The sequence below is a fragment of the Aureimonas phyllosphaerae genome (genome assembly GCF_900113065.1).
Classification (GTDB): domain Bacteria; phylum Pseudomonadota; class Alphaproteobacteria; order Rhizobiales; family Rhizobiaceae; genus Aureimonas; species Aureimonas phyllosphaerae.
The window spans coordinates 1-57671 of record NZ_FOOA01000002.1 but is presented as its reverse complement, the minus strand read 5'-3'; the positions used below and the strand labels follow the sequence as shown (position 1 = coordinate 57671).

The following is a 57671-nucleotide window of genomic DNA, read 5'->3' as shown; positions in this document are numbered from 1 at the left end:
GGGAGATCGTGATCGGCATGGAAGTTCATGCCCAGGTCCTGTCCGAGTCGAAGCTCTTCTCGGGCGCGTCGACCGAGTTCGGCGCCGAGCCCAACGACAACGTGTCGCTCGTCGATGCGGCGATGCCCGGCATGCTGCCCGTCATCAACGTCGAATGCGTGCGACAGGCCGTGCGGACGGGCCTAGGCCTGAAGGCGCAAATCAACAATCGCTCCGTCTTCGACCGGAAGAACTATTTCTATCCGGACCTGCCGCAGGGCTACCAGATCTCGCAGTTCCAGCAGCCGATCGTCGGCGAAGGGACCGTGATCGTGTCGGTCGGTCCGGACTCCAAGGGACAGTTCGAGGAGGTCGAAGTCGGCGTCGAGCGCCTGCATCTCGAGCAGGACGCAGGCAAGTCGCTGCACGACCAGCACGCGACGATGTCCTTCGTCGACCTGAACCGCTCCGGCGTGGCGCTGATGGAGATCGTCTCGAAGCCGGACATGCGTTCGGCCGATGAAGCGCGCGCCTATCTCACCAAGCTGCGCACCATCCTGCGCTATCTCGGTACGTGCGACGGCAACATGGACGAAGGCTCCATGCGCGCCGACGTCAACGTTTCGGTGCGCCGTCCGGGCGGCGAGTTCGGTACCCGCTGCGAGATCAAGAACGTTAATTCGATCCGGTTCGTCGGACAGGCGATCGAGTCGGAAGCCCGCCGGCAGATCGCGATCATCGAGGACGGCGGCACGATCGACCAGGAGACGCGCCTGTTCGACCCGGCCAAGGGCGAGACGCGTGCGATGCGCTCCAAGGAGGACGCGCACGACTACCGCTACTTCCCGGATCCCGATCTCCTGCCGCTTGAGTTCGACGACGCCTTCGTCGAAGCGCTGCGGGAGAAGCTGCCGGAGCTCCCCGACGACAAGCGCCAGCGCCTGATGAGCGAGGCCGGGCTCTCGGCCTACGACGCTTCGATCCTCGTATCCGAGAAGTCGATCGCCGACTTCTTCGAGCAGGTGGCGAAAGGGCGCGACGCCAAGCAGGCCGCGAACTGGGTGATCAACGACCTTCTCGGCGCGCTGAACAAGAGCGGCAAGTCGATCGAGGAGACGCCCGTCTCGGCCGACCAGCTAGGCGCCGTGCTCGACCTCATTCGCGAGGGCACGATCTCCGGCAAGATTGCCAAGGACCTGTTCGAGATCGTCTGGAACGAAGGCGGGGACCCCCGCGAGCTGGTCGAAAGCCGCGGGCTGAAGCAGGTCACCGATACCGGCGCGATCGAGAAGGCGGTGGACGAGGTCATCGCGGCCAACCCCGACAAGGTGGCACAGGCGCTCGCCAAGCCGACGCTCGCCGGTTGGTTCGTCGGTCAGGTCATGCGCGCGACCGGCGGCAAGGCGAACCCGCAGGCGGTCAACGACCTCGTGAAGGCCAAGCTCGGACTGGAATGAGCACCTACTTCATCCGAACTGCGACTGCCCGCGACATGGCGGCCGTTCGTCAGCTCTTGGTCGAGACCTGGCAGGCAACCTACGGCGCGATCCATGACGCCGAGCGTTTGCGGGAGGTGACGGGTACGTCGCATGACGAGACGGCGCTCCGCGGCCGTCTCGGACAACCGGATACCGAGTTCCTGGTCGCAGACGATGGGACGCGTCTTGGCGGCATGGCCTTCGCTCGCGCTGCACGCGACGACCGGACCCTCCTGATCCTGCACGACCTCTACGTCCGGCCGGACGCACAAGGGCAGGGCATCGGGACGGAACTATTCTCCGAGATCGCCGGCTGCTTCCCCCAGGCGACCCGCATGCGTATCGAAGTGGATGAAACCAACGCCCGTGCGATCGGCTTCTACACCGGGCTGGGCTTTGCGCGTGTCGGCGCTTCCGAGAGCGAGGGTGGCTCGACCGTCCTCATCTTCGAGCGCCCGCTGGGAGCTTTCGACGCCTAGACTTTTACCGGCCGCGGCAGCATAACCCAGCCACGGCATTTACGGACACGATGCGATGAAACCCTGGCTGCTGCAGATCTTCACCTGGTGGAACGGCCAGACGATCGGAACGCGCTTCCATACCTGGCGCTTCGGCAAGCGGGTGGGCGAGGACGAGCGCGGCAACGTCTACTACCAGTCGGCCGACGGCAAGCGTCGCTGGGTCATCTACGCGGGCGAGGCGGAAGCCAGCCAGATCGGCCCCGGCTGGCATGGCTGGATGCATCACCGCGTGGACACCCCCCCGGTTGACGAGAACTACAAGCCGCGCGACTGGCAGAAGCCGCATGTGCCCAACCAGACCGGCACGCGCTTCGCCTACCGCCCGAAGGGCTCGCTCCTCAACACCGCCGAGCGGCCGCGCGTGACGGGCGATTACGACGCCTGGACACCCTGATCGGGACCGCTCGCTCGATGCGTCTCGCTTCATCCGCCGCGCGGCTCGCGGCGCTTCTGGCGCTGGCATGCGTCCCATCGCATAGCGCACATGCCGCCCGGATCGAAAATCCGGAAGCCGTGTTCTCCGGGCTCGACAAGATCACGGGCCGGATCACCTCCTTCGAGGTCAGGATCAACGAGACCGTGCAGTTCGGCGCGCTGCAGGTGACGCCCAGGGCGTGCTTCACCCGCACGCAGGAGGAGGCCCCGAAGACGGATGGCTTCGTCGAGGTGGACGAGATCACGCTCGACCGCGAAATCCGCCGAATCTTCACCGGCTGGATGTTTGCCGACTCGCCCGGCCTCAACGCCGTCGAGCACCCCGTCTACGACGTCTGGCTCAAGGACTGCAAAACCGACGCGAGCGTGCCGCCGGCACAGTGAAAGTCGGCCGGTCGCTCAAGTGCGTCGGCCAGCCGCTCGCGATACTGCGCGCGGCGGACCTCGATAGCCCCGAAGCGCTGAAGATGTCCGGTGATGAACTGGGTGTCGAGCAGCGTGAAGCCGCCACGCCGCAGCCTGTCCCATAGATAGACCAGCGGCACCTTCGAGGCATCCGTGCGCCGCGAGAACATGCTCTCGCCGAAGAAGGCCGCGCCGAGGCTGACGCCGTAAAGGCCGCCGACGAGCTCGCCGTCCGCCCAGGCCTCGACGGAGTGGGCATGACCCATCCGGAACAACCCGAGATACAGGTCGCGAATCTGCGCGTTGATCCAGGTCTGGTCGCGACCGGGCGCCGGTTCGGCACAGGCGTCGACGACGGCTGCGAACGCGGTATCGAACCGAATGTCGAAGGGCTGCTGCCGGATCGTCTTGCGCAGCGACCGAGGGACGTGGAAGCCGTCGAGCGGCAGGATGCCGCGAAACGTCGGGTCGACCCAATGGATCGACGGGTCGTCGGCATCTTCCGCCATCGGAAAGATGCCGGCCGCGTAGGCGCGCAGCAGGATCTCGGGTGTGATCAGCGGCTCGGAGCCGTACCGTCCGCTGCGCGCCAATGGTGTGTCAGGCAGCCTTCGCCGCGGCGGCGAGATACTGCTCCAGCCAATGAATGTCGTAGTCGCCGGCCTGGATGTCCGGATTCTCGACGAGGTCCTGGAACAGGGGCAGCGTCGTCTTGACACCATCGACGATGATCTCATCGAGCGCCCGCCGAAGCCGCATCAAGCACTCGTTGCGGGTACGGCCGTGGACGATCAGCTTGCCGATCAGCGAGTCGTAGAATGGCGGAATCGAGTAGCCCTGGTAGACGCCCGAGTCGACGCGCACGCCGAGACCACCGGGGGCGTGGTAGTAGCTGATCTGGCCGGGCGAGGGCGCGAAGGTCCGCGGGTCCTCGGCATTGATGCGGCACTCGATCGCGTGGCCGTTGAACTTCACGTCGTCCTGCGTCACCGAAAGCCCGAGTCCGGCGGCGACGCGAATCTGCTCGTGCACGAGGTCGAGGCCGGTGATCGCCTCCGTGACCGGGTGCTCGACCTGCAGGCGTGTGTTCATCTCGATGAAATAGAACTCGCCGTTCTCGTAGAGGAACTCGATCGTGCCGGCGCCGCGGTACTTCATCTGGGCCATGGCATTGGCGCAGATCTCGCCGATGCGCAGACGCTGTGCGTCGTCGAGCGCCGGCGAGCGCGCCTCTTCCCAGACCTTCTGGTGGCGACGCTGCAGCGAGCAGTCGCGCTCGCCGAGATGCACGGCCTTGCCCATGCCGTCGCCAAAGACCTGCACCTCGATGTGGCGCGGCTTACCGAGATACTTCTCGAGATAGACCGCGTCGTCGCCGAAGGCTGCTCCTGCCTCCGCGCGGGCCGTCGAAAGGGCCATGGAGAGATCGGCAGGCGTATGGGCTACCTTCATGCCGCGTCCGCCGCCACCGGCCGACGCCTTGACGAGGACCGGGAAGCCGATCTCCTGAGCGACCCGCATTGCCTCGCCGTCGTCGGTCACCGCGCCGGCCGAACCCGGCACCACGGGGATGCCGAGCGCCTTCGCGGTCCGCTTGGCCTCGATCTTGTCGCCCATGACACGGATATGCTCGGCGGTCGGGCCGATGAAGGCGATGTTGTGCGCCTCCAGAATGTCGGCGAAACGCGCGTTCTCGGACAGGAAGCCGTAGCCGGGATGAACGGCGTCAGCGCCCGAGATTTCGCAAGCCGCGAGAATCTGCGGAATGTTCAGGTAGCTGTCGCGAGCCGGCGGGGGACCGATGCAGACGCTTTCGTCGGCCAGCCGCACGTGCATCGCCGCGTTGTCGGCGGTGGAATGCACGGCCACGGTCGCGATGCCGAGTTCCTTGCAGGCCCGCAGGACGCGGAGCGCGATCTCGCCGCGATTGGCGATCAGAACCTTATTGAACATATATGCCTTTCCTCGCCCGCCCGCGAACTCGCCTCGACGATCCCGAGAGGATCAACCGATGACGACCAGCGCCTCGCCGTATTCGACCGGCTGGCCGTTGTCGACGCAGATGCGCTTGATGGTGCCCGAGCGCGGTGCCGGGATCTGGTTCATCGTCTTCATCGCCTCGATGATCAGAAGCGTGTCGCCCTCGTTGACCGACTGGCCGATCTCGATGAACTGCTTGGCGCCTGGCGCGGACGCCAGATACACCGTGCCGACCATGGGCGAGGGCACCGAACCGACTTCCGGCCCGCTCGACGTCGCCGGCGCGGCCGGGGCGGCGGCAGGGGCCTGCGGCGCCGGCATGGCGTGCATCGGCGCAGGCGCCGGAGCGCCATAGCTGTAGCCGGCGGACGCCATATATTCCTTCTGGCGCGAGACGCGGATGCGCAGTTCGCCCTGCTCGATCTCGATCTCGGTCAGATCCGTGTCGTTGAGGATGTCGGCGAGCTCGCGCACCAGCGAACGGTCCACAGTCGAATCCTTTTCCATAATGGTCCTTCGAACTCGCCGGGGCTGCAATGCGGGACTACCCGTTCGGCCTCGGTCATTCATGCGACGAAAAGCCCGGATCACGACGATCCCGGCCCCGGACGAGGCAGGCGTAAGCCTGCCGACAGTTGCTTGACGGATCGAACGCCGAAGTGGCGCATCCGTTCGATCCGTGCCGTATAAACACTTGCGAGCGGCACGCAAAGCCGGAAGGCGACGGTGAGGCGGCCGAACTCAGTTCGCGGTGGGCGGACAACTCGCCGAGCCGCAGGCGCGCACGTTCGCGATTTTTTCGGCGAGGGCATCGGCACCGACGGCACCAGCAACGAGCTCGTCCCCGATCACGTAGCTCGGCGTCCCGCTGATCCCGAGAGCCGTCGCGAGCTCGGCGCTCTCGTTCAACGCTGCGGTGACGCTTCGGCCGCCGAGAAGCGGTCGCAGCATGGCCTCTTCAACGCCGAGCTGTGCGGCCACCTCGAGCGCTCGCGCCTCGTCCACCTGCGTCCGCGAGGCAAGCAACGTTTTCTGGAACTGCGGATAGCTGTCCGGCTTCGTCTCGCGAAACGCCAGACTGACGCGCGCAGCGGCTTCGGATGCCGGCCCCAGAACCGGGATTTCCTTGTAGACCACCTTCAGCTTCGGATCGCTCTCCAGGAGCACCTGAAGATCGCTCGCCGCTCGCTTGCAGTAGCCGCAATTGTAATCGAAGAACTCGACCAGCGTGACGTCGCCCTGCGGGTTTCCGGCTACCGTCCCGGCCGGGGAAGCGTCCAGCCGGTCGCGCAGGCTGGCGATCGTTTCATTCTGTCCAGCCTTGGCTTCCGCGGTCCGCTTCGCTTCGAGTGCCTGTATGGACTCGAGCAGAACCTCGGGATTGGCGATGAGGTAGTCGCGCACGATGGTCTCGATTTCACGCGTCTGCGCGTCGTCGAACGCCCAGGCGGGAGACCCGAGAAGCGACACGCCTAGAACTGCCGCAACGACCAGACGCCGACCCAGCGCGAGAATTTTCAACACCGGATCAGGCATCATTTGCGGCTTACCTTCGTCGTGATGATGTCCTGAGCCTGCCTCCACTGCGGCGAGTTCGGACGGAACTTTTGCTGGGCGCGGGCCGCGAAGATCTTGGCCTGACGGAAATTGCCGGCTTCCCAGTAGCCCTCTGCCGTCGCCAGTTCCGCTGCGCCGATGTCGCCGGTCTTGCCGTAGGCCATCGCGAGGAACTGATAGGCCGTCGAGTTGCCGGGATCGTCTTCCAGTCCCTTGCGAATCTGGGCGATGGCGTCCTTCATCCGCTCGGGTTTTCCGCCGGTGACCAGCGCCTGGCCGACGGCCGCTTCCAAGATGCCCGATTTCGACGGATCGAGCTTGGCGGCCTTGGCGAAGGCTGCAGCCGATTCGTCGGACCGCCCGGCCGCCATCAGGATCTCGCCGCGCACCTCTTGGAACCACGGGTTGCCCGGTGCCTCCTTGATCAGCGCATCGATCTTCTGCAGTGCCGCACTCGGAGATCCTGCCAGATGGGTGGCGATCGCATCGCCGTATCTCGCCGGCAGGCTCGTAAGGTTTCTACCGAACGTCCGGCGGACCTGCCCTGCGCCACCGTTGTAGGCGGCGATCTTGGCCCGTGCGAGATCGTGGCGGAGCTGCAGCTCGGGCGGATCCCTCTTGTCGAAGTAGGGGCTTTCCTTCGCTGCCGTCTGGAGGAAGCCGATGCGCTCCTGCGGTGCCGGATGCGAACTGACGTAGCGGTCGGATGAAACGCCGGACAGCATGTTCTTTCGCATCAGTCCGGCAAAGCTCTCGAGGAGCCCCTTCGGCGACTGCTGGGTCTTCAGAAGATAGGTGAGGGCGGACCTATCGGCGGTCGTCTCCTCGGTGCGCTGGTAGGCGAAGAGGCCGCGCTGCGCGATGTTGCCGCCGCTGGTCATCAGGCCGCCGCCGAGGCCCGCCACCGATCCCGAACCGCTGGCTGCGCCCGCTGCCGCGACGCCAGCGCCAAGAAGGCCGGCAACGACCGCGATCGTCTTGGCGCGCTCGATCTGGTCGCGCAGCCGCTCTTGATGGCCGCCAGCCAGATGGCCGACCTCGTGGGCCAGAACGCCGATGGTCTCGTTCGGCGTCTCGGATTCGAGGATCGTGCCGGTGTTGATGAAGATGCGCCGGCCGGCCACGAAGGCGTTGAAGCCAAGGTCGTTGACCAGCACGATCTCGACACGCGCCGGCGACAGCCCGGCGGCCCGGAGGATTGGCTGCGAATAATCCTTGATGAGGCTTTCGATCTCTGCATCGCGCACGACCGGAAGCGATGAGCGGCGCGCCGTCTGCGCCTGGACCTGAGGGACCGCGGCCGCAACCACCAACGCAGCCGCGACAGCCTTGGCAAAGATGCCCTTCAACAAAAAATCCACCCCAAGTCTTCCCAGGCTTGTGCACGCACTTCTAGAACGCGGCTTCCCGGACGGCCATCCCTTCCGTCTGCAAGGTCATCTTTTTCCGGCGTTTATGAGGCTTCCATGTTCGACATTCCGCCGCCGAAGGCATCCCGCCGATCCGACGTCGACCCGTTCCGCGCGATGGACGTCATGGCCGCGGCCAACCGCATGATCGCGGAAGGCCGAGATGTGATCTCGTTGGCGGTCGGCCAGCCGTCAGCGCCGGTGCCGAGCGTCGTCGCCGAGGCAGTCGGTGCCTTTCTTGCGCGGGGACGGGTGGGCTACACCGACGCCCTCGGTCGGGCGTCTCTGCGTCGGCGCATCGCGCGCCACTATGCCGACGCTTACGGCGTCGACGTTCCGGCCGAGCGCGTGATGGTCACGACCGGATCATCCGCCGGCTTCAATCTAGCCTTTCTCACCGCCTTCGACGTCGGCGACCGCGTGGCGATCTCGACGCCCGGCTACCCCGCCTATCGCAACATCCTGAAAGCGCTCGGGATCGAGCCGATCGAGATCCCCGTCGGCCCGGATGACGATTACATCCTGACGGCCGAAGCTCTGGAGCGGGCGCACCGCGAGAAGCCTCTGACGGGGGTACTGATCGCCAGCCCCGCGAATCCGACCGGCACCGTCACACCGGCGGACGAGCTTCGCAGGCTCGTGGAATTCGCTGACGCGGCTGGGATCGTGTTCGTGTCCGATGAAATCTACCACGGCCTCGCCTTCGGCCGCGACACGGCGTCCGCCCTGCAGTTTTCCGATCGGGCGATCATCGTCAACTCGTTCTCGAAATACTACTGCATGACGGGTTGGCGGATCGGCTGGCTGGTCTTGCCGCCTCATCTGGTGCGGCCCGCCGAGCGGGTCGGCCAGAGCCTCTACATCTCGGCGCCCGAACTCAGCCAGGTGGGCGCGGAAGCCGTGTTCGACGCGACGGATGAATTGGAGACCGTGAAGCTCGGCTACGAGAGAAGCCGAGCGCTTCTGATGGAGGCCCTGCCGACGCTCGGCTTCGGAGACATCGCGCCGATCGACGGAGCCTTCTACGCCTACGCCACCATCCCGGAAGGGTTCGGGGACGCAACCGAACTCGCAAACCATCTTCTCCAGTCGGCGCATGTGGCTGCGACGCCGGGGCTCGATTTCGACCTGGAGCGGGGCCACCGCACCATGCGCATGTCCTACGCCGGCGATCCCGAGGAGATCGCGGAGGCGGTTCGCAGGCTCCGAAACGTTCCGGGTCTAAGCGCCTAGTTCTCGAACGAAAGGAGCGGCCGTTCGGCCGCTCCCTTGTTTTCCTACTCGGCGCTCTTTCGCGACCACCAGCCGCGACGCTTCGGCTTCTCATCGGCCGCGTCCTCGCTGGCTTCCTCGCCATTGGCGATGAGGCGCAGGCCGCGGCGTACGGGAGCTTCTTCGGCTGGAGTGTTGTCCGCCGTCGCATCGCCGCCTTCCGCCGGGAAAACCTCGTCGAGCGGCGGGTTGCCATCGACGGCCGCGCTCGCCTCAGCGGTCGCCGCCATGACCTCGTTCTCGTCCGGCGCGGCGATGTCCGCGCCGACTTCGCCCTCGCCGACCTCGGACGGATCGGCTTCGAGCGCCTCGACGGCATCGGTCATCTCGGGCTCGAACGAAGCGTCGACCTCGGCAGCCGCCAGCGCGGGAAGCTCCGGTGCGACGTCTTCAGCGATTGCGTCCGAGGCTTCTTCGGCTTCAGCCTCAGCCGAGCCGTCCGCGCGGGTCTCCTCGTCGCGGTTCCGCCGACCGCCGCGACGACCGCGACGACGACGCTTGCGGTCACCGCCGTTGCCGTCACCCTCGCCGGCGTCGTCGGACACCGTTTCGCCGTCCACGTCGGCGGACGCGGCGATGGCTTCGCCGGCTGCATCGTCGTCCGACGACACTTCGGCATGCTCGCCGTGCCCGGTCTCGTCGCCGCGGCGACCGCCACGACGGCGACGCCGACGACGGCGCGATCCGTCGCGCGACTCCTCGCCGTCCGATCCACGCTCCCGGGCTTCCGTCGGCCGCGCGCTTTCAACGGCGTCCGGCTCGGCTTCGATCACGACATCCTCGATCTCGATGGTCTCGGGCGAGACGGCCGGCAGGGTGGTGATCGCCTCGGGCTTCACGCGGCGGGTCGCCTCGGCGCCGTGCTCGATCGTGACATGCTGGTGGCCGAAGCCTTCCACCGCCTCCAAGAGGATGCGCAGCCCGTAATGCCGCTCAAGCTCGTCGAGCGTCGAGCGCTTCTCGTTGAGGACATAGAGCGCGGTCGCGGTCGGCACCTTGACCACGAGGTCATGCGTACCGTGCTTCTGGAGATGCTCCTCGATCGAGCGCAGCACCTGAAGCGCCAGCGAGGACGAGGACCGGATGAAACCGTTGCCGCTGCAGATCGGGCAGGTCTGCGTCGTCGATTCGAGGACGCTGGCGCGGATGCGCTGGCGGCTCATCTCGAGCAGGCCGAAATGCGAGATGCGTCCGACCTGGATGCGCGCCCGGTCGTCCTTAAGCGAGTCCTTCAGACGCTTCTCGACGTTCCGGTTGTTGCGCTTCTCCTCCATGTCGATGAAGTCGACGACGATGAGGCCGGCGAGATCGCGCAGGCGAAGCTGACGAGCGACCTCCTCGGCCGCCTCGAGATTCGTCTGATAGGCGGTGTCCTCGACGGAATGCTCACGGGTCGAGCGGCCGGAGTTCACGTCGATCGCGACGAGCGCCTCGGTCTGGTTGATGATGATGTAGCCACCGGACTTCAGCGTCACATGCGGCTGCATCATCTTGTCGAGCTGCGCCTCGATGCCCTGTCGGGCAAAGATCGGGCTCGGGTCGCGATAGGGCTGCACCACCTTTGCCTGACTTGGCATCAGCATGCGCATGAAGTCCTTCGCCTCGCGGTAGCCGCTCTCGCCGGCCACGAGGATCTGGTCGATATCCTTGTTGTAGAGGTCGCGGATCGACCGCTTGATGAGGCTGCCTTCCTCGTAGACGAGGGCAGGGGCGGTCGACTGAAGCGTCAGCGTACGCACCGTCTCCCACAGGCGCATCAGGTATTCGTAGTCGCGCTTGACCTCGGCCTTGGTACGGTTGGCACCGGCCGTGCGCAGGATGATGCCCATGCCTTTCGGCACCTCGAGGTCGCGCGCGACCTCTTTGAGGCGCTTGCGGTCGGCCGCGTTGGTGATCTTGCGCGAGATGCCGCCGCCACGGGCCGTGTTCGGCATCAGGACCGAGTAGCGGCCGGCCAGCGACAGGTAGGTGGTGAGCGCAGCACCCTTGTTGCCGCGCTCCTCCTTGACGACCTGCACCAGCAGGATCTGCCGCCGCTTGATGACTTCCTGGATCTTGTACTGCTTGCGGGGGGCGCGGTTGCTGCGGACCGGCACCTCCTCCATCGCATCTTCGCTGCCGAGGTCGTCGACTTCGTCAGCTTCATCGGCGACAGGTTCTTCCTCGGTCTCTCGCGACCGACGCGAACGGCGACCCCGGCGCGGCTTCCCGTCCTCGTCGCCATCCGCCTTCGCTTCGACGGCCTCTGCGGCATCGTCGCCCGTGGCGGCTTCGACGACCTCGGCGACCGGCGCGTCGCCGGCTTCGACCTCGACCGTTTCGCCATTCTCGGAGGCGGCAGGCGCGGCATCCTCGGACGCTTCGCTCTCGACGACCTCCGAAACGCTGTCGTCGCTGGCCTCGGCGGCCTTGGCCTCCCCGCCGCGCGGACGACGGCTACGCGAGCGGCCAGCCTTGGCCGGCTTGCGTTCCTCGGCTTCCTCGTCCTCCTCGGCCTGCGCGAGGTCGTGCTCGATCAGCGCCTGACGGTCGGCATGGGGGATCTGGTAGTAGTCGGGATGGATCTCGTTGAAGGCGAGGAAGCCGTGACGGTTGCCGCCGTACTCCACGAACGCGGCCTGCAGCGACGGCTCAACGCGCGTCACCTTGGCCAGATAGATGTTTCCCTTGATCTGCTTCTTATGCTCGGACTCGAAATCGAACTCTTCGACCCGGTTACCCTTGACGACGACGACCCGGGTTTCCTCCGGGTGGGCGGCATCGATCAGCATCTTGTCTGCCATGAAATCTCAACTCCGGGACCCGCGGCAGCCCGGAATGCGCGACCTCGAGGGTCGGCCATGGGCCAGGCGTGAGGGGGTCCGCAATGGCGCGCTCGGGGCATGCCGGGCCGAGCCTCCCCGACGCACGAGCGTCCGGCCCGAACGGGCGGAGCGCAGGCATCGAAGGGAACTGGTATGCCGGAAACACGCGTGAACGACCTGCAACAATGGATGGCTACTTGCGCAGCCGACGAGGACGCGAGCTCGGCGGAAACTGGATCCTGTCTTCGCCCGCGGAGAGACCGGTGAGCGTGTAAGACCCGACCGGCGTAAATCTGTGCGAGTTTCCGGCGTCGGACGGAATCGTGCGCCGGCCGATGCTTTCGGCCCGTTGGAGCCGACGAATTCGACGACGCACCCGTTCTGATGACACAGGAGCCTCATTTATGCTTGTAAGGCGCTATAGTCCGGCAAACAAGGGGACAGCCTGTCAAAGCGGCAGCTTAGAGAACTGCCGCGATCCTGCTCGCTCCGACGACCCGCATGCCCATAGAAGTTGGCGGCCGACAACCGTGATGAGAACGCTTCTTGCCTTACTGACACTCGCCTTTTTCGCTGCAGCGCTCGCGGTATCGCCAAGCCATGCCGGCGATCGTCCCTCGATCGTCACCGGGATCGATGAAACTGCGACGGCGGAAGGCTTCGCTCTGACCGTCGACGTCGACGGCAAGGCCGAGCCGAAGCTCATTCTTCTGCGAAATCCCTATCGCGTCGCTCTGGATCTCGATGAAACCCTCGCGGCAGCCAAGCCTCCCAAGCTCGGTGCGACGGCGCTGGTGACCGACATCCGGCACGGTCTCGTCGGAAGCGACCGGTATCGTCTGATCGTGACGCTTGCCAAGCCCGCCAAGCCGGAACTGACGGTCACGCAGACCGCGAACGGCTCGCGCATCTCGCTGCGGCTGACGCCGGCCGACGAAACCGCCTTCATGCTTCCCGCGGTAACGAAGCCGACCGCTTCAGCCGGCAACGGACCGGCGGAGGAACGCCCGTTCGTGGTGGTTCTCGATCCCGGACATGGAGGCATCGACAAGGGCGCGACCGGGGAGAAGAGGACGGAGGAGAAGGCGGTGAACCTCTCCTTCGGCCTCGCGCTGCGATCCGCCTTGGAAAAGCTGCCGGGCGTCGAGGTCGTGATGACGCGCGACGACGACACCTTCATCCCCCTCAACGAGCGAGCGGCCATCGCTCGGCGCGCGGGCGCCAATCTGATGGTCTCGCTGCACGCCGATTCGATCCGCTACAAGGATCTGCGGGGCGCGACCGTGTACACGCTGTCCGAGAAGGCGTCCGACAGCCTCTCGCGCGAACTGGCCGATACCGAAAATTCGGCCGACCGCTTCGCGGGGCCGGAGTGGGACCAGGATGCGCCGGAGATCCACGACATCCTCGTCGATCTCGTACGTCGCGAGACGGAAGCGCTGTCCGAGCATTTCGCCATCCAGTTGGTCGCGGATCTCGGCAAAGGCGAAATCCGCCTCATCAACAATCCACGCCGTTCCGCGGGCTTTCGCGTGCTTCGCGCGCCGGATGTTCCCTCGATCCTTTTGGAGATGGGGTATCTCTCGAACCCCGAAGACGAACAGGCGCTTCAGTCTAAGGAGTGGCAGACCAGGCTCGCCGCGATCCTGGCCCGCTCGATCGCGGAGTTCGCGAAGCGCCCACCGCTGACCAGCGCTCGTTGACAAAGCGGTCGTTGCGCTTATGCAACATTCGACGGGGCAACGCGCCGGCATCATTCGCCCGCCGCATTCTCCACGCATGAACGATGCGTTAGGACTTTCCGAGATGCGGGCCCGTCCCGCTATGCCCGGCCGGCCATGCCGCGCGGCTCTCGTCGGGTCGCGAAAGCGGTAGCCCATGGAGACACGATGATCAGACTTCTCGGCTACCTGTTCGGCATCGGCACCGTCTTTGCGCTGATCGTGGCGGGCGGCGTCGCCTGGTATGTGGCTGACATGAGCCAGGATCTGCCGGACTATCAGGTGCTCGAGAAGTACGAGCCGCCGGTGACGACCCGTCTCCATGCCGCCGACGGCTCGCTGATGGCCGAATATGCCAAGGAGCGGCGTCTCTACCTGCCGATCCAGACCATTCCCCAGCGGCTAAAGGATGCGTTCCTCTCGGCCGAGGACAAGAACTTCTACAACCATCCGGGCGTCGACCTCGAAGGCATCGGTCGCGCTGCGCTGCTCTACGTTCGCGGCGGCCCGATGCAGGGCGGCTCGACGATTACCCAGCAGGTCGCCAAGAACTTCCTCCTCACCAACGAGCGCTCGATGGAGCGCAAGGTGAAGGAGGCGATTCTCTCGCTCCGCATCGAGCAGGCCTATTCCAAGGACCGGATCCTCGAACTCTATCTGAACGAGATCTATCTCGGCATGGGCTCTTATGGCGTCGCCGCGGCCTCGCTTGCCTATTTCGACAAGTCGGTGAACGAGCTGGAGATTCAGGAAGCGGCCTATCTCGCCGCGCTGCCCAAGGCGCCGGAGAACTACAATCCGTTCCGCGACCCCGAAGAGGCCATCGGCCGCCGCAACTGGGTGATCCAGCGCATGGCCGAGAACGGCGCGATCACGCAGGACGAGGCACTGGCGGCCATCGCCGAACCACTGGGCGTCAACCCGCGACCGAGCGGCACCTACCTAGCCTCCGCCGAGTATTTCACCGAGGAGGTCCGCCGTCAGGTGATCTCCCGTTACGGGGTGAAGGCGCTCTACGAGGGCGGTCTCTCCGTTCGCTCGACGCTCGATCCGCAGATGCAGGTCGAGGCACGAACCTCGCTGCAGCATGCACTCGTCCAGTACGACCAGACCCGTGGCTATCGCGGTCCGATCGAAACGGTGGAACTCGGCGGTGACTGGGGACCGGCGCTTAACAAGATCGAGCCGTACGCAGACGTTCCGGAATGGCGTCTGGCGGTGGTGCTCTCGTCCGACTCCAATTCGGCCAGCGTCGGACTCCAGCCGGCGCGCGATGTCTCCGGCCGCCGCGGCTCGGAACGCGAAATCGCGACACTGAGCGCCGCCGACATGAAGTGGGCCATGCGCCAGGACCGCGAGGGCAAGCGCAGCACGGCGCGCTCGGTCGACGACGTCCTCGCCCGCGGCGACGTCGTTTATGTCGAGAAGAAGGGCGACGGCTACGTCCTGCGCCAGCCGCCGAAGGTGCAGGGCGCGCTGGTCGCCATGGACCCGCATACCGGCCGCGTGCTCGCGATGGTCGGCGGCTTCTCCTACGCGCAGTCGGAATTCAACCGCGCCACGCAGGCGATGCGCCAGCCGGGCTCCTCCTTCAAGCCGATCGTCTACGCGGCAGCGCTCGACAACGGCTACACCCCGGCCTCCGTCATTCTGGACGCCCCAGTCTCGATCCCGGATGGCCGTGGCGGCTTCTGGGAGCCGAAGAACTACGGGGGCGAGGTCGCAGGACCCTCGACGCTTCGCCTCGGAATCGAGAAGAGCCGCAACCTGATGACGGTGCGACTGGCCGACGACATGGGCATGAAGCTCGTGGCGGAATATGCCGAGCGCTTCGGCGTCTACGACAAGATGGCACCCTATCTGCCGATGGCGCTCGGGTCGGGCGAGACGACGGTGATGCGGATGGTGACGGCCTATTCCGTGATGGCCAATGGCGGACGCTCGATCGAGCCTTCGGTGATCGACCGCGTGCAGGACCGCTACGGTCGGACGGTCTATCGCCACGACAACCGCAAGTGCGACGGCTGCAACGCCGCCTCGTGGGATGGTCAGGCGGAGCCGGAACTCGTGGATGAACGCCAGCAGGTCCTCGATCCGATGACTGCCTATCAGATTACCTCGATGATGGAGGGCGTGGTCCAGCGCGGCACCGCGACGATCGTCAAGGAACTTGGCGTGCCGGTGGCCGGCAAGACCGGGACGACCAACGACGAGAAGGACGCGTGGTTCGTCGGCTTCACGCCGAACCTCGTGACCGGTGTCTACCTTGGCTACGACAACCCTCAGCCGCTTGGCCATGGCCAGACCGGTGGCGGATTCGCGGCCCCGGTGTTCAACGAGTTCATGAAGCAGGCGCTCGCCGGAAAGCCGGTGGTCGACTTCCGCATTCCCGACGGCATGACGCAGGTCGCCGTCAATCGTGCCACGGGCATGGCGGCTGCACCGGGTGCCGACGGCTCGATCATCGAGGCATTCAAGCCGGGGACGGGTCCGTCTGACCAGTACGAGGTGATCGGCGGCACCTATGCCAGCGCCCCAGCGCAGCAGTCGATCTCGCCGGAAGCCGCACAGGCGATCGCTAGCGGAGCGGGCGGCCTGTTTTAGGTTCGGCTTCCGACGCAACTCTTCCGATCGGCCCCGGCGGCTCTCCGCGCGGGGCCGATCCGCTTTACACCCATGCGCCCCGTCCCTATGGTCCGCGCCATTCACCGATCCGTTTTCGAGAGGAATGCCGGCATGCGTGCCGAAATTGAATCCATTGTCTCCGACATCAAGCAGGCCGTAAGCCTGCTGAGGAGGCATCTTTGACTGGGATCAATCGGTCCGAGAACTCGATCGCCTGAACGCGGCCGCCGAGGATCCGTCCCTCTGGAACGATCCCGCCGAGGCGCAGCGCTTGATGAAGGAGCGTCAGCGCCTGGAAACTGCCATCACCGGCATCCGCGCGCTGGAGCAGGGCCTTCAGGACAACATCGAACTCATCGCCATGGGCGAGGAGGAAGGTGATGCCGAGGTCGTGACGGAAGCCGAGAACGCGATCCGCGCACTCGAGAAGGACGTCGCGGAACGGCAGATCGAAACGCTGCTGTCGGGCGAGGCCGACGCCAACGACACCTATGTGGAAATCCACTCGGGTGCCGGGGGAACGGAGAGCCAGGATTGGGCCTCGATGCTTCTGCGCATGTACATGCGCTGGGGCGAACGGGCGAAGATGAAGGTCGAGATGCTGGAGAACAACTCCGGCGAAGAGGCCGGCATCAAGTCCGCCACCATCCTGCTGAAAGGCCACAACGCCTACGGCAAAATGAAGGTGGAGTCCGGCGTCCACCGCCTCGTCCGCATCTCGCCCTACGACAGTCAGGCGCGCCGCCATACCTCATTCGCGTCCGTCTGGGTTTACCCGGTCGTCGACGATTCGATTGAGGTGGACGTCAGCGAAAGCGATGTGCGCATCGACACCTATCGCGCGTCGGGCGCGGGCGGGCAGCACGTTAACACGACGGATTCGGCCGTACGCATCACGCACCTTGCGACAGGCATCGTGGTGCAGTGTCAGGCGGAACGCTCGCAGCATAAGAACCGGGCGACCGCCTGGAACATGCTGCGCGCGCGGCTCTACGAGGAAGAGCTGAAGCGCCGCGAGGAGAAGGCCAACGCCGAGGCCGCGTCGAAGACCGACATCGGCTGGGGTCACCAGATCCGCTCCTACGTTCTTCAGCCCTACCAGATGGTCAAGGACCTTCGCACGGGCATGGAAAGCACGGCGCCGGACGACGTGTTGGACGGCAAGATCGATCCGTTCATCGAGGCGGCACTGGCGCAGCGCGTCTTCGGAGGCGACGCCGACGTCAGCGACGTCGACTAAGACAACCGGACGAACCCGACGAGGCCGCCCCGAAACGGGCGGCCTTTCTCGTCAGAGCTTCGCCCACTTGTGTCCGGCGTCAATATACCGCTGCGGATTGACGGGCTCGCCGTTCACCCGCACCTCGTAGTGCAGATGAGGGCCAGTGCTGCGGCCCGTGGTTCCGATCAGCCCGAGGCGCGATCCGGCCGTGACTGCCTGACCGACCGAGACATCGATACGGGACAGATGGGCGAAGCGGCTGGAGACACCGTTGCCATGGTCGATCTCGACCGCCAAGCCGTAGCCGCCCTGATCTCCGGCGGACACGACCCGGCCCTGGCCGGTCGCGCGCACCGGTGTCCCCATCGCCCCGGCGAAATCCACGCCCGTGTGCATCGCCTCGCGACCAAGGAACGGATCGGACCGGATGCCGAACGTCGAGGTGCGCACCGTGCCGGCCGGTTTCGGGTCGGCGATCGGCAGGCGCTCGGCTTCGCCGCGCAGGTCGTCCATCCGGGACAGCATGTCCTCCAACTGGCGAAGCTGGGCATCGAAGCCGGCATCGGCTGGCGGCGGCACGAAGATGCCGCCTTCGCCTTGGTCGACACCCAGCGGCCCGAGAAGATCGGTCATGCGGTCGACCTTCTCGGACGCCTCCTGCGAAAGCTTGGCGACCCCGGCCGCCTGTTGCCCCTCGACGAGCCCGACGCTCTCGCGGATCGACGGAAGCACGACATCACGGATATGCTCGACCGAATCGGGCCGGGCCGCCTTGAACGGCGACAGGGCCTTTCCGATGCTGCCCATGACGTCCCAGTCCCTGCCGCCGTCCGCAGTCGTCGAACCCGTCGTCGCGGTGTCGATGAGGCCGGCGTCCGCCGCCTGATCCAGAAGGGGCTCAAGCTTCTGAAAGCGGCCGACCAGTTGCGCCTGCTGCGACAGCAGCGCCTGCAACTCCTTCGAAATCTGGTCGCGGTCGATGTGCTGAAGGGTCGTGAGCTTGTCGAGTTCCTGCCGCAACCCGCTGATCCGCTTCTCGTAGACGGTCGTCGCCCGGACCTCGCGATCCATCATCATTCGGACCACGCTGTCGCCAGTGAAGGACAGCGCGATCGCTCCGATGCCGCCCACGACGCAGATCAAGGAGCCTGCGACGGCGGTTCCCAGAAGCCAGGACGGTACGGTCCAGTGACGCACGCGCTCGCCGCGCGCGATGACGATCGTATGGGACTTGATCCGGTTGCCGAAGACGGAACCGCGAAGCTGCGAACTCATGCACTCGCTCCACGCGCGCCGGACGTTCGGCCGCATGGAGGAATTAGAAACCGTTAAGGTTAAAGCCTCGTTGACGGATGCCGGTCGCTACTGCGAGAGCGGCGACAGGCTCCGGTAGAATGTCGGCGTGAGGCCGGCCTCAGCGCGGGCCCGGTCATTGAACGGCGCCTTTACCTCGCCCCGGAAGCATTCTCGAACGAGCTCCTGGAAGCGCCGCGCCGGATCGATGCGCTGGCGCGCGCAAAGGAATCGAAACCACTTCGCTCCGACGGCGACGTGCCGTTTCTCGTCGTTGTAGATCACCTCGAGAATGGCCGCGGTTTCGGGATCGCCGACCTCATTCAGCTTCGACAGGAGAGAAGGGGTAACGTCGAGCCCGCGGGCCTCGAGGATCAAAGGCACGACCGCGAGGCGGGCCGCCAGATCATGGGCGGTAACTTCGACTGCCTGCCAGAGGCCGTCATGCGCCGGGAGGGCTCCGTAATGCGAGCCAAGCCCCGCAAGACGATCCGAGAGCAGCCCGAAATGCCGAGCTTCGTCGGTCGCAACCATCATCCAACCGTCGAAAAACGAACGCGGGACCGGCTGGCCGCAGAACCGCGCGACGATGTCGAGCGCGAGATCGATCGCGTTGAGTTCGATGTGGGCGAGAGCGTGAATCATGGCGACACGCCCCTCGACCGTATGGACCGAGCGCCTTGGGACGCTCCGGGGGGAGACCAGGTCGGGCTTTGCCGGACGACCGGGGCGCGAGGGAAGGGTGGGGTCGGTCGGCGAGGACAGGCCGAGCGTTCGCTCGGCCCAACGCTCACCGGCCAGCCGCGTTAGGCGCCGCTTCTCGTCGAGATCGGGCTCGCGCAGGGCCTCGATGGCGAGGCTGCGCAGCGTCTGTGCCGCCGGTCGGCTCACGCGCCGGCCAGCTTGCGAGCCTCGTCGAGAACCTCGCGGGCGTGACCATCGACCTTCACCTTAGGCCAGACCCGGCTGATCCGTCCCTCGCCGTCGACCAGAACGGTCGTCCGCTCCACGCCCATGTAGGTCTTGCCGTACATGCTCTTCTGGACCCAAACGCCGGCCGGCTCGAGGAGTGCGCGATCGGGGTCGGCGAGAAGGGGGATCTGAAGGCCGTGCTTGTCCCGGAATTTGCAGTGCTTGTCGATCGGGTCGGGTGACACCCCGAAGACCGATACGCCCGCTGCCTGAAAATCCTTGGACAAGGCCGTGAAGTCGAGCGCCTCGAGCGTGCAACCCGAGGTGTCGTCCTTCGGATAGAAGAAGATGACATAGGGCCGGCCGCGCAGCTGCGCGTTTGAGATTGTGCTTCCGGCGGACGACGGAAGCTCGAACGGCGGAAAAGTCTGCCCCATCGCCAAAGTCGCCATTCGGCCCTCCTTTCGGCCCATTGCGCTGACACGTCTGCGCCGAGGCGGCACGATGTGGCGCGGCTTCGACAGGTCTGACGTATCTGCCCTGTATCATAGCGCCCGCAAGTCGAAGGCAAGCTATGATCCGTTTGTTGCACCCCGGAAGCGGCGGAGCATCCATCGTCATGCCAGTGCAGCGGGAGACCATCGGACTTGATGAGAAAGATTCGGCGTCTCGTCGGTGCGATCCTGAGCTTCGTCCTCCTCCTCGCGATCACGATCGCAGGGGCCGGCATGTTCCTGCTCGGGACGCCGGCCGGTGAGCGCTTTGTCCAGTCCCAGACCACGGCAGCGCTTTCGCGCCTGCTGGGTCCTCGCTACGAGGCGACGCTTGGCCGACAGCAGTTGGAATTCCGCGGCGACGGTACGCTCGCACTGAACTGGTACGACGCGGCGCTGCATCGCCGAGACCGGCCTGAACTCGAGTCGCGCGTCGAGCGGATCTCTGTCGCGCTGCGGCTGATGCCGCTGGTGGGCGGCAGCCTGGAGTTCGGCCGGCTCGAGATCGTCGGGGCCGACCTTGATCTGGCGGCCTTCGCCGGAGTGCGTCCTGCAATGCCTGCCGCGTCGACGACCGACGTCGATGATCGTTCGGTTCTCGCCCGCACGATCGACGGAGGCATCTCAGCTCTGGAGCGCCAACTCCAGGCCCTGCAGGCCTATCATTTCGATACGCTGAGCCTTCAGGACATTCGGGTGACCGGGCTTCCCGTCCGGTCCGGATCATTGACGCAGCTGACCCTTCAGCGGGCCGACCTCCACCGAGCTCTCGACGGCACGTTGCGGCTCGTGTCCAGCATCGAAGTCGGCGATGTGCCGGTCGTCATGTCCGGCACTGCGGAGTTCGATTCGAGCACGAGCCGTCTGACGCGCCTCCAGGGGCGTACCGGTCGCATCGCGCTTGGGAGCATCGTGCCGCCGGCCGACGAGGCCGACGAAGACGACGAGCGACCGTTCGGCAGCGACTCCGAGGTGTCGCTGAATCTCTCGCTCGACCGGAAGGACCCCGACGAACCGGCCTTCGTGCGGGCGAGCGCGCATGTCGGGGCTGGACATCTGCAACTCGGTCTCAACCGGACACGGGTCGAGGACGCGCAGCTTGATCTGACCTATCGCCAGGGCGAAGAGCGCGTCGTCATCGAGCCCAGTCCCTTCCGCTTCCGGGACGTCGCCTTCGAGCTTTCCGGTACAGTCGAGCAGACCAACCGCGGCAATCCCGACGAGGTGCCGATCTACGGTTTCGCCGTTTCATCGCCCGACGTGCGGTCGAAGGTCGGTCGCGAAGAGATGGCGGAGGCCGGTCCTCTCACCGCATCCCTGGAGCTCGCCGGAAGCTTCGAGCCGAGCAAGCGCCGGCTGACACTGGACAAGGCGGTGGTGCTCACCGATGGCGGCCGATTGGAAGGTCAGGCCCGATACGACGGCTCGGCCGCCGATGCGCGGACATTCCTGGACCTGAAAGCGACCTCTCTGTCCGCCTCGGCGGTCAAGGCGTTCTGGCCGTTCAACATCTCCGGCAAGTCGCGCCGGTGGGTGCTGGCGCACCTTGCCGACGACGGGGACGTACCGGAAGGCCGGATCGCCATCGATATCCTGCGCGACCGCATCGGAGATGCGTTCAAGATCGGAGGAACGCCGACCGAAGCCGAACTGCAGCTCGATATTCCGGTGCGGGGCGTCAACCTCTCAACCGTCGGCGATCTGCCGGACCTGATGCAGGTAGACGGAACAGTGACCGTCCGGGGGATCCGCACGGATATCGCCGTAGACGAGGCGAAGGTCGTCGGCCTCGATCGAATTGAGATCAAGCCCTCGACGCTGGTGCTTCAGCGGCCGCCGGATGGCGGTTTGCGCGATCTCGGAATCGATCTCAACGTCCAGGCTTCCGGTGCGGTGCCGGAGCTTCTGGCAATCGCCGACCGCGATCCCATCCGCGCGTTCCGCAACCTGTCCTTGAAGCCCGACGCCTTCAGCGGAAGCGGCATGGTCGAGGTCGGCGCGCGGTTGGTGCTCGGCGATAGCATTCCTCGCGACCAGCAGGTCAGGGACTGGAGTGTCGAAGCCGAACTCGAGAATGTGGAACCAGGACAGCCGATCGAGGGTCGTACCTTCAACAAGTTGAGCGGCCTATTTCATGCTATTCCGGGTCAAGCCAGCGGATCGCTCGACGGGACGATGGACGGAATGCCGGCGAAGCTCACCTTCGCCTTGCCGTTCGGTGCGAACCCGGTGGGATCACGCAGCCTCGAAGCTGAACTGAAGGTCCCCTCCGCAAAGGTGGTGGATCTGGTGCCTGCGCTATCCGGCGTCGTGAAGGGGCCAATCGCGGCGCGCGTCACGGACGATGCGGACGGCATGCGTGCCAAGCTCGATCTCTCGCAAACCGAACTCGATCTGCCGGCCGTCGCCTGGAAAAAGGGGGCCGGCATTCCGGCCAACCTCGCTTTCGTCGTTCGCCGCGATGGGGAGACAACGGAACTCGACGATCTCGACCTCAAAGGCGACGGATTCCGCGCACAGGGCTCTCTTTCGGTCGACAAGCGCGGCCTCCGCCGCGCGGCGCTGACGCAGGTGGCTCTCAATCCCGGCGATGACGTTCGCGTCGAGGTCGAACGGCACGGAGAAGGCTTCGGCGTGCAGGTGAAGGGCGATCGCTTCGACGCTCGTCCCATCCTCGCCGAATTGCGGGCCGGGATCGGCCGAGACAAGAAGGGACGTGTGGGGGGCGGGACGTTCGACATCACGATGGACGTGAGCCGTATCGACGGCTTCAACGGTCGCGGCGTGGACGGCTTCTCGTTGAATTACGCATCTGCCGACGGACGGCTTGCGGCTCTCGCGCTCGGTGGCTCCATCGGCGGTGCGGATCTGGCCGGCGATCTCGCGCCGCAGAACGACAATCGTCGCATCCGCATCGCATCGGGCGATGTCGGCGGGCTTCTCGGCTTCACCGGCCTCTACAGCCATATGGAAGGCGGGCAAGGCTCTCTGACGCTGGTCGGCTCATCGGATGCGGGTTACCGTGGCGAGGTGAAGCTCGCGAACTTCAATCTGGTCGATGAACCGCGGCTGTCGCGCATCGTCGGCTCATCGCCGGCACCGGGGGCAGCTAGCCTTTCGCAAGCGATCGGACAGGAACTACGGACCGAGCGCGCCTTCTTCGACCACGCCTCTGCCAAGCTCGGCTACGACAGGGGATCACTGCGCGTAGCCGACGGAATCGTGCGCGGTCCGATCTTCGGCTCGAGCTTCGCAGGTGTCGTCTACGACCCGAGCGGCCAGATCGACGTGACCGGCTCCTTCATGCCGGCTTATGGCCTGAACCGCGTGTTCGGCGCGATCCCGATCATCGGCCAGATCCTCGGCAACGGGCAGGAGGGCGGCCTGATCGGGATCACCTACCGGTTGAGCGGGGCGATGGCTTCGCCCACGCTCGTGGTCAATCCGATCTCGGCAATCGCGCCGGGCATTTTCCGGCAGATCTTCGCCTTCGACTGACGGTTCAGTCGTCGGCCTTCAGGAGAACGTGGCGCTTCTTACCGAGCGACAGCTTGGCGACGCCATCGCTCAGCGCGGCGGTATCCACCGACAAGCGTTCGTCAGACACGGGCTGGTCGTTCAAGCGAACCGCGCCGCCTGCGACATGGCGCCTAGCCTCGCCGTTGGAGGCCGCAAGCCCCGCCTTGACGATCAGCGAAAGGATGCCGACCCCCGACGCGAGTTCCGCTTTCGGAACCAGAACGGTCGGCAACGTATCGGCCAGCGCGCCCTGCTCGAAGGTCGTGCGGGCAGTCGCCTCGGCCTGCGTGGCGGCTTCTCGGCCGTGGACGATGGCTGTGGTCTCGGTCGCAAGGATCTTCTTGGCTTCGTTGATCTCGGCGCCGCCGAGCGCGGCGAGACGCGCGATCTCGTCGAGCGGCAGCCGGGTGAAGATCTTCAGGAAGCGGCCGACGTCGGCGTCCTCGGTGTTCCGCCAATATTGCCAGAAGTCGTAGGGGCTGAAGAGGTCGCCATTCAGCCATACGGCCCCCGAGGCCGACTTTCCCATCTTCTCGCCCGACGACTTGGTGAGGAGCGGCGTTGTGAGCGCGTAAAGCTGCGGGCCGCCCATACGATGGCTGAGATCGACGCCGTTGATGATGTTGCCCCATTGGTCGGAGCCGCCCATCTGCAGCACCGTGCCAAAGCGCCGGTTCAGCTCGGTGAAGTCGTAGCCCTGCATGATCATGTAGTTGAACTCGAGGAAGCTCAATGACTGCTCGCGGTCGAGGCGCAGCTTGACCGAGTCGAAGCTGAGCATCCGGTTGACCGAGAAATGCCGGCCGACGTCGCGCAGGAATTCGACGTAGTTCAGCTTCAAGAGCCAGTCGGCATTGTTCACCATGATGGCCGCGTTCGGGCCTTCGTAGCGCAGGATGTTGCCGAAGACGCGCTGGATGCCGTCGATGTTGGTCTGGATCTGCTCGGGAGTCAGCATCCCGCGCTGCGAGTCGCGGAACGAGGGATCGCCGACCATCGAGGTGCCGCCGCCCATCAGGCTGATCGCCTGATGCCCGGTCTCCTGCAGCCAGTAGAGCATGGTGACGGAGATCAGGTTGCCGATGTGGATCGACGTCGCGGTCGCGTCGTAGCCGACATAGCCGGTGATCCGCCCCTTGTGGGCGAGCGCATCCAGGCCGTCCGGATCGGAAACCTGATGAATGAAGCCGCGCTCGTCGAGAACGCGCAGGAAGTCGGATTTGTAGCGGCTCATGATCGTCCGTTCCGCAGGGGCGGCGCGGAGCGCACGCCGACCGGCTCGTTGTCGTCTTACTTCAGGCGCTTCGGGCGCGCGTCGGACAGCTCGCCCGCGAGGCGGCGGTCGAGATAGTCGGCGCACTCGGCCATCAGCTCCTCGGTCTGCTCCGAGAAGAAGTGGTTGGCGCCCGCCAGCGTCTTTTGCGTGATCAGGATACCCTTCTGGGTCTTCAGCTTATCCACCAGACCCTGCACATCCTTCGGCGGTGCGACCTTGTCCTTGTCGCCATGGATGATGAGGCCCGACGACGGGCACGGCGCCAGGAACGAGAAGTCGTAGGAGTTCGGCTGCGGGGCGATCGACATGAAACCCTCGATCTCCGGTCGGCGCATCAGGAGTTGCATGCCGATCCAGGCGCCGAACGAGTAGCCCGCGACCCAGCAGTGCTTCGAATCGGGATGCAGGGCCTGGATCCAGTCGAGCGCCGCTGCGGCATCGGACAGCTCACCGGCCCCGTGATCGAACTCGCCCTGGCTGCGACCGATACCTCGAAAATTGAAGCGCAGCGTCGTAAAGCCGCGCTCCACGAACATGTAGAACAGCTGGTAGACGATCTGATTGTTCATCGTGCCGCCGAAGCGGGGATGGGGGTGGAGAACGATCGCGATCGGCGCGTTCTTCTCCTTCGCCGCCTGATAGCGACCTTCCAGTCGGCCGGCCGGTCCGTTGAAGATGACTTCGGGCATTGCAAAACCTCAAGGGGGCTCGATGACCGGAGGGACCGGACACCTTGACGGAGGATGGGCAGCCTCTTAAAGTTCTTTCTTAGAACGATTCAAAACTACACGGCTCCTACAGGGGCGCTATGTAGTCTGCCGAGCGCTCGAAACACAAACATTTTCGAGCGTTGATCGTTGGGCGAACCTTCGAGGGGCCAACCGTAAAAGCACGAAGGTCGGCTGTGCGCGAGATGCGTGTCTATCTGGATCACAATGCAAGCGCGCCGCTTCTCCAGCCGGCGCGGGACGCGATCGTGGCCGCGCTCGGCGTCTTCGGTAATCCGTCGTCGGTCCACACGGAAGGCCGTACCGCCCGGTCCATCGTCGCGAAGGCCCGGTCCGAGGTCGCCGCATTGGCGGGGGCGGAGGGAGAGGCCGTCGTCTTCACGAGCGGAGCAACCGAGGCTGCCTCGACCTGTCTGACGCCGCACTGGATGCGGGACGGGCAAAGTCTCCTTTTTCCGCGCCTCGCCGTCGTCGACACCGACCATCCCTGCATCCGCGAAGGCGGGCGCTTCGCCTTCGCGGATGTCACGCGCCTGCCGGTCCGGTCGGATGGAACGCTGCGGTTGGACGCACTCGACGCCTGGCTCGCCGCGGGGTCGGCCGGACTGATGGCGTTCTGCGAGGCCAACAGCGAGACGGGCGTGGTTCAGCCCACCGAGGCGATCGTCGAGCGATGCCGTACGGCCGGAGCTGTCGTGGTGTGCGACAGCGTGCAGGCGGCCGGCCGCATGCCGCTCGAGGCGCTCCGCCGGGGTGCGGATGCAATGATCCTCTCCGCCCACAAGATCGGGGGGCCGAAAGGCATCGGCGCTTTCGTCCTCGGCTCGCCGATGATGCGGCCGGCTCCGCTCCTCACCGGCGGTGCGCAGGAAACACGGCAGCGGGCGGGCACCGAAGCGGTGCCGCTGATCGCTGGCTTCGGGGCGGCGGCTCAAGCTGTGCGGGACGAGGTTTCGCGGCCAGCGGACATGCTCGCCCTGCGCCAGCAACTGGAAACGGGGCTGCTCACTTTGGCGCCGGAGTTCATCGTCCTTGGCGCCGAAGCGCCGCGCCTGCCCCAGACCGTGATGATCCATCATCCCGCGTTGCGGGCAGAGACCGCGCAGATCGCCATGGACCTCGCGGGTTTTGCCGTATCGGCGGGTTCGGCCTGTTCCTCGGGCAAGATCGGTGGCTCGACCGTGCTGGAGGCGATGGCGCGCGGAGGCGCTGCGATCGATCCGTCGCAAGGAGGCATTCGCGTCAGCTTCGGCCGGGAGACGGGCGCCGCCGAAATCGATCGGTTCCTCGCCGCGTTCGCCAGCTTCTGGGCACGGCATGCCGGGACAGCGCCGATTCAGCAGGTCGCATGAAAAGCCGCAGCTAATGTGGCCTCCCTTCTTCAACTTTTGAGGGCGGCCCCCCATTTGAACCGTTGTAAACTGCCGCTATAGGGCAGGGCACAAGCCAACCACCGGACCTTGAATCCGGCGAGTGTGGAGAGAGACGATGCCAGCAGTCCAGGAAACGATCGATCAGGTCCGCCAGATCGACGTCGATCAGTACAAGTACGGTTTCGAGACCGTCATCGAGATGGACGTGGCCCCCAAGGGGCTTAACGAAGACACCATCCGTCTGATCTCGGCCAAGAAGAACGAGCCGGAATGGATGCTGCAATGGCGTCTGGACGCGTTCGAGCGCTGGAAGTCGATGGAGAGCCCGTCCTGGGCCCGCCTTGATTATCCGCCGATCGATTTCCAGGATATCCACTACTACGCGGCGCCGAAGTCGATGTCGGGCCCGGCTTCGCTCGATGAGGTTGATCCCGAAATCCTGCGCACCTACGAGAAGCTCGGCATCCCGCTGAAGGAGCAGGAGATCCTGGCAGGCGTGCGCCGGCCGGACGAGCCCTCGCAGTTCGAGAGCGACGATGACTCGGGCGTGCCGCCCTCCGAGGGCAGCTATGGCGGGCGCGTCGCCGTCGACGCCGTGTTCGATTCGGTGTCGGTCGCGACGACCTTCAAGAAGGAGCTGTCGAAGGCCGGCGTGATCTTCATGCCGATCTCCGAAGCGATCCGCGAGCATCCCGAGCTGGTGCAGAAGTACCTCGGCTCGGTGGTGCCGGTGTCGGACAACTTCTTCGCCACCATGAACTCGGCGGTCTTCACCGACGGTTCGTTCGTCTACGTTCCGGCGGGCGTGCGCTGCCCGATGGAGCTGTCGACCTACTTCCGCATCAACGAGCGCAACACCGGCCAGTTCGAGCGCACGCTGATCATCGCCGACAAGGGCTCCTACGTCTCGTATCTCGAAGGCTGCACCGCCCCTCAGCGAGACGAGAACCAGCTTCACGCCGCCGTCGTCGAGCTCGTGGCACTCGACGATGCCGAGATAAAGTACTCCACCGTCCAGAACTGGTATCCGGGCGACAAGGAGGGCAAGGGCGGCATCTACAACTTCGTGACCAAGCGTGGCGACTGCCGTGGTGCGAACTCGCGCATCTCTTGGACGCAGGTCGAGACCGGCTCGGCGATCACCTGGAAGTACCCGTCCTGCATCCTGCGCGGGGACGGCTCGCGCGGCGAGTTCTATTCGATCGCGGTGTCCAACGGTCGCCAGCAGATCGATTCCGGCACGAAGATGATCCACATCGGCAAGAACACGTCGAGCCGGATCATCTCGAAGGGTATCTCGGCCGGCAACTCGAACAACACCTACCGCGGCCAGGTGACGGCCATGCGCAAGGCCGCGAACGCGCGCAACTTCACGCAGTGCGACTCGCTCCTGATCGGCGAGGAGTGCGGCGCGCACACCGTGCCGTACATCGAGGCGAAGAACGCGACGGCGCAGTTCGAGCACGAGGCGACCACCTCGAAGATCTCGGAGGATCAGCTCTTCTACTGCATGCAGCGCGGCATTCCCGAGGAGGAGGCTGTCGCGCTGATCGTCAACGGCTTCGTCAAGGACGTGATCCAGCAGCTTCCCATGGAGTTCGCCGTGGAAGCGCAGAAGCTGATCGGCATCTCGCTCGAAGGCAGCGTCGGCTGAGGCCGACGCTCCGCGACTGACCATTTCGACCGCGCCCGGGGTGGCGCCGACCAACGCTTTAAGAAGAACGAAGATGCTGGAAATCAGAAACCTGCACGCCCGCGTGGCGGATACCGACACCGAAATCCTGCGCGGTCTCGACCTGACCGTTGCGGACGGCGAGGTGGCGGCCATCATGGGGCCGAACGGGTCGGGCAAGTCGACCCTGTCCTACATCATTGCCGGCCGCGAGGACTACGAGGTCACCGAGGGCGACATCCTCTACAACGGCGAGTCGATCCTGGAGATGGACGCGGCCGAGCGGGCGGCGTCGGGCGTGTTCCTGGCCTTCCAGTATCCGCTGGAGATCCCCGGCGTCGCGACGATGACCTTCCTGAAGACGGCGCTCAACTCGCAGCGCAAGGCGCGCGGCGAGGGCGAGCTGACGACGCCCGAATTCATGCGCCGCGTGAAGGCATCCGCCGCCGATCTCAAGATCGACGCGGACATGCTGAAGCGCCCGCTCAACGTCGGCTTCTCCGGCGGTGAGAAGAAGCGCGCCGAGATCCTGCAGATGGCGCTTCTCGAGCCCAAGCTGTGCGTCATGGACGAGACGGACTCCGGTCTCGACATCGATGCGCTGAAGATCGTTGCCGACGGCGTGAATGCGCTGCGCGGGCCGGACCGCTCGTTCCTCGTCATCACGCACTACCAGCGCCTGCTCGACTACATCGTGCCGGATAAGGTCCACGTCCTCTACAAGGGCCGGATCATCAAGTCGGGCGACAAGTCCCTGGCGCTTCAGCTGGAGAACGAAGGCTACGCCCAGATCATCGGCGAGGCGGCCTGATGTCCGTTGTCAACCAGACCCGCACCAAGGCGGAACTGGCGCTGATCGAACGCGGCCAGACGTCGGTGGCAACCGACGCGCAGCGCCGGGCGCTGGACGTTCTCGCCAGCGAGGGGCTGCCGAGCCGACGCGTCGAGGCGTGGCACTACACCGACCTGCGCGTTCTGCTCGGCCGGCAGGCCGAGGCAGGCAGCGAGGCGAGCGGCGCAACGTTCCTGTCGCCGTTCCTGCCGCACAGCACCGTGGTGGAGCTCGGATCGGCCGGCGCCGGCAACGATCCGGCGCCGGGCGTGTCGGTCTCGCAGGCTTCGAACCCGGCGGCGTTCGACGAAGTCGTGAACCACCTCGACCGTGCCGTCGATACGATTCGCCTCCTCAACACCGCCATGGGTGCCGCCGGCTCCGCGCTGTGCCTCACCAAGACCGATGGGGTCGAGGGCGTCATGGAACTGCGACCGCAGCCGGCGGCCGGCGGGAGCCATTCCTATTCCAGCGTCGACGTGGGCGCCGGCGCACGCGCGACCGTCGTCGAGCGGGCGCCCGCGGGCGCGGCGGGCGACCTGTCATCGGCCGTCCACCATCTCGACATCGGCGATGGCGCCGAGGCGCTGTGGATTGTGGTGCAGGAGAAGGGCGCAGCGGAGACGCATCTCGGCCAGCTCAACGTGCGCCTCGGCGCGGACGCAAAGCTCAAGCTCTTCGTGCTCAACGCGGGCGGTGCTGTCGTCCGGCAGGAAGTGCACGCGGTCACGGTCGGCGAGGGTGCCGATATCCAGATCCGCGGCGTGAACCTTCTGGAGGCCGGCCAGCACATCGACGTCACGACGACGCTCAATCACAACGTCGCGCAGACGACCTCGACCGAAATCTTCCGAAACGTCGTATTCGGCGGACACGGCGTGTTTCAGGGCATGATCCGCGTCGCCAAGGGTGCGCAGAAGACCGACGCGCGCCTCGCCTGCAACACACTGCTCCTGTCGGACGAAGGCGACTTCTCGGCCAAGCCCGAGCTCGAGATCTTCGCCGACGATGTTCAGTGCGGGCACGGCGCGACGGCCGGCGAGATCAACGCCGATCACCTCTTCTACCTCATGAGTCGCGGCATCCCCGAAGCGCCCGCGCGGGCGCTCCTGGTGAAAGCCTTCGTCGACGAGGTGGTGGAAGACCTGGAGGACGAGGCGGTGGTCGAGGCGCTCGAAACGCGGATCGACGACTGGCTGGCGCGGGATCGCTGATCCCGCGCGACCGTCCGAGCCGGCCGCAGGCCGGAAACGCGGAGAACGGATCGATGAACATCCAGACGATCATGACCGAACGCTACGACGTCGAGGCGATCCGCCGCGATTTTCCGATCCTGTCGCGCGAAGTCTACGGCAAACCGTTGGTCTATCTCGACAACGGCGCCTCGGCGCAGAAGCCGCGTCAGGTGCTGGACGTCATCCAGTCCGCCTACGCGGACAACTATTCCAACGTCCACCGGGGCCTGCACTTCTTGTCGAACAAGTCGACGGAAGACTTCGAAGCGGCGCGCGAGATTGTACGCTCGTTCCTGAATGCGGCAAGTCATAACGAAATCGTCTTCACCAAATCCGCGACCGAGGCCATCAACCTCGTCGCCTACGGTTACGGCATGCAGGAGATCGGGGAGGGCGACGAGATCGTTCTCACCGTCATGGAACACCATTCCAATATCGTGCCCTGGCACTTCCTGCGCGAGCGCAAGGGTGCCAAGCTCGTCTTCGTGCCGGTTGCGGACGACGGTTCGATCACGCTGGAAGACTTCGAGCACGCGATCACCCCGCGCACCAAACTCGTTGCATTCACCCACATGTCGAATGTTCTGGGCACAGTTACGCCTGCGAAGGCCGTAACGGAACTTTCCCATTCGCATGGGATCCCGGTACTCATCGACGGCAGCCAGGGCGCCGTTCACCTGCCGGTCGACGTGCAGGAGATCGGCTGCGACTTCTATGTCTTCACCGGCCACAAGATGTACGGACCGAGCGGCATCGGCGTCCTCTACGGGAAGTTCGACATGCTCGACCGGATGCAGCCGTTCAACGGCGGCGGCGAGATGATCGTCGAAGTGAGCGAGGAGGGCGTGACCTACAACGCCCCGCCGCATCGCTTCGAAGCCGGCACGCCGCCGATCGTCCAGGCCATCGGCTTGGGGGCGGCGCTCGAATACATGCGCTGCGTCGGCCGCGAGAAGATCGCGGCGCACGAGGAGAGCCTGCGGGCCTATGCTCACGAGCGCCTGAAGGCGGTACCGACGCTTCGTATCTACGGCGAAGCACCAGGCAAGGGTGCGATCGTCGCATTCGATCTCGAGCGGATCCACTCTCACGACGTGTCGATGGTGATCGACCGCGAAGGCGTCGCCGTGCGGGCCGGCACCCATTGCGCCCAACCGCTTCTGAAGCGCTTCGGCGCGACCTCGACTTGCCGCGCGTCGTTCGGCATGTACAACACCATGACCGAGGTCGATCGCCTCGCCGAAGCGCTTGAAAAGGCGCACCGCTTCTTCGCCTGAGGAGCCATCTGATGGCCGATACACACGACACGGCGGCAGTGCCGTCGCCCACGCCGGACGAGGCGGAGCGCGTCGGCGCCAACCTCCAGACCGCTGGCGCCGACAAGGGCTCGGCGATTCCGCCGGACGAACTCTCGCGGCTCACCGACGATATCGTCGCGGCGCTGAAGACCGTCTACGATCCCGAAATCCCCGCCGACATCTACGAACTCGGCCTGATCTACAAGATCGACATCGACGACGACCGCAACGTCGATATCGACATGACGTTGACGGCCCCTGGATGCCCCGTCGCCGGCGAGATGCCGGGCTGGGTGGAGAATGCGGTCGGCTCGGTCGAAGGAATTCAGGTCGTCAAGGTGGAACTGGTCTTCGACCCACCGTGGACGCCCGAGCGCATGAGCGAGGAAGCCCAAGTGGCGGTGGGCTGGTTCTAGGACGCTGCAGTACGGCTTGCGTCGACACGCGAGCCGTACCAAATCTATGCCAAGCATGCTTCGAAGGAGCCTCCCATGGGCCGCTTTTCCGTTCTCTCCATGTCCGACGCCGCCGCCGAACGCGTGCGCGCCATTGTGGATGCGCGCGGCGGGGAAGCGGAGGGCATTCGCGTCGGCGTCAAGAAGGGCGGGTGCGCGGGCATGGAGTACACGATCGACCTCGTGACCGAGCCGAAGCCGGGCGAGGATGTGGTCGAACATGCCGGTGCCCGTGTTTTCGTGGCGCCGGAAGCGGTGCTGTTCCTTCTCGGCACGCGTATGGATTACGAGGAGACGACGCTCCGCTCCGGCTTCACATTCGTGAACCCGAACCAGACGTCGGCCTGTGGCTGCGGCGAGTCGATCGAACTCAAGCCTGCCGACAGCGCGAAAGTCGCGGCGGCCCGCTCGGCCGCCTAAAGACCATCGTGGACGACGAAACGATCCACGAGCTTTTCGCCGTACCCCAACCAATCAGCATTCGCCGCATGTTCGGCGGCAAGGGCATCTATGCCGACGGCCGCATCTTCGCGCTCGTGCTGAACGACGAACTCTTCCTCAAGACGGATGCGCAAACGGCGTCCCGCTTCGAAGCCGCGGGATCGCGACGCTGGACATATCAGCGCGAGGGCGCGGCTCCGGTCGCGATGCCCTATCACTCCGTCCCGGAGGAGGCCTTGGACGATCCGGACCTCATGGCGGACTGGGCGCGCCTCGCGATGGAGGCCGCCGTTCGCGGCACGGCACGAAAAAGTCGCCGACACGCTCCAAGCGTCCGGCTGCTCCGAGAATAGCGAAATCGATCGACTGAACGATCAGGCGCCTGTTTGAATCAGCATGAACGCAGGGATTTCGTCGCCGAAACCGACCGGCGTCGCTTCCTCCCGGCCCGATCCGTTGCGATCGTTCGGGCGACGCCCTGACGACGACGGCTGCAGGCGATCGTTGCGGCGAGGACCGCGGTTGTCATCGCGAGACTCCGAACGACGGATCGCTTCCACAGGTTCGGGAGTTACCTTTTCGACGGCGACTGCTGCCGGCGTCTCGGGAGCGTTCTCATCGTCGATGACGGCCTCCGCAGTCGCATCGCGACCACGGCGCGACGTCCGGCCCGAACGCGACGACGAACGCTTCCCGTCGGTCTCACTCCGGCGACCACCGCGGCGGCGATCGCTGGTAGCGGTCTCTTCGGACTCCTCGACAGCCGGAAGGGACGACACGTCGCCGTCGAGCCACTCGATCTCCTTGCCGATCATCGTCTGGATCGCATCGAGATACTTCTTGTCGGCCTTAGATACGAGCGTGAAGGCCTTGCCGGAACGCCCGGCCCGACCGGTTCGGCCGATCCGGTGGACATAGTCTTCGGCATGAATCGGCACGTCGAAGTTGAAGACGTGACTGACCATTGGAATATCGAGGCCGCGCGCCGCGACGTCGGATGCCACCAGCAGCGTCAGCTTGTTGTCCCGGAACGCCTGGAGGGTCATCGTGCGGGCACGCTGGTCCATGTCCCCATGCAGCGCGCCGACGGAGAACCCATGCTTCTCCAGCGATCGGAACAGGAGCGACACGTCCCGCTTCCGGTTGCAGAAGATGATCGCGTTGGTCAGTTCTTCACCCTGCGCGCGGATCACCCTGCGAAGGGTTTCGCGCTTCTCGTAGTCTTCCTTGCGGGTGGCAACCAGACGCTGTTCGACAGTCAACGCGGTGGAGGAGGCTTTCGCCACCTCGACGCGGACCGGGTTTTGCAGGAACTGGTCGGCGAGGCGCGTGATCTCCGGTGGCATGGTGGCGGAGAAGAAAAGCGTCTGGCGGGTGAACGGGATCATTTTGCAGATCCGCTCGATGTCCGGGATGAAGCCCATGTCGAGCATCCGGTCGGCCTCGTCGATGACGAGAATCTCGACGCCGGTCATCAGCAGGCGACCGCGTTCGAAGTGATCGAGGAGGCGGCCCGGCGTCGCGATGAGAACGTCGACGCCACGCTCCAGCTTCTTGTTCTGCTCCTCGAACGACACGCCGCCGATCAGGAGCGCGACGTTGAGGCGCTGGTTCACGCCATACTTGATGAATGACTCTTCGACCTGCGCCGCGAGTTCGCGCGTCGGCTCGATGATCAGCGTGCGCGGCATGCGTGCGCGGGCGCGACCTTGCTCCAGCAGCGTCATCATCGGCAGCACGAAGGAGGCGGTCTTGCCCGTTCCGGTCTGAGCTATGCCGAGCACATCCCGCCGCTGCAGCGCATGGGGGATGGCCTGCGCCTGGATCGGCGTCGGCTCCGTGTAACCAGCCGCCTCGACAGCCGACAGAACCTTCGCACTCAAACCAAGATCGGAAAACGGCATGAAATCGGATGTCTCTTGCTGCCGGACTTAGGAGCAAGTCCGAAGGAGCTTCGTATCCCTCGACGGGCGATAGGCGTCCCGCACCCCTCTGTCAACCAGAGAACACTTGCGCACGCGAGTTATCCTCCGCCAGAAACCAATCCGGCGGCGGCGAATCTAGGCTGGACTTGGCCGTCCGAACTATTCGAACGGCACGGAAGGGATCCAATCGGTGGAAAAACCGAATGGACCCGATGTCTCAGTTCGATGCGGGACCGAAGCGATAAGGCTGGCCCGGCGCGACGAAAAGCTCGTATGTTTCCGAAATCTCTCCGTCCATCGGTACGATGTCGAAGAACAGCGTCAGGTTGCTTTCCTGACCTTCGGCCGGCGCGTCGGCGCGGTATCCGACGATCGCACCATCCACCTCGGCGATCTCCGTCACTTCGGTGCTGCTGACGACCGTCGGCTTGCCGTCGCGCTCCTCAACCTGTTGGAAGAAGAAGCGGCTTCCCTTGGACTCGCCGAGGGCCTGCGTCATGATCGTGCGCCACACCCCGTTGCGTCCATCAACGGCCCAGGGACCCACGATCTGCACATCGCCGATAATCGGCGACAGCGCCGCGATGGCGCTCATCACCTCGGCATTCCGCTCTGCCGACCCTGCCGCCGGTGCTGGCGTCGGAGCAGCGGGTGACGGTTGAGAGGCGTCCGGCGCGGTCCCCGGCGCGACGGGGGCAGGGGGCGCCATAGCTGCCGCAGGCGAGGTCTCGGCGGGCGTCGTGGCCGGCGCCGTCACCTCCTGTGCCGCAGCCGCACTGCCGGCGAGAAGCACGATCGCGACGGCGCTGTGAATGATCCGGTTCATGGTCGGCCCCTGGCTTTCGACACGGCAGGTCTAGACGTCGAGATCTCGGACGAAGGCCGCCCGGTCCTGAATGAAGCGGAAACGCGCCTCGGGTTTGTTGCCCATCAGCGCGTCGACGGCCCCCGCGGTTCCCGCTTCGGGAGAGGCATCGATCTCGACGCGAAGCAAGGTGCGCTTTCGGGGATCCATCGTGGTCTCCTTCAGCTGCGAGGGAAGCATCTCGCCGAGGCCCTTGAACCGGCTCACCTCGACCTTTCCCTTGCCCTTGAACTCACGCGCGACGATTCGCTCGCGATCGGCGTCGTCGCGCGCGTAGATCGTCTTCCCGCCCTGCGTCAGCTTGTAGAGAGGCGGCACGGCGAGGAAGAGATGGCCGTTGCGGATGAGGTCCGGCATCTCCTGGTAGAAAAAGGTGATGAGGAGCGAGGCGATGTGCGCCCCGTCGACGTCGGCATCCGTCATGACGATCACGCGCTCGTAGCGAAGGTCGTCGTCGCGATACTTTGCCTTCGTGCCGCAACCGAGCGCCAGCGTCAGGTCAGCGAGCTGCTGGTTGGCGCCGAGCTTTTCACGACCTGCGGACGCCACGTTCAGGATCTTGCCGCGAAGCGGAAGGATGGCCTGACGCGCGCGGTCGCGCGCCTGCTTGGCGGAGCCACCGGCCGAGTCGCCCTCGACGATGAAAAGCTCCGCTCCTGCGGCGCCCGTCTGCGAACAGTCGGCAAGCTTGCCCGGCAGGCGCAGCTTGCGTGTCGCCGTCTTGCGGCTGACCTCCTTCTCCTGCTTGCGCCGCAGCCGCTCGTCGGCGCGCTCGACCACCCAGTCGATGAGGCGCGCGGCGTCCTGCGGCGAGGAAGCCAGCCAGATGTCGAAGGAATCGCGGATCGAATTCTCGACGATGCGCTGGGCTTCCGCAGTGGCCAGGCGATCCTTGGTCTGGCCGACGAACTCCGGCTCGCGGATGAAGACCGAGAGCATGGCCGACGCGGTGATCATCACGTCTTCTGCAGTGATGCTCGCGGCCCGCCGGTTCCCGGACAATTCGGCAAACGCCTTGAGGCCTCGCAGGAGCACGGCGCGCAGGCCGGCTTCGTGCGTGCCGCCTTCCGGGGTCGGAATGGTGTTGACGTAGGAGCGGACGGCTCCGTCTTCCTGCGTCCACGAGACGGCCCATTCGACCGCGCCGTGGCCGGACACTTTCTCCGAACGGCCTGCGAAGCTTTGCGCGGTGACGCGTGCCTGCCCCTCCAGCGAGGCTTCAAGATAGTCTTTCAGGCCGCCGGGGAAATGAAAGCTCGCGCGTGCGGGAATCTTGCCATCCGCCGGCAGAAGCGATGGCGCGCAGGACCAGCGGATTTCGACGCCACCAAAGAGATAGGCTTTCGAGCGGGCCATTGCGAAGAGGCGGGCGGGTTCGAACTTCGCCCCGGCTCCGAAAATCTGAGCGTCGGGGTGAAAGCGAACGCGCGTGCCGCGGCGGTTCTGGACCTCGCCGACCTCGGCGAGCGGGCTGGTCGGCAGACCGCGCGAGAAGGTCTGGCGGTAGAGCTTGCGGTTGCGGGCGACCTCGACCTCGAGCAGGTCTGAAAGGGCGTTGACGACCGAAATGCCAACGCCGTGCAGGCCGCCCGACGTCTCGTAGACCTTCGAGTCGAACTTTCCGCCCGCGTGGAGCGTCGTCATGATGACTTCGAGGGCGGACTTATCGCGATACTTCGGGTGCGGATCGATCGGGATGCCACGACCATTGTCGGTCACCGAGAGCGATCCGTCTTCCTCCAGCGCGACTTCAATGAAGTTGGCATGCCCGGCGACGGCCTCGTCCATCGAGTTGTCGATGACCTCGGCGAAGAGATGATGCAGCGCCTTCTCGTCTGTGCCGCCGATGTACATGCCGGGGCGACGGCGTACGGGCTCGAGGCCTTCCAGCACCTCGATGTCGGCCGCGGTGTAGTCGGTCGATGGAGCCGGGACGACGTGCGGCGTCGTTGCCTTGGGCGTCCGCGCGGCGCGGTCGGGAACGGGGCGGGACGCGGCACGCGCCCCGGCAAAAAGATCCTGGCTCATACGGTCATCCGGCCTTCGACAGGCCACGCGCGGGCGTGTGTCAGCATGCTGTCGAGGTAGCCTTTCGATCGATGTTCTGCAAGTGTTCTCAACGCCCGCCACCGTTGCGGACCGACGCCGACGCGCGTTTATCCCGCACATGACGCATTGCCGCAACGGCTTGCGAACGCCGGTTCCGCTTATGATGCGTTCGGCGACGACAGGTGAGCGGGTACATGCGTCAGATCATCCGGATCATAGGATCCTGCCTTGGACTGGGGATCGCCGGCTCGGCCGCGGCGGCTTCCTTCCCGCCCTTCAAGGACGATCTTTTCGGCTACCCCGAGCCGGTCGCTTCGCTCGATGGCGGACGCCGTCTTGATGTGCCCTACGATGAAGCCCGAGACATCGACCGCCGCGACGAGGTGCCCGAGCGACGCGTCAAGCGCCAGTACGTCGAACTCGGCCGTGATCTGGAGGCGCACGAGAAGCAGCTGGCGACGCCGAAGGGGCCGTTGCGTTACGCGCAGGTCGGCGCGTCAACCGGGGGCCAGCCGATACTGGTGTTCGTTCATGGCCGCAACGGCGATCGGCGGCTGGGGCTTAACGACTGGACGTTCGGAGGCAACTTCAATCGGCTGAAGAATCTTCTGGTTCGAGGCGGCGGCAGCTACATCACCGTTGATGCCGGCCAACTCGGCGACGCGGATGCCGAGAAGGTCGCCGCCCTTGTGACACAGTTGAAGAACGAGTCGGCAACCTCGGAACTGATCCTCGCCTGCGCGTCGATGGGCGGCCAGATCTGTTGGTCAATCGCGATTAGCCCAACAGTCACCAGCATCGATGCGATGGTCCTCCTCGGGTCCGATTCAACGCCACAGCGCTTCGAGGCGATGCGCCGCGTGCGGGGAAACGCGCTGCCGGTCTTCATGGCCCATGGGACGCGGGATAAGGTGTACGCCTTCGACCGGCAGCTCGCCGCTTTCGAAGCGGTGCGCAAGCGCTGGCCGGCCGATCCCGTCCGCTTCGTCGGCTTCGATGACGGCAATCACGGCACCCCGATCCGCATGGTCGACTGGCGCGACACGTTGAATTGGATCGCGGCCAGCGCTAGCCCTACCGCTGCGCGCTAGTATTGCGCGGTGCGTCTTTCCCTGCCGGAGCATCCCTTGATTGCAGGACCAGAGCTACAGTCGCTGGTGTCGGAGATCGCCGCGGACATGCGGGCAAGGCCGGATCGCGGGCGTGTGGCGGACTACATTCCCGAACTCGGAGCGGTGGATCCCAGCTATTTCGGGATGGCTGTCGCCCTGCCGGACGGAACGGTGGCCGCAGCCGGCGATGCCGATACGGCGTTCTCGATCCAAAGCATCTCAAAGGTCTTCACGCTGACGCTCGCCCTCGGCATTGCCGGCGATCGCTTGTGGAAGAGGGTCGGACGCGAGCCATCTGGCAGCGCCTTCAACTCGATCGTGCAGCTGGAGAACGAGAAGGGCGTGCCGCGTAATCCCTTCATCAATGCGGGTGCGATCGCGGTGACCGACGTGATCCTGTCGGGTCACAAGCCGCGCGAGGCGCTGGGCGAGATCCTGCGCTTCATGCGCTTCCTGTCGGACGACCCGTCCATCACCATCGACAAGGCGGTGGCCGAGTCCGAGCAACGGACGGGGTTCCGCAACATGGCGCTCGCCAACTACATGAAGTCGTTCGGCGTGATCGAAAACCCGGTGGAGTTCACGCTCGGCGTCTACTTCCACCACTGCGCCATCGCCATGTCCTGCCGGCAGCTCGCACTCGCAGGCCGGTTTCTCGCCCACTCTGGACGCCATCCCGGCACCGGCCTCTCGGTGATCCAGGCCGAACGGGCGCGGCGCATCAACGCGATCATGCTCACGTGCGGCCACTACGACGGATCGGGCGAATTCGCCTATCGGGTCGGATTGCCGGGAAAGAGCGGCGTCGGCGGCGGCATTCTGGCGATCGTCCCTGGGCAGGCATCGATCGCGGTCTGGTCGCCGGGTCTCGACGCCGCGGGCAACTCCCATCTCGGGCGGATCGCACTCGAGACCTTCGCCAAGCGTTCGGGCGTCTCGATCTTCGGGGCCTGACCGACGTCAGGCGTTGCCGCGCGGCTCCGTCTCGTCCATCGCCGCCTGATGATACCAGGCGTCGCAATCCACGATCACCTCGCGAACCGCGGCCCTTTCCTGGGGGGCGGCACCCCAGAGCCGTGCCTCCCGCCGGCCGCCCACCGGAAATGCGAGAATGGTCGCGGTTGGAGAGAGCGAATTGCGTTCCATTGCGATCTCCTCCTATCGGAGCGCCGCGTTCTTCAGCATCGCGGCCTGCTCATTCCCTATGCACTATGCACTCATTTTCATCAGATGGAAGGGCCGCAGAACGCTGGCTACATAAAACCGTCACGATGCGGCGACGGGTTGAAGATCAACTTTCATCCGACATCGTCCGCTCGATCAGACCGGAAACGTCGAGACGAGCGGGAGAAACGCGTCGCCCTGGAGTGTTTCGACGACTTTTCTACCAGCCCTCGGCACGACACGGGCAAACTGGCACGGGATATGCATGATGGGTGGTAGGCTGGGTCTGGCCGTGCGCCATGCGAGGCGCTCGGGAACCGGCCAGCGCTTTGGAGAAGTGGGATGACGAAGTACAAGCTCGAATACATTTGGCTCGACGGATACACCCCGGTGCCGAATCTTCGTGGCAAGACGCAGATCAAGGAATTTTCGGAGTTCCCGAAGCTGGAAGAGCTGCCGCTCTGGGGCTTCGACGGCTCGTCGACCATGCAGGCCGAGGGCCGCAGCTCCGACTGTGTTCTGAAGCCGGTCGCCGTCTATCCCGATCCGGCCCGCACCAACGGCGTGCTGGTCATGTGCGAGGTCATGATGCCAGATGGCGTCACGCCGCATGCCTCGAACGCCCGTGCGACGATCCTCGACGACGAGAACGCCTGGTTCGGGTTCGAGCAGGAATACTTCTTCTACAAGAACGGTCGCCCGCTCGGCTTCCCGGAAAGCGGCTATCCCGCGCCGCAGGGCCCTTACTACACGGGCGTCGGCTTTTCGAACGTCGGCTCGATCGCGCGCCAGATCGTCGAGGAGCATCTCGACCTCTGCCTCGCCGCCGGCATCAACCACGAAGGAATCAACGCCGAGGTGGCGAAGGGCCAGTGGGAATTCCAGATCTTCGGCAAGGGCTCCAAGAAGGCGGCCGATCAGATCTGGATGGCGCGCTACCTGCTGCAGCGCCTCTGCGAGAAGTACGAGATCGACATCGAGTGGCACTGCAAGCCGCTCGGCGACACCGACTGGAACGGCTCCGGCATGCACTGCAACTTCTCGACGGCCTACATGCGTGAGGTTGGCGGCAAGGAGTATTTCGAGCAGCTGATGGCCGCCTTCGAGAAGAATCTGGAAGCCCACATCGCCGTCTACGGCCCGGACAATCACCTGCGCCTGACGGGCAAGCACGAGACCGCTCCCTGGAACAAGTTCTCCTACGGCGTGGCCGATCGCGGCGCTTCGATCCGCGTGCCGCACTCGTTCGTGAACAACGGCTACAAGGGCTATCTCGAGGATCGCCGCCCGAACTCCCAGGGCTGCCCCTACCAGATCGCCAGCCAGGTTCTGAAGACGATCTCCGAGGTGCCGCTTGGCGCCCAGGTTTCTGCGGCGGCCTGAGCCTACGGGACAACGGACGCGAGAAAGCCCGGCGGAGCGATCCGCCGAGCCTCTTCGCATTCAGGCTTCGCTTTTGGGCGATCGCTTCTGCGAATGCGGCATTCGGCCCTCTCGTAGCATCAGCACGAAGGCATCGATCCTGCGCCGCCGGGCTGCGGGCCTGCGGATATTGTGAAGCCGAAAGGCCAAGGCGAAGCGGTTCTGCGCGCTGAGGGCCTGGAAGGTGGCCTGCGCAGCGGGATCGGCGGCGACGGCGGCCGAAAGATCGTCCGGCATGACCATATCGCGGCTGCCCGCATAGGCCCGATCCCAGCGTCCGTCGCGCTTTGCCGTCTCCACGTGCCGCAGGCCACGCTCGGTCATGCGACCGGCCGCTGCGAAGCGCTCCACATTGCCGACGTTGACGAGGCTCCAGATACTGCGCGGCCTGCGCGGCGTGTAGCGTTGGAGGTAGCTGATCTCGTCGTGGGCCTTGCGGATCGCGTCAATCCAACCCCAACAGAGGCAGACGTCGATCGCCTCGGCGGGCGACACCGTGGCGTAGCCGCCGGCCTTCTTGAAGATGCGGATCCAAATCTCTGACTCGATCGCGTGATGCACGCCGAGCCATCGTTCGAACTCCGCCGCCGAGGCGAAGGCGTGGATGCGTGCGGGATCGACGACGATCGGTGCCATGGGAGCGCCCCCTCCTGCGCGCGAAAACGAAAAGGGCCCCGGCGCACGAAGCGCCGAAGCCCTGATGCAAGCCGATCGGAACCGGTCAGACCGAGTAGTACATGTCGAACTCGACCGGGTGCGGCGTCATCTCGAAGCGCAGAACCTCGGCCATCTTCAGGTCGATGAAGGCGTCGATCTGGTCGTCGTCGAACACGCCGCCGGCCTTCAGGTAGTCGCGGTCGGAGTCCAGGCTCTCCATCGCCTCGCGGAGCGAACGGCAGACCGTCGGGATTTCCTTCAGCTCCTCGGGCGGCAGATCGTAGAGATCCTTATCCATGGCGGCGCCCGGATGGATCTTGTTCTTGATGCCGTCGAGACCGGCCATCAGCATGGCGGCGAAGGCGAGGTAGGGGTTCGCCGTCGGATCCGGGAAGCGGACCTCGACGCGCTTGGACTTCGGCGACTGGCCGAAGGGGATGCGGCAGGACGCCGAGCGGTTGCGCGCGGAGTAGGCGAGGAGCACTGGCGCCTCATAGCCCGGCACCAGACGCTTGAAGGCGTTCGTCGACGGGTTGGTGAAGGCGTTCAGCGACTTGGCATGCTTGATGATGCCGCCGATGTAGAACAGCGCATTCTCGGACAGACCGGCATATTCGTTGCCAGCGAAGGTCGGCTTGCCGCCCTTCCAGATCGACTGGTGCACGTGCATGCCCGAGCCGTTGTCGCCGAAGATCGGCTTCGGCATGAAGGTCGCCGTCTTGCCGTAGGCGTTGGCGACCTGGTGGATCACGTACTTGTAGATTTGCATCTTGTCCGCGTTGCGGACCAGCGTATCGAACTTGATGCCGAGTTCATGCTGGGCTGCAGCCACTTCGTGGTGATGCTTCTCAACCGCGACGCCCATTTCGGCCATCACCGTCAGCATCTCGGAGCGCATGTCCTGGCAGCTGTCGATCGGCGGAACCGGGAAATAACCGCCCTTGACGCGCGGCCGGTGGCCGAGGTTGCCCGTCTCGTACTCCGAGTCGTCGTTCGACGGCAGCTCGGTCGAGTCCAGCTTGAAGCCGGTGTTGTACGGGTCAGCCTTGTAGCGGACGTCGTCGAAGATGAAGAACTCGGCTTCCGGTCCGAAATAGGCGGTGTCGCCGATGCCGGACTGGTTGAGGTAGGCCTCGGCCTTCTTGGCCGTACCGCGCGGATCGCGGTTGTAGCTCTCACCCGAAACCGGATCGAGGATGTCGCAGTAAAGGACCATCGTCGACTGCGCGAAGAACGGGTCCATGTGCGCCGTCTCGGGGTCCGGCATCAGGGTCATGTCGGACTCGTTGATCGCCTTCCAGCCGGCGATCGACGAACCGTCGAACATCGTGCCTTCCGAGAACATGTCCTCGTCCACGATGGTCTGATCCATCGTGACATGCTGGAGCTTGCCCTTGGGGTCCGTGAAGCGAAGGTCGACGAACTTGACGTCGTTGTCCTTGATCTGCTTCAGAATATCGTTGCCCGAAGTCATGAGAGTCCTTTCCGAATGGACGACTGTGCTCGTGTGGCTGTCCGGTTGGTCGCCGGAAATCAGATGGCGTCGACGCCGCTCTCGCCGGTGCGAATGCGCACGGCTTCCTCGACATGCGAGACGAAGATCTTGCCGTCGCCGATGCGGCCGGTCTGCGCCGCCTTGCGGATCGCCTCGACCGCGCCTTCGACCGCCTCGTCGGCGAGAACGATCTCGATCTTCACCTTGGGGAGGAAGTCGACCACGTACTCGGCGCCGCGATAGAGCTCCGTATGGCCCTTCTGCCGTCCGAAGCCTTTGGCCTCGATGACGGTGATCCCCTGGAGACCGACGTCCTGAAGGGCTTCCTTCACTTCATCGAGCTTGAAGGGTTTAATGATCGCTTCGACCTTCTTCACCGAAGTTCGTCTCCCCCTACGTACCCGCCCTCGGACGGGTGACCGTCTGCTCCCGGCCAGGCAGCGTGTAGACCGATTGCCCGGCCGAGTCGATGCGGCAAATGCCTGTGCGATGTGTAGCGGATGACTGGCGCGAAAACCAGCGAACAGTCCCGGCTGACTGGGCATCCACGCGGCAGGTTCTGCTCAATTGATGGTCATCTGATGAGGGTTTGAGCACTATGCTTGTATCGGGATCGCCCACCGCTCTTCTGGACGACAGCGGCGTCAAAAGGGCGGACGCCCTCGCAGAGAAGGCAGGCATCGCGCTCGATACGCTCGTTGCGAATGTGGGAATTCGCGTCGCGGACGTCGCGGCGACGGGTCTGCACGCTGGGGCGCGGATCGCCGTCTGGGCGGGCCCGGGCATGAACGGTGCCGATGCGCGAAAGGCGGCGGAACTCCTGCGCGGTCGGTTCGCGGTGACGGTCTTCGCGTATGGCCGGGCCATCGATGGAGACGATTGTCTGCCGCTGGATGCTTATGACGGCACGGCGTTTGACCTTGTCGTCGACGGGCTCTTCGGGACCGGGCTCCGTCGCCCGCTGGACGCAGTCTGCTCCGAAGCGGTGCAACGTCTTGCGAGGAGCGGATCACCGGTCGTCTCAATCGACATTCCGAGCGGCATCGACGCGCGGACCGGCGCGATCCTTGGGGCGGCCGTCAGGGCTCAACGCACCGTAACGTTCGAATGGCGTCGGTTGGGTCACCTCCTTATGCCCGGCCGCCTTCATGCGGGGGAACTGATCGTCGCGGAGATCGGAATACCTGATGAGGTTTGGGCCGACGTGCCGGCTCCGGCTGATGCGAACGAACCCGGTCTCTGGCTCGACCGGCTGCGTCATCCGTCGTCGGCCGGACACAAATACGACCGAGGCCACGTGGGTGTGTTCGCCGGACCGCTGGAGCACAGCGGCGCGTCGCGTCTCGCTGCGGCGGCGGCCCTACGCGGTGGCGCGGGCCTCGTTACGCTTGTCGGTCAGCGCGGCTCGCTTGCGGGTCTGTCGGCTCAGGTCACGGCCATCATGCTGCGCGGGTGCGACGGCGAGAGCGATCTCGCAACATTGCTGGCGGACGCGCGCTTCAACGCCTTCGTCCTCGGCCCGGGATTTGGAGACGTCGAGCGGGCGCGGGCCTTCGCGACGATGATCCTGCATGCTGGCCGCCATCTGGTGCTCGATGCGGATGGAATTTCGGCGTTCGCGCAGGAGCCGGACCGGCTCTTTACCGCATGCCACGCAAGCGAGGGCGGCGTCGTGCTCACGCCGCACGCGGGAGAATTCAAGCGTCTGTTTCCAGACATCGCGGCCGATCCGTCGCTTTCGAAGCTCGACGCCGCGCGAGCCGCGTCGCGGACATCCGGCGCTGTCGTCGTGTCGAAAGGCGCCGACACGGTGATTGCCGCGCCCGACGGCCGGGCTGCGATCAACGCGACCGGAACGCCATGGCTGGCAACGGCGGGAACGGGCGACGTCCTCGCCGGCATCGTCGCGGCACAACTGGCGCAGGGAACACCGACCTTCGAGGCGGCCTGCGCGGGCGTCTGGATGCACGGTCGTGCGGCAGAACTCTTCGGCCCGGGCCTCATCTCCGAGGATTTACCGCAGATGCTGTCCCGCGTTCACACAGAACTCGACGCCTTGCGGCGCGGTTGACGTCACTCGGCGGCTTCGGCCTTCGCAATCGGCCGACGCTCCAGCAGATCCCTCAGGAAACGGCCGGTGTAGGAGCGGGGCACCTTCACCAAGGCTTCTGGCGTTCCCGTGGCAACGATCTCGCCACCACCATCCCCGCCTTCCGGGCCGATATCGATGACCCAGTCCGCGGTCTTGATGACCTCGAGATTGTGCTCGATGACGACGACCGTATTGCCCTGATCGACGAGCTCGTGAAGCACCTCCAGAAGCTTGGCGACGTCGTGGAAGTGCAGTCCGGTCGTCGGCTCATCGAGAATATAGAGTGTGCGGCCGGTCGCCCGACGCGACAACTCCTTCGCCAGTTTCACGCGCTGCGCCTCGCCGCCGGACAGGGTGTTCGCCTGTTGCCCGACCTTGATATAGCCGAGGCCGACCTCGTTGAGGGTCACGAGCTTGTCCCGCACCGCCGGAACGGCCGAGAAGAACTCGACGCCTTCCTCGACGGTCATGTCGAGGACATCGGCGATCGACTTCTCCTTGAAGGTGACCTCCAGCGTCTCGCGATTGTAGCGCTTGCCGTGGCAGACGTCGCACGTGACGTAGACGTCGGGCAGGAAGTGCATCTCGATCTTGATGACGCCGTCGCCCTGACATGCCTCGCAGCGGCCGCCCTTCACATTGAAGGAGAAGCGGCCCGGCTGGTAGCCGCGCGCCTTCGCTTCCGGTAGGCCGGCGAACCAGTCGCGGATCGGTGTGAAAGCACCGGTGTAGGTCGCCGGATTCGACCGCGGCGTGCGACCGATCGGCGACTGGTCGATGTCGATCACCTTGTCGAGGAGTTCCAGCCCGTCGACGCGGTCGTGATCGGCCGGCACATCGCGTGCGCCGGAAATCCGCCGTGCCGCGGCCTTGAACAGCGTCTCGATCAGGAACGTGGACTTGCCGCCGCCCGACACACCCGTGACACAGGTGAAGACACCCATCGGCACTTCGGCGGTGACGTTCTTCAGATTGTTGCCGCGCGCGCCGACGACCTTGATCGCCTTGCCTTTCTGCGACTTGCGCCGCTTGCCGGGCACCGGCACCCCCTTGGCGCCGGAGAGATAGGCGCCGGTCAGCGAGTTCGGATGGGCCATCACCTCGGCGGGCGTGCCCGAGGTGATGATCTGACCACCGTGGACGCCGGCCGCCGGACCGATGTCGACCACGTGGTCGGCCATTAGGATCGCATCCTCGTCGTGCTCCACGACGATCACCGTGTTGCCGATGTCGCGCAGGTGCTTGAGCGTGGCCAGAAGCCTCTCGTTGTCGCGCTGATGCAGGCCGATGGACGGTTCGTCCAGAACGTAGAGAACGCCCGTCAGGCCGGAGCCGATCTGCGAGGCGAGGCGGATCCGCTGCGACTCGCCGCCGGACAGCGTGCCTGACGCACGCGACAAGGTGAGGTATTCGAGCCCGACATCGTTCAGGAACCGCAGGCGCTCGCGGATTTCCTTGAGGATCCGGACCGCGATCTCGTTCTGCTTCTGCGTCAGCTTCTCGGGTAGCGCTTCGAACCAGTCGCGCGCATTTCGAATCGACTGTTCGCTGACCTCACCGATGTGAAGCCCTGCGACCTTGACCGCCAGCGCCTCCGGCTTCAGCCGGTAGCCTCTGCAGGCCGGGCAGGGGGTCGCCGACATGTAGCGCTCGATCTCCTCGCGCGACCACGCGGAGTCCGTCTCCTTCCAGCGACGCTCGAGGTTCGGGACAATCCCCTCGAAGGTCTTGGTCGTGGAATAGGACCGCAGACCATCGTTGTAGCGGAACTCGATCTTGGTCTTGCCGGTCCCGTTCAGAATGGCATTGCGCGCGGTCTCGGACAACGCCGACCAGCGCTCGGTCTGCTTGAACCCATACTCGCGACCGAGGGCCTCCAGCGTTTGAGCGTAGTAAGGTGAGGTCGACTTCGCCCAGGGCGCGATGGCGCCGCCCTTCAGTGTCAGGTTCTCGTCCGGAACGATGAGCTTCGGGTCGATCTGCTGTTGGGACCCAAGACCGTCGCAACGCGGGCAGGCGCCGAACGGGTTGTTGAACGAGAACAGGCGCGGCTCGATCTCGGGGATGGTGAAGCCCGATACGGGACAGGCGAACTTCTCGGAGAAGAGGATCTGGCGCGGCTTGCCATCGTCGCCGAGGCCGTCCGCATACTCCGCGACCGCCAGTCCATCCGCGAGCCGAAGCGCCGTCTCGAGGCTGTCGGCAAGACGCGACTTGATGTCCCCGCGCACGACGATGCGATCCACCACGACGTCGATGTCGTGCTTGAACTTCTTGTCGAGGGTCGGGGCATCGGCGATGTCATGAAATTCGCCGTCGATCCGAACGCGCTGGAAGCCCTTCTTCTGAAGTTCGGCAAGTTCCTTCTTGTACTCGCCCTTGCGGCCGCGGATCATCGGCGCCAGCAGGTAGAGCCGCGTTCCCTCTTCAAGGACCATGATCCGGTCGACCATCTGGCTGACTGTCTGGCTCTCGATCGGCAGGCCGGTCGCCGGCGAGTAGGGAACGCCGACGCGCGCGAAGAGAAGGCGCAGATAGTCGTAGATTTCGGTGACCGTGCCGACCGTCGAGCGCGGGTTCTTGGACGTCGTCTTCTGCTCGATCGAGATCGCGGGCGACAGACCGTCGATCTGGTCGACGTCCGGCTTCTGCATCATCTCGAGGAACTGGCGAGCGTAGGCCGAAAGGCTTTCGACGTAGCGGCGCTGCCCCTCGGCATAGATCGTGTCGAAGGCGAGCGACGATTTGCCGGAACCAGACAAGCCGGTCATCACGATCAGCTTGTCGCGCGGAAGGTCCAGGTCGACGTTCTTGAGATTGTGCTCGCGAGCGCCGCGAATGGAAATGACGTTCTTCATGGAGTTCGCCGCACTGTGTCGAATACAAGGGCTTGAATGGAAAGCCGGCGGATTCGGTTCGCCCACCCGCTCCGGTTTTCCACTCCAGCCCACAGCCCATATCGGGAAGGCACGCGAAGAATCAAAGGTCCGGGTCTGCTGGATTGGCCTTGCCTTCGCCCAGTTCCCATTTTGTTCTAGACAGAATCATGCAGTGCGGCAATCCATGTCGGCGGCTGCGGCCACCGAGAAGGCTGGGGATCGACGTTTCCGGCGGTATCGTGCCGGCGGCAATATCACTAGTGTCCGCGCGACGAGAGTTCATACGGAGAAGAAGAATGGCGGGTAGCGTCAACAAGGTCATCCTCGTCGGCAATCTCGGCGCCGATCCCGAGATCAAGCGCCTCAATTCCGGCGATGCGATCGCGAACCTGCGGATCGCGACCTCCGAGACCTGGCGCGACAAAGCCTCCGGCGAGCGCAAGGAGCGCACGGAGTGGCATAGCGTCGTGATTTTCAACGAGAACCTGGTGAAGGTCGCCGAGCAATACCTGAAGAAGGGCTCGACGGTCTACATCGAGGGTCAGCTGCAGACGCGCTCTTGGGAAGATCAGCAGGGCCAGAAGCGGTACACGACCGAAGTCGTGTTGCAGCGGTTCCGCGGCGAACTGCAGATGCTCGGCGGACGCGGTGGCGACGGCGGCGGCCCGTCCTATGACGGCGGCGGCGAGCGCTCGGGCGGACGCTCTGGCGGGGGCGGTGACTACGGCCGTGGCGGCGGTGGCGCCGGGGGCCGCAGTTCGGGCGGCGGCGGTGGATATGGCGGCGGGGGCGGCGGCGGTCGTCCGTCCGACGACATGGATGACGAGATTCCGTTCTGATCGGTCGTCGAACGCTCAGGCGGCGGGAACGAGGAACAACGCCTTGACCCCGTCGCTGACGAACTGGACGGCGAGCGCCGCCAGGAGAACACCCAGAAGACGGGTGACGACCGCGCGGCCCGTATGCCCCATCAGGCGCTCGAGCCGATCGGCTGCGCGCAGGAAGAGGTAGGCGACAAAGATCGTGATGGCGACGACCGCCAGCACGCTCCCCTGTCCCGCGGCGGACGGCAACTCGCCGGAAAGAAGGATCACGGCGGAAATCGCGCCGGGTCCGGCCATCAGCGGGATCGCCAGCGGCACGGCCGCAATCTCCCCGGCCTCGTGCTCGGTCATGGCTGTCTGGGCATCCTTTTCCTTGCGCGTCTTCCGCTTCTCGAACACCAGTTCGAACGCAATCCAGAACAGGAACAGCCCGCCGGCCACGCGGAAGGCGCCGAGCGAGATGCCGAGCGCCGTCAGGACGCTGAGGCCCGCGAGGCCGAAGATGGCAAGGATCGCGAAGGCGATGAGACAGCCGTTGCGCGCGATCCGCGCACGATCGGTTCGCGACAGGCCGGCCGTTAGCCCGAGGAAGATCGGAGCCAGCCCGATCGGGTCGATGATGACGAACAGCGTGGCGAAGCCGTTGAGCAGTGTCTCGATCATTCGCAGGCCCCGCACGTCGCTGAAAATCCTCCTCTCATAGCGTCGACGGGATGCCGGTGCGACGGCCGCGCGGCGGATTGTGCGAAACGTGCGACGTTTATTTGCGGGCCACCTGCCAACTCATTGATCCGACGATCGAATTACAAGCGCGCCGATTTGCGTCAAGGTGCCGGTTCCTTATATAAGGACGGTACATTCTGCCCAGGATTTCATCTTGTCCGATCTTCCTCCCGATTCCATCCAGCCCGAGCGTCCGACGGGGATCGAGCCGGTCTCCATCATCGAGGAGATGCAGCGTTCCTATCTCGACTACGCGATGAGCGTGATCGTGAGCCGCGCGCTTCCCGACGTTCGCGACGGGTTGAAGCCGGTGCATCGGCGCGTGCTTTACGCAATGAGCGAGATGGGACTGGTCTGGAACAAGTCCTATCGCAAGTCCGCTGGTGTCGTCGGTGAGGTGATGGGTAAGTATCATCCGCACGGCGACGCCTCGATCTATGACGCGCTGGTGCGCATGGCGCAGGACTTCTCGCTGCGCGCGCCGCTGATCGACGGGCAGGGGAACTTCGGTTCGATCGACGGCGATCCGCCGGCAGCCATGCGCTACACCGAATGCCGGCTGGAGAAGGTGTCCGACGCGATCCTGGCGGACATCGACAAGGAAACGGTCGACTTCCAAGACAATTACGACGGCCGCGAGCAGGAGCCGGTCGTGCTTCCGGCGCGCGTTCCGAACCTCCTTCTCAACGGTTCAGGCGGCATTGCCGTCGGCATGGCGACGAACATCCCGCCGCACAATCTCGGCGAACTGATCGACGGCTGCATCGCGCTGATCGACAATCCGGCGCTGCAGCTGCCGGACCTGATGGACATCGTTCCGGGGCCCGACTTCCCGACCGGCGCCATCGTGCTCGGCCGCGCGGGCATCCAGAGCGCGTACGCTACCGGGCGCGGTTCGATCCTAATGCGCGGCAAGGTGCATATCGAGGAAATGCGCGGCGACCGCGAGGCGATCGTCATCACCGAGATCCCGTATCAGGTGAACAAGGCCTCGATGATCGAGAAGATGGCCGACTTGGTGCGCGAAAAGCGCGTCGAAGGCATCTCCGACATTCGAGACGAGAGCGATCGCGAGGGCTACCGCGTCGTGATCGAGTGCAAGCGCGATGCCTCGTCAGACGTCATCCTGAACCAGCTTTACCGTTTCACGCCCCTGCAGACGACGTTCGGCGCCAATATGGTGGCGCTGAACGGCGGCAAGCCGGAGCAGATGAACCTCCTCGACATGCTGTCCGCCTTCGTGGCGTTCCGCGAAGAGGTGGTACAACGCCGCACGAAGTACCTTCTGCGCAAGGCGCGCGAGCGGGCTCACGTCCTGGTCGGCCTCGCGATCGCGGTCGCCAACATCGACGAGATCATCAAACTGATCCGCCATGCGCCCGACCCGACGACGGCGCGCGAGCAGCTGATGGAGCGGGAGTGGGAGGCGAGGGACGTCGCGCCGCTGATCCGCCTCATCGACGATCCGCGTCATCGCATCAGCGACGCCGGCACCTACAGGCTGTCGGAGACGCAAGCGCGCGCGATCCTCGACCTCCGACTGCAGCGCCTGACCGCCCTCGGACGCGACGAGATCGGCGACGAGCTGAACACGATCGGGAATGAGATCCGTGACTACCTCGAGATCCTGTCCTCGCGGGTGCGCGTGCGCGAGATCATCAAGGACGAGCTGACGGCGGTCCGCGACGAGTTCGCTACCCCGCGTCGCACGCTGCTCCTCGAAGGCGCAGCCGACCTCGACGACGAGGACCTGATTCCGCGCGAGGACATGGTCGTGACCGTCAGCCACGGCGGCTACATCAAGCGCGTCCCGCTCAGCATCTATCGGGCGCAGCGGCGCGGCGGAAAGGGCCGCTCCGGCATGTCGCTAAAGGACGAGGAAGACTCGGTCACCCGGCTCTTCGTCGCGAACACCCACACGCCCGTCCTATTCTTTTCCTCACGTGGCATTGTCTACAAGGAGAAGGTCTGGCGGCTGCCGCTCGCCACGCCGCAGTCCCGCGGCAAGGCACTCGTGAACATGCTGCCGCTGGAGAAGGGCGAGCGCATCACCTCGATCCTCCCGCTTCCCAACGAGGAGGAAGCGGCCGAGCGGCTGAACGTGATGTTCGCGACCACCAAGGGAACGGTTCGCCGCAACAAGCTGTCGGATTTCACGCAGGTGAACCGCAACGGCAAGATCGCGATGAAGCTGGAAGAGGCGGAAGACGAGATTCTGGCGGTTGCCGTCTGCGGCGAGGACGACGACGTTCTGCTCGTGTCGTCGGCGGGACTTTGCATCCGCTTCCCGGTCACGGACGTACGCGTCTTTACGGGCCGCAACTCGATCGGCGTGCGCGGCATGGCGCTCGGTGACAGCGATCGCCTGATCTCGATGGCGATCCTGCGCCACGTCGAGGCGACCCCGGCCGAGCGCGCAGACTATCTGCGCAAGCGGCGCGCGGTCGAAGGCGATGTCGCCGAGGACGTGGCGGACGAGGAAGCCGCGGAGAGCGTGTCGATTTCCGCGGAACGTTATGCCGATCTCGGCGCGCGCGAAGAGTTCGTCCTCACGCTCAGCGAGTTCGGCTTCGGCAAACGCTCGTCATCATACGATTTCCGCACCAGCGGACGCGGCGGCAAAGGCATTCGCGCGACGGATCTCGGGCGGGTCGGCGATATCGGACGTCTCGTGGCCGGGTTCCCTGTCGAATCCGGCGATCAGGTTCTGATGATCTCGGACCGAGGTCAGATGATCCGCGTTCCCGTCGAAGGCATTCGCATCGCCGGTCGTGCGACCAAGGGCGTGACGATCTTCAACACGGCCGACAATGAGCGGGTCGTTTCCGTAGAGCGCATCCCCGACCAAGGGACCGAAGAGCCGGCTCTGGCCGAACCTTCAGGCGAGGCGCCGGAACCGTCCAGCGAGTGAGGATGGGAGTCGACTGCGGTGGCGGCTTGGTGCCGTCCTGCCGCAGACTGCGGTCAGCCGAGGATCTTCGGCTTGCGGGCGAAGGCGCGAGCGCGCTGTTTGCTCGCTTCATTGTGCATCGCGATCACGGTAGCGGTGGACAGAGAAGCGACCATCGCGAGCGACAGGGCGAGGAACAGCATGGATTTCCCTCCGAAATACAACGCCATAACGTGAATGGTTGACGAATCGTTCCATTGCTGGATCGCTCCGATTCGCGCTCACGCCGCGCGAACGTTCATGGGTATCTTGCGGTGTGAATCCTTCTCAATCTGGTATCGCGCCCCGTGCCGTTTCAACCCGCTACAGCGATCGTGCCCTATGGTTAGCAAGTCGTCATGACGCGGATCGCCCTCTACGCTGGAAGCTTCGATCCGCCGACACTCGGGCACGTCGACGTTCTGCAGACGGCAGCGCGGCTCTTCGATGAGGTGGTCGTCGCGATCGGCGTCCACCCGGGCAAGACACCGTTGTTTTCGGCGCAGGAGAGAGCCGATCTGGTGATCGGTAGTCTCGCTGGTCGACCGGACGCTGCGCAGGTCCGCATTTCATTCTTCGACGATCTCGTGGTGGAGGAAGCCCGTCGACAGAAGGCGACTGCGCTGGTGCGCGGTCTGCGGGATGCGACGGACTTTGACTACGAGATGCAGATGGCCGGGATGAACCGTAGCCTGATGCCTGAACTGACGACGCTTTTCCTGCCCGCGTCGCCTGCGACGAGGCCCATTACGGCCACATTGGTCCGCCAGATCGCCAAAATGGGCGGGGACGTAACCTCCTTCGTACCGGAGCACGTCGCCGCCGCCCTGAAACGCAAGCTCTTCTCTTCCTGAGGGCTGCCCGGAGTTCGACGATGAAACTTCTTCCGACCCTTGGTCTTCTCGCGGCCGTCGCGATGTCCGCGATCGCTCCGGCGCACGCACAGACCGCCGCTGGCGACACGCTTGTCATCGAGACCAACAAGGGCGAGATCGACGTCAAGCTTCGCCCCGATCTGGCGCCCAAGCATGTCGAGCAGATCAAGGCGCTGGCCAAGGAAGGCTTCTACAACGGCGTCGTCTTCCACCGCGTGATCGACGGCTTCATGGCCCAGACCGGTGATCCGACCGGCACCGGCATGGGCGGCTCGGACAAGCCGGACCTCAAGGCCGAGTTCTCCGACACGCCGTTCAAGCGCGGCACGGTCGGCATGGCGCGCGCGCAGGACCCGAACTCCGCCAACTCCCAGTTCTTTATCATGCTCGCCGACGGCGACTTCCTGAACGGCCAGTACACGGTGGTCGGCGAAGTGACCAAGGGCATGGACGTCGTCGACAAGATCAAGAAGGGTGACGAGGCCAACAACGGCACCGTCGAGAACCCCGACAAGATGGTGAAGGTCGAGACCCGCTGATATCGGCCTTGCAACCGCAGGGCGCTTCATCCATTCACGCAAGCATCTGGGCGATCCGAGTCTGTCGGATCGCCCTCCGTCATTGATAGGAGACGCACAATGGCCTTCGAAGATCCCGAGAACACGCTGGTTCTGGAAACGACGAAGGGGCAGGTCGTCATCAAGCTGCGGCCTGATCTCGCGCCGGGCCACGTCGCCCGCGTCAAGGAGCTCGCTCGCGAAGGCTTCTACGACGGCGTCGTGTTCCACCGGGTGATCGACGGCTTCATGGCCCAGACCGGCGATCCGACGGGCACCGGCACCGGTGGTTCCGACAAGCCGGACCTGAAGGCGGAATTCTCGGCCGAGCCGCACAAGCGCGGGACGGTGTCGGCCGCGCGCACGGCCAACCCGAACAGCGCCAACTCGCAGTTCTTCATCTGCTTCGAGCGCGCGCCCTGGCTGGATCGCCAGTATTCGGTCTGGGGCGAGGTCGTCGAGGGCATGGACGCCGTTGACAAGATCAAGCGTGGCGAGCCGGTCCGCGATCCCGACTCGATCACCACCATGCGCGTCGCCGCGGACATCTGACAAGGTTCCCGTGCAAGTCGATCTCTTCGACTTCGAACTGCCGGAAGAGCGGATCGCCTTGCGACCCGCTCTTCCGCGCGAATCCGCCAGGCTTCTCTATGTCCCCGCGTCGGGTCCATTCGCGGATTGCCGGGTGGGCGACCTGCCGGACTTTCTGCGCGAAGGGGACGTCCTCGTCTTCAACGACACCAAGGTCATCCCGGCCCAGCTGACCGGTGAGCGGATAAGGGCCGGCTCGGATGGATCGTCCCGCGTAGCAGTCGACGCGACGCTACACATGCGCATCGCGCTCGATCGCTGGAAGGCCTTCATGCGGCCAGGCAAGCGGATCAAGGTCGGCGATCTCGTCGTATTCTCGTCCGGCACCGCGACAGATCCCGGCCTCGAAGCCGTCGTCCTCGAGAAAGGGGAGGGCGGCGAGGTCAACCTCCGGTTTACACTGGCCGGCCCCGAACTCGACGCGGCGATCTCGGTCGTCGGGCATTTGCCTCTTCCGCCCTACATCGCATCAAAGCGCGCGGTCGACGACGACGACCTGCGCGACTATCAGACGGTATTCGCCCGCGAGGAAGGTGCGGTTGCCGCCCCGACTGCGGGCCTCCATTTCACGCCGGAGCTTCTGGCGGAGCTCGAATACCGCGGCGTAATGCAGGAGTTTGTTACTCTGCACGTCGGCGCGGGTACGTTCCTGCCGGTCAAGGCCGACGATACGACCGAGCACCGCATGCACAGCGAAATCGGCGTCGTAACGAAGGACGTCGCGGAGCGATTGCAGACTGCGCGGGACGACGGGCGCCGGATCGTTGCCGTCGGCACGACATCGCTTCGCCTTCTGGAAAGCGCAGCGCGCGCGACGGGGCGGATCGAACCGTTCTCGGATGCGACCGACATCTTCATCACGCCAGGCTTCCAGTTCCGGGCGGTCGACGCGCTCATGACGAACTTTCACCTGCCGCGTTCGACGCTTTTCATGCTGGTGTCGGCCTTCAGCGGCCTCGACCGAATGCGCGCCGCATACGATCACGCGATTGCCGGCGGCTATCGTTTCTATTCCTACGGGGACGCCTGTCTCCTGGAGCGCAGCGCTTGACCGAGTTCCAGTTCAACGTATCCGCGACCGATGGTCTGGCCCGGCGCGGCACAATCCGCATGCCGCGCGGCGAGATCCGCACGCCCGCCTTCATGCCCGTCGGGACGGCCGCGACGGTCAAGGCGATGTATCTCGATCAGGTTCGCGATCTCGGATCGGATATTATTCTCGGCAACACCTACCACCTGATGCTGCGTCCCGGCGCCGAACGCGTGGCACGCCTCGGCGGGCTACACGAGTTTGCCCGCTGGCCCTATCCGATCCTGACGGACTCAGGCGGATTTCAGGTGATGTCGCTCGCGAGCCTGCGGAAGATGTCCGAAGAGGGCGTCACCTTCAGGTCCCATGTCGATGGCTCGGTGCATGAGTTGACGCCCGAGCGTTCGATCGAGATCCAAGGACTGCTCGACAGCGATATCCAGATGCAACTCGACGAGTGCATCCGTCTGCCCGCGGAGCGTCCGGAGGTCGAGCGGGCCATGGAGCTCTCGCTGCGCTGGGCGGAACGCTGCGCCATCGCCTTCGGCAATCAACCCGGCAAGGCGATGTTCGGCATCGTTCAGGGCGGCGACGTCGTGGATCTCCGGGTCCGCTCGGCCGAACGCCTACGAGCCATGGAGCTGAAGGGCTATGCCGTCGGCGGGCTTGCCGTCGGCGAGCCGCAGGAGGTGATGCTTCGCATTCTCGAGGAAACGGTTCCGGTGATGCCGGTGGAGAAGCCACGCTACCTCATGGGCGTCGGCACGCCGGACGATCTTCTTCAGTCGATCGCGCGCGGGATCGACATGTTCGACTGCGTGATGCCAACCCGCGCCGGACGCCACGGGCTTGCCTTTACGCGCCACGGGCGCATCAACTTGCGGAATGCCCGGCACGCCGAAGATGCCACGCCGCTGGATGAGCATTCCGATTGCCCGGCATCGCGGGACTACGCGAGGGCATACCTTCACCATCTCGTCCGCACCGAGGAAACACTTGGCGCAATGCTGCTGACCTGGAACAATCTCGCCTACTACCAAACGCTGATGGCGGGCGCTCGGCAGGCTATCGAAACCGAACGGTTCGGCGACTTCGTCGCCGAGACCACCGAGGGCTGGGCCAAGGGCGAGGAGGCGAGGGGAGCATTCCGACGCTGAGGGCGTCGCTCAGGACCAGGAGGCCTCATGGAGAAGCTCCGACCGCTTTTTTCCCTTTCCCTTGCATTTCCCTGTTGACCTTCCTGCGTATCTCCCCCTATAAGCCGCTCATCGACGACGGCGGTGGCGCCGGGGCGGACGGGTTGGACGGCTGAGGCGGTCTGGTTGGTTTGCCGGGAAGTTGGGTTAGCGGTTGTGTTCTTCCGGGATATCTGGGAGGGGATGGCTGGCTGGCTCGGTTTTGCGCCTCTTGTGAGTGTCGGACGAGTTTTTTCGAGTTTGCTTCTGGCATGCTTGAAGGGTGGCTGGCCAGGTTGGTCACCCGAGCGGCGGACTTTTGTGGTTTGCCGGGTTCTTTGAGAATTGAAGAGAGAACGGAAGAAAGAGAG

At 65.0% G+C, this 57671-nt stretch carries 49 protein-coding genes (1 of these 49 running past the window's edge); 28 read left to right on the top strand and 21 right to left on the bottom strand.

Features of this window, described 5'->3' with window-relative positions:
- The 4 genes in view from gatB to BM175_RS03335 are tightly spaced (at most 55 nt apart) and all read left to right on the top strand, a layout consistent with a single transcriptional unit that may run on beyond the window.
- Positions 1 to 1436: the 3' portion of an Asp-tRNA(Asn)/Glu-tRNA(Gln) amidotransferase subunit GatB gene (gene gatB, locus BM175_RS03350; protein WP_090959315.1), read on the top strand. The gene continues 64 nt to the left of window position 1, outside the view; 1436 of the gene's 1500 nt are visible here — the last part of the coding sequence; the start codon falls outside the window, past its left edge; its stop codon occupies positions 1434 to 1436.
- Positions 1433 to 1936, top strand: a complete 504-nt coding sequence (locus BM175_RS03345; RefSeq protein ID WP_090959312.1) for a GNAT family N-acetyltransferase — start codon at positions 1433 to 1435, stop codon at positions 1934 to 1936. Before gatB ends, BM175_RS03345 begins: the two co-directional genes overlap by 4 nt.
- A 55-nt stretch (positions 1937 to 1991) precedes the next feature.
- A complete protein-coding gene (locus tag BM175_RS03340) occupies positions 1992 to 2372 on the top strand; it encodes an NADH:ubiquinone oxidoreductase subunit NDUFA12 (protein WP_055884771.1) in 381 nt (126 codons plus the stop codon).
- Positions 2373 to 2389: 17 nt separating this feature from the next.
- Positions 2390 to 2797: a DUF2155 domain-containing protein gene (locus tag BM175_RS03335; protein ID WP_090959309.1), complete on the top strand. Its 408-nt coding sequence runs from the start codon at positions 2390 to 2392 to the stop codon at positions 2795 to 2797.
- On the opposite strand, the gene aat is transcribed toward BM175_RS03335, so the two are convergent.
- The 5 genes from aat to BM175_RS03310 all read right to left on the bottom strand — a co-directional run bounded on the left by aat (position 2740) and on the right by BM175_RS03310 (position 7704).
- Complete coding sequence (aat, locus tag BM175_RS03330) at positions 2740 to 3411, bottom strand: leucyl/phenylalanyl-tRNA--protein transferase (RefSeq protein ID WP_090959306.1); 672 nt, start codon at positions 3409 to 3411, stop codon at positions 2740 to 2742. The two genes, BM175_RS03335 and aat, sit on opposite strands and share 58 nt — an antisense overlap.
- Before the next feature lie 7 nt (positions 3412 to 3418).
- Positions 3419 to 4771: an acetyl-CoA carboxylase biotin carboxylase subunit gene (accC, locus tag BM175_RS03325; protein WP_090959304.1), complete on the bottom strand. Its 1353-nt coding sequence runs from the start codon at positions 4769 to 4771 to the stop codon at positions 3419 to 3421.
- Between the two features lie 51 nt (positions 4772 to 4822).
- Positions 4823 to 5308 carry an acetyl-CoA carboxylase biotin carboxyl carrier protein gene (gene accB, locus BM175_RS03320; RefSeq protein ID WP_090960154.1) on the bottom strand — a complete coding sequence of 162 codons (486 nt, stop codon included), beginning with the start codon at positions 5306 to 5308 and terminating at the stop codon, positions 4823 to 4825.
- A 231-nt stretch (positions 5309 to 5539) separates the two neighbouring features.
- Positions 5540 to 6337: a DsbA family protein gene (locus BM175_RS03315; RefSeq protein WP_244545847.1), complete on the bottom strand. Its 798-nt coding sequence runs from the start codon at positions 6335 to 6337 to the stop codon at positions 5540 to 5542.
- Positions 6334 to 7704: a M48 family metalloprotease gene (locus tag BM175_RS03310; RefSeq protein WP_244545846.1), complete on the bottom strand. Its 1371-nt coding sequence runs from the start codon at positions 7702 to 7704 to the stop codon at positions 6334 to 6336. Before BM175_RS03310 ends, BM175_RS03315 begins: the two co-directional genes overlap by 4 nt.
- A 117-nt stretch (positions 7705 to 7821) precedes the next feature.
- Between BM175_RS03310 and BM175_RS03305 the strand changes: the two genes are divergently transcribed.
- Complete coding sequence (locus BM175_RS03305; protein ID WP_090959302.1) at positions 7822 to 8997, top strand: pyridoxal phosphate-dependent aminotransferase; 1176 nt, start codon at positions 7822 to 7824, stop codon at positions 8995 to 8997.
- A 44-nt stretch (positions 8998 to 9041) separates the two neighbouring features.
- On the opposite strand, the gene BM175_RS03300 is transcribed toward BM175_RS03305, so the two are convergent.
- Positions 9042 to 11819, bottom strand: a complete 2778-nt coding sequence (locus BM175_RS03300) for an Rne/Rng family ribonuclease (protein WP_175526744.1) — start codon at positions 11817 to 11819, stop codon at positions 9042 to 9044.
- A 554-nt stretch (positions 11820 to 12373) separates the two neighbouring features.
- Between BM175_RS03300 and BM175_RS03295 the strand changes: the two genes are divergently transcribed.
- From BM175_RS03295 to prfB, 3 genes are all read left to right on the top strand, one after another.
- Entirely contained in the window at positions 12374 to 13543 is a 1170-nt protein-coding gene (locus tag BM175_RS03295) for an N-acetylmuramoyl-L-alanine amidase (protein ID WP_090959299.1), read from the top strand.
- A gap of 186 nt (positions 13544 to 13729) precedes the next feature.
- Positions 13730 to 16165 (top strand): penicillin-binding protein 1A, encoded by a 2436-nt coding sequence (locus BM175_RS03290; RefSeq protein WP_090959296.1) that lies wholly within the window; start codon positions 13730 to 13732, stop codon positions 16163 to 16165.
- Between the two features lie 132 nt (positions 16166 to 16297).
- Positions 16298 to 17426 (top strand): peptide chain release factor 2 gene (gene prfB / locus BM175_RS03285; RefSeq protein WP_139224561.1). Its coding sequence is split into 2 segments (ribosomal slippage): positions 16298 to 16366 and positions 16368 to 17426, totalling 1128 coding nucleotides; the frame shifts between segments, so codons are not numbered across the junction.
- Positions 17427 to 17477: 51 nt separating this feature from the next.
- Here the strand turns inward: prfB and BM175_RS03280 are convergent.
- The 3 genes from BM175_RS03280 to BM175_RS03270 form a co-directional block, all read right to left on the bottom strand.
- A complete protein-coding gene (locus BM175_RS03280; protein ID WP_175526743.1) occupies positions 17478 to 18683 on the bottom strand; it encodes a M23 family metallopeptidase in 1206 nt (401 codons plus the stop codon).
- An 87-nt stretch (positions 18684 to 18770) separates the two neighbouring features.
- Positions 18771 to 19592, bottom strand: a complete 822-nt coding sequence (locus BM175_RS03275) for a ferritin-like domain-containing protein (RefSeq protein ID WP_090959287.1) — start codon at positions 19590 to 19592, stop codon at positions 18771 to 18773.
- A complete protein-coding gene (locus BM175_RS03270; RefSeq protein WP_090959284.1) occupies positions 19589 to 20065 on the bottom strand; it encodes a peroxiredoxin in 477 nt (158 codons plus the stop codon). Before BM175_RS03270 ends, BM175_RS03275 begins: the two co-directional genes overlap by 4 nt.
- Positions 20066 to 20263: 198 nt before the next feature.
- On the opposite strand from BM175_RS03270, the gene BM175_RS03265 reads away from it, so the two are divergent.
- Complete coding sequence (locus BM175_RS03265) at positions 20264 to 23605, top strand: hypothetical protein (RefSeq protein WP_090959282.1); 3342 nt, start codon at positions 20264 to 20266, stop codon at positions 23603 to 23605.
- Between the two features lie 4 nt (positions 23606 to 23609).
- Here BM175_RS03265 and tyrS read toward each other — a convergent pair whose 3' ends face one another.
- Positions 23610 to 24860, bottom strand: coding sequence for a tyrosine--tRNA ligase (tyrS, locus tag BM175_RS03260; RefSeq protein ID WP_090959279.1), 1251 nt, complete (start codon positions 24858 to 24860; stop codon positions 23610 to 23612).
- A gap of 56 nt (positions 24861 to 24916) precedes the next feature.
- Positions 24917 to 25591: an alpha/beta hydrolase gene (locus BM175_RS03255; protein WP_055884820.1), complete on the bottom strand. Its 675-nt coding sequence runs from the start codon at positions 25589 to 25591 to the stop codon at positions 24917 to 24919.
- A 224-nt stretch (positions 25592 to 25815) separates the two neighbouring features.
- On the opposite strand from BM175_RS03255, the gene BM175_RS03250 reads away from it, so the two are divergent.
- The 8 genes from BM175_RS03250 to BM175_RS03215 all read left to right on the top strand — a co-directional run bounded on the left by BM175_RS03250 (position 25816) and on the right by BM175_RS03215 (position 33289).
- Complete coding sequence (locus BM175_RS03250; protein WP_210283991.1) at positions 25816 to 26982, top strand: cysteine desulfurase family protein; 1167 nt, start codon at positions 25816 to 25818, stop codon at positions 26980 to 26982.
- A gap of 136 nt (positions 26983 to 27118) precedes the next feature.
- Positions 27119 to 28657, top strand: coding sequence for a Fe-S cluster assembly protein SufB (gene sufB / locus BM175_RS03245; RefSeq protein ID WP_090959273.1), 1539 nt, complete (start codon positions 27119 to 27121; stop codon positions 28655 to 28657).
- Between the two features lie 73 nt (positions 28658 to 28730).
- The gene (gene sufC, locus BM175_RS03240) at positions 28731 to 29486 is read left to right on the top strand and encodes a Fe-S cluster assembly ATPase SufC (protein ID WP_090959270.1); all 756 of its coding nucleotides are present in this window, start codon (positions 28731 to 28733) and stop codon (positions 29484 to 29486) included.
- On the top strand, positions 29486 to 30721 hold the full coding sequence (gene sufD / locus BM175_RS03235; RefSeq protein WP_090959268.1) for a Fe-S cluster assembly protein SufD: 1236 nt from the start codon (positions 29486 to 29488) through the stop codon (positions 30719 to 30721). The genes sufC and sufD overlap by 1 nt, the downstream gene beginning before the upstream one ends.
- Before the next feature lie 53 nt (positions 30722 to 30774).
- On the top strand, positions 30775 to 32019 hold the full coding sequence (locus BM175_RS03230; protein ID WP_090959265.1) for a cysteine desulfurase: 1245 nt from the start codon (positions 30775 to 30777) through the stop codon (positions 32017 to 32019).
- Between the two features lie 11 nt (positions 32020 to 32030).
- On the top strand, positions 32031 to 32456 hold the full coding sequence (locus tag BM175_RS03225) for an SUF system Fe-S cluster assembly protein (RefSeq protein ID WP_244545845.1): 426 nt from the start codon (positions 32031 to 32033) through the stop codon (positions 32454 to 32456).
- Positions 32457 to 32531: 75 nt separating this feature from the next.
- The gene (sufA, locus tag BM175_RS03220) at positions 32532 to 32915 is read left to right on the top strand and encodes a Fe-S cluster assembly scaffold SufA (RefSeq protein WP_090959262.1); all 384 of its coding nucleotides are present in this window, start codon (positions 32532 to 32534) and stop codon (positions 32913 to 32915) included.
- 8 nt (positions 32916 to 32923) lie between these two features.
- The gene (locus BM175_RS03215; protein ID WP_090959260.1) at positions 32924 to 33289 is read left to right on the top strand and encodes a TfoX/Sxy family protein; all 366 of its coding nucleotides are present in this window, start codon (positions 32924 to 32926) and stop codon (positions 33287 to 33289) included.
- 21 nt (positions 33290 to 33310) lie between these two features.
- Here the strand turns inward: BM175_RS03215 and BM175_RS03210 are convergent, their stop codons facing one another.
- The 3 genes from BM175_RS03210 to parE form a co-directional block, all read right to left on the bottom strand.
- Positions 33311 to 34840 carry a DEAD/DEAH box helicase gene (locus tag BM175_RS03210; protein WP_090959257.1) on the bottom strand — a complete coding sequence of 510 codons (1530 nt, stop codon included), beginning with the start codon at positions 34838 to 34840 and terminating at the stop codon, positions 33311 to 33313.
- 238 nt (positions 34841 to 35078) lie between these two features.
- Entirely contained in the window at positions 35079 to 35687 is a 609-nt protein-coding gene (locus BM175_RS22955; protein ID WP_183193287.1) for a hypothetical protein, read from the bottom strand.
- 30 nt (positions 35688 to 35717) lie between these two features.
- Positions 35718 to 37754: a DNA topoisomerase IV subunit B gene (gene parE / locus BM175_RS03200; RefSeq protein WP_090959251.1), complete on the bottom strand. Its 2037-nt coding sequence runs from the start codon at positions 37752 to 37754 to the stop codon at positions 35718 to 35720.
- Between the two features lie 215 nt (positions 37755 to 37969).
- Here parE and BM175_RS03195 point away from each other — a divergent pair, with 215 nt between their 5' ends.
- Both BM175_RS03195 and BM175_RS03190 read left to right on the top strand, forming a co-directional pair.
- A complete protein-coding gene (locus BM175_RS03195) occupies positions 37970 to 38866 on the top strand; it encodes an alpha/beta fold hydrolase (RefSeq protein ID WP_090959248.1) in 897 nt (298 codons plus the stop codon).
- 39 nt (positions 38867 to 38905) lie between these two features.
- Positions 38906 to 39841 (top strand): glutaminase, encoded by a 936-nt coding sequence (locus BM175_RS03190; RefSeq protein ID WP_425285257.1) that lies wholly within the window; start codon positions 38906 to 38908, stop codon positions 39839 to 39841.
- A 6-nt stretch (positions 39842 to 39847) separates the two neighbouring features.
- Here BM175_RS03190 and BM175_RS03185 read toward each other — a convergent pair whose 3' ends face one another.
- Positions 39848 to 40033: a DUF2735 domain-containing protein gene (locus BM175_RS03185; protein WP_090959243.1), complete on the bottom strand. Its 186-nt coding sequence runs from the start codon at positions 40031 to 40033 to the stop codon at positions 39848 to 39850.
- Positions 40034 to 40393: 360 nt separating this feature from the next.
- Here BM175_RS03185 and BM175_RS03180 point away from each other — a divergent pair, with 360 nt between their 5' ends.
- Positions 40394 to 41434, top strand: a complete 1041-nt coding sequence (locus tag BM175_RS03180) for a glutamine synthetase beta-grasp domain-containing protein (RefSeq protein ID WP_090959240.1) — start codon at positions 40394 to 40396, stop codon at positions 41432 to 41434.
- A gap of 60 nt (positions 41435 to 41494) precedes the next feature.
- On the opposite strand, the gene BM175_RS03175 is transcribed toward BM175_RS03180, so the two are convergent.
- The 3 genes from BM175_RS03175 to BM175_RS03165 form a co-directional block, all read right to left on the bottom strand.
- Positions 41495 to 42109 (bottom strand): YdeI/OmpD-associated family protein, encoded by a 615-nt coding sequence (locus BM175_RS03175; RefSeq protein ID WP_090959237.1) that lies wholly within the window; start codon positions 42107 to 42109, stop codon positions 41495 to 41497.
- An 85-nt stretch (positions 42110 to 42194) separates the two neighbouring features.
- Positions 42195 to 43604: a type I glutamate--ammonia ligase gene (gene glnA / locus BM175_RS03170; RefSeq protein WP_055884867.1), complete on the bottom strand. Its 1410-nt coding sequence runs from the start codon at positions 43602 to 43604 to the stop codon at positions 42195 to 42197.
- A 59-nt stretch (positions 43605 to 43663) separates the two neighbouring features.
- Complete coding sequence (locus BM175_RS03165; RefSeq protein ID WP_055884870.1) at positions 43664 to 44002, bottom strand: P-II family nitrogen regulator; 339 nt, start codon at positions 44000 to 44002, stop codon at positions 43664 to 43666.
- A 221-nt stretch (positions 44003 to 44223) separates the two neighbouring features.
- On the opposite strand from BM175_RS03165, the gene BM175_RS03160 reads away from it, so the two are divergent.
- Positions 44224 to 45696 (top strand): NAD(P)H-hydrate dehydratase, encoded by a 1473-nt coding sequence (locus tag BM175_RS03160; RefSeq protein WP_090959234.1) that lies wholly within the window; start codon positions 44224 to 44226, stop codon positions 45694 to 45696.
- 2 nt (positions 45697 to 45698) lie between these two features.
- Here BM175_RS03160 and uvrA read toward each other — a convergent pair whose 3' ends face one another.
- Positions 45699 to 48575, bottom strand: a complete 2877-nt coding sequence (gene uvrA, locus BM175_RS03155) for an excinuclease ABC subunit UvrA (RefSeq protein ID WP_090959231.1) — start codon at positions 48573 to 48575, stop codon at positions 45699 to 45701.
- 317 nt (positions 48576 to 48892) lie between these two features.
- Here uvrA and ssb point away from each other — a divergent pair, with 317 nt between their 5' ends.
- Positions 48893 to 49435 (top strand): single-stranded DNA-binding protein, encoded by a 543-nt coding sequence (gene ssb / locus BM175_RS03150; RefSeq protein WP_090959229.1) that lies wholly within the window; start codon positions 48893 to 48895, stop codon positions 49433 to 49435.
- A 15-nt stretch (positions 49436 to 49450) separates the two neighbouring features.
- Here ssb and BM175_RS03145 read toward each other — a convergent pair whose 3' ends face one another.
- Complete coding sequence (locus BM175_RS03145; protein ID WP_425285255.1) at positions 49451 to 50083, bottom strand: MarC family protein; 633 nt, start codon at positions 50081 to 50083, stop codon at positions 49451 to 49453.
- Between the two features lie 289 nt (positions 50084 to 50372).
- On the opposite strand from BM175_RS03145, the gene gyrA reads away from it, so the two are divergent.
- Positions 50373 to 53054 carry a DNA gyrase subunit A gene (gene gyrA, locus BM175_RS03140; protein WP_244545868.1) on the top strand — a complete coding sequence of 894 codons (2682 nt, stop codon included), beginning with the start codon at positions 50373 to 50375 and terminating at the stop codon, positions 53052 to 53054.
- Positions 53055 to 53107: 53 nt separating this feature from the next.
- On the opposite strand, the gene BM175_RS23195 is transcribed toward gyrA, so the two are convergent.
- Positions 53108 to 53236, bottom strand: coding sequence for a hypothetical protein (locus BM175_RS23195; protein ID WP_280137607.1), 129 nt, complete (start codon positions 53234 to 53236; stop codon positions 53108 to 53110).
- 195 nt (positions 53237 to 53431) lie between these two features.
- On the opposite strand from BM175_RS23195, the gene coaD reads away from it, so the two are divergent.
- The 5 genes from coaD (at position 53432) to tgt (ending at position 57282) form a co-directional block, all read left to right on the top strand.
- Positions 53432 to 53926: a pantetheine-phosphate adenylyltransferase gene (gene coaD, locus BM175_RS03135; RefSeq protein WP_090959223.1), complete on the top strand. Its 495-nt coding sequence runs from the start codon at positions 53432 to 53434 to the stop codon at positions 53924 to 53926.
- A 20-nt stretch (positions 53927 to 53946) separates the two neighbouring features.
- Entirely contained in the window at positions 53947 to 54486 is a 540-nt protein-coding gene (locus tag BM175_RS03130) for a peptidylprolyl isomerase (RefSeq protein ID WP_090959220.1), read from the top strand.
- A 99-nt stretch (positions 54487 to 54585) separates the two neighbouring features.
- Complete coding sequence (locus BM175_RS03125; protein WP_090959217.1) at positions 54586 to 55056, top strand: peptidylprolyl isomerase; 471 nt, start codon at positions 54586 to 54588, stop codon at positions 55054 to 55056.
- Positions 55057 to 55066: 10 nt separating this feature from the next.
- Complete coding sequence (queA, locus tag BM175_RS03120) at positions 55067 to 56146, top strand: tRNA preQ1(34) S-adenosylmethionine ribosyltransferase-isomerase QueA (RefSeq protein WP_090959215.1); 1080 nt, start codon at positions 55067 to 55069, stop codon at positions 56144 to 56146.
- Complete coding sequence (gene tgt / locus BM175_RS03115; RefSeq protein ID WP_090959212.1) at positions 56143 to 57282, top strand: tRNA guanosine(34) transglycosylase Tgt; 1140 nt, start codon at positions 56143 to 56145, stop codon at positions 57280 to 57282. Before queA ends, tgt begins: the two co-directional genes overlap by 4 nt.
- Positions 57283 to 57671 lie beyond the last annotated feature (389 nt).

Excerpts from the sequence above, each read along its gene's own strand:
- BM175_RS03345 (WP_090959312.1), top strand. The coding sequence starts at position 1,433 with ATGAGCACCTACTTCATCCGAACTGCGACTGCCCGCGACATGGCGGCC.
- BM175_RS03340 (WP_055884771.1), top strand. The coding sequence starts at position 1,992 with ATGAAACCCTGGCTGCTGCAGATCTTCACCTGGTGGAACGGCCAGACG.
- BM175_RS03335 (WP_090959309.1), top strand. The coding sequence starts at position 2,390 with ATGCGTCTCGCTTCATCCGCCGCGCGGCTCGCGGCGCTTCTGGCGCTG.
- accC (WP_090959304.1), bottom strand. The coding sequence starts at position 4,771 with ATGTTCAATAAGGTTCTGATCGCCAATCGCGGCGAGATCGCGCTCCGC.
- BM175_RS03315 (WP_244545847.1), bottom strand. The coding sequence starts at position 6,337 with ATGATGCCTGATCCGGTGTTGAAAATTCTCGCGCTGGGTCGGCGTCTG.
- BM175_RS03305 (WP_090959302.1), top strand. The coding sequence starts at position 7,822 with ATGTTCGACATTCCGCCGCCGAAGGCATCCCGCCGATCCGACGTCGAC.
- BM175_RS03300 (WP_175526744.1), bottom strand. The coding sequence starts at position 11,819 with ATGGCAGACAAGATGCTGATCGATGCCGCCCACCCGGAGGAAACCCGG.
- BM175_RS03295 (WP_090959299.1), top strand. The coding sequence starts at position 12,374 with ATGAGAACGCTTCTTGCCTTACTGACACTCGCCTTTTTCGCTGCAGCG.
- BM175_RS03290 (WP_090959296.1), top strand. The coding sequence starts at position 13,730 with ATGATCAGACTTCTCGGCTACCTGTTCGGCATCGGCACCGTCTTTGCG.
- BM175_RS03280 (WP_175526743.1), bottom strand. The coding sequence starts at position 18,683 with ATGAGTTCGCAGCTTCGCGGTTCCGTCTTCGGCAACCGGATCAAGTCC.
- BM175_RS03270 (WP_090959284.1), bottom strand. The coding sequence starts at position 20,065 with ATGGCGACTTTGGCGATGGGGCAGACTTTTCCGCCGTTCGAGCTTCCG.
- BM175_RS03265 (WP_090959282.1), top strand. The coding sequence starts at position 20,264 with ATGAGAAAGATTCGGCGTCTCGTCGGTGCGATCCTGAGCTTCGTCCTC.
- tyrS (WP_090959279.1), bottom strand. The coding sequence starts at position 24,860 with ATGAGCCGCTACAAATCCGACTTCCTGCGCGTTCTCGACGAGCGCGGC.
- BM175_RS03255 (WP_055884820.1), bottom strand. The coding sequence starts at position 25,591 with ATGCCCGAAGTCATCTTCAACGGACCGGCCGGCCGACTGGAAGGTCGC.
- BM175_RS03250 (WP_210283991.1), top strand. The coding sequence starts at position 25,816 with ATGCGTGTCTATCTGGATCACAATGCAAGCGCGCCGCTTCTCCAGCCG.
- sufB (WP_090959273.1), top strand. The coding sequence starts at position 27,119 with ATGCCAGCAGTCCAGGAAACGATCGATCAGGTCCGCCAGATCGACGTC.
- sufC (WP_090959270.1), top strand. The coding sequence starts at position 28,731 with ATGCTGGAAATCAGAAACCTGCACGCCCGCGTGGCGGATACCGACACC.
- sufD (WP_090959268.1), top strand. The coding sequence starts at position 29,486 with ATGTCCGTTGTCAACCAGACCCGCACCAAGGCGGAACTGGCGCTGATC.
- BM175_RS03230 (WP_090959265.1), top strand. The coding sequence starts at position 30,775 with ATGAACATCCAGACGATCATGACCGAACGCTACGACGTCGAGGCGATC.
- BM175_RS03225 (WP_244545845.1), top strand. The coding sequence starts at position 32,031 with ATGGCCGATACACACGACACGGCGGCAGTGCCGTCGCCCACGCCGGAC.
- sufA (WP_090959262.1), top strand. The coding sequence starts at position 32,532 with ATGGGCCGCTTTTCCGTTCTCTCCATGTCCGACGCCGCCGCCGAACGC.
- BM175_RS03210 (WP_090959257.1), bottom strand. The coding sequence starts at position 34,840 with ATGCCGTTTTCCGATCTTGGTTTGAGTGCGAAGGTTCTGTCGGCTGTC.
- BM175_RS22955 (WP_183193287.1), bottom strand. The coding sequence starts at position 35,687 with ATGAACCGGATCATTCACAGCGCCGTCGCGATCGTGCTTCTCGCCGGC.
- parE (WP_090959251.1), bottom strand. The coding sequence starts at position 37,754 with ATGAGCCAGGATCTTTTTGCCGGGGCGCGTGCCGCGTCCCGCCCCGTT.
- BM175_RS03195 (WP_090959248.1), top strand. The coding sequence starts at position 37,970 with ATGCGTCAGATCATCCGGATCATAGGATCCTGCCTTGGACTGGGGATC.
- BM175_RS03185 (WP_090959243.1), bottom strand. The coding sequence starts at position 40,033 with ATGGAACGCAATTCGCTCTCTCCAACCGCGACCATTCTCGCATTTCCG.
- BM175_RS03180 (WP_090959240.1), top strand. The coding sequence starts at position 40,394 with ATGACGAAGTACAAGCTCGAATACATTTGGCTCGACGGATACACCCCG.
- BM175_RS03175 (WP_090959237.1), bottom strand. The coding sequence starts at position 42,109 with ATGGCACCGATCGTCGTCGATCCCGCACGCATCCACGCCTTCGCCTCG.
- glnA (WP_055884867.1), bottom strand. The coding sequence starts at position 43,604 with ATGACTTCGGGCAACGATATTCTGAAGCAGATCAAGGACAACGACGTC.
- BM175_RS03160 (WP_090959234.1), top strand. The coding sequence starts at position 44,224 with ATGCTTGTATCGGGATCGCCCACCGCTCTTCTGGACGACAGCGGCGTC.
- uvrA (WP_090959231.1), bottom strand. The coding sequence starts at position 48,575 with ATGAAGAACGTCATTTCCATTCGCGGCGCTCGCGAGCACAATCTCAAG.
- ssb (WP_090959229.1), top strand. The coding sequence starts at position 48,893 with ATGGCGGGTAGCGTCAACAAGGTCATCCTCGTCGGCAATCTCGGCGCC.
- BM175_RS03145 (WP_425285255.1), bottom strand. The coding sequence starts at position 50,083 with ATGATCGAGACACTGCTCAACGGCTTCGCCACGCTGTTCGTCATCATC.
- gyrA (WP_244545868.1), top strand. The coding sequence starts at position 50,373 with ATGCAGCGTTCCTATCTCGACTACGCGATGAGCGTGATCGTGAGCCGC.
- BM175_RS23195 (WP_280137607.1), bottom strand. The coding sequence starts at position 53,236 with ATGCTGTTCCTCGCCCTGTCGCTCGCGATGGTCGCTTCTCTGTCCACC.
- coaD (WP_090959223.1), top strand. The coding sequence starts at position 53,432 with ATGACGCGGATCGCCCTCTACGCTGGAAGCTTCGATCCGCCGACACTC.
- BM175_RS03130 (WP_090959220.1), top strand. The coding sequence starts at position 53,947 with ATGAAACTTCTTCCGACCCTTGGTCTTCTCGCGGCCGTCGCGATGTCC.
- BM175_RS03125 (WP_090959217.1), top strand. The coding sequence starts at position 54,586 with ATGGCCTTCGAAGATCCCGAGAACACGCTGGTTCTGGAAACGACGAAG.